45 protein-coding genes (1 of these 45 running past the window's edge) are annotated in these 57,671 nt (G+C 69.8%); 31 read left to right on the top strand and 14 right to left on the bottom strand.

The features are described from left to right. Positions 1-594, bottom strand: partial view of a tetratricopeptide repeat protein gene (locus tag QZ607_RS16430; protein WP_295884765.1) — the start only. 1,188 nt of this gene lie to the left of the window's left edge; 594 of the gene's 1,782 nt are visible here — the first part of the coding sequence; the start codon lies at positions 592-594; the stop codon falls past the left edge of the window. 395 nt (positions 595-989) lie between these two features. On the opposite strand from QZ607_RS16430, the gene hemA reads away from it, so the two are divergent. The 5 genes from hemA to QZ607_RS16405 all read left to right on the top strand — a co-directional run bounded on the left by hemA (position 990) and on the right by QZ607_RS16405 (position 5,578). Next, positions 990-2,264: a glutamyl-tRNA reductase gene (gene hemA / locus QZ607_RS16425; RefSeq protein ID WP_295884763.1), complete on the top strand. Its 1,275-nt coding sequence runs from the start codon at positions 990-992 to the stop codon at positions 2,262-2,264. 69 nt (positions 2,265-2,333) lie between these two features. Next, positions 2,334-3,413 carry a peptide chain release factor 1 gene (prfA, locus tag QZ607_RS16420; protein WP_295884760.1) on the top strand — a complete coding sequence of 360 codons (1,080 nt, stop codon included), beginning with the start codon at positions 2,334-2,336 and terminating at the stop codon, positions 3,411-3,413. A gap of 22 nt (positions 3,414-3,435) precedes the next feature. After that, positions 3,436-4,299 (top strand): peptide chain release factor N(5)-glutamine methyltransferase, encoded by an 864-nt coding sequence (gene prmC, locus QZ607_RS16415; RefSeq protein ID WP_295884755.1) that lies wholly within the window; start codon positions 3,436-3,438, stop codon positions 4,297-4,299. A gap of 68 nt (positions 4,300-4,367) precedes the next feature. Then, positions 4,368-4,775, top strand: coding sequence for a hypothetical protein (locus QZ607_RS16410; protein ID WP_295884753.1), 408 nt, complete (start codon positions 4,368-4,370; stop codon positions 4,773-4,775). A 56-nt stretch (positions 4,776-4,831) separates the two neighbouring features. Beyond that, complete coding sequence (locus QZ607_RS16405) at positions 4,832-5,578, top strand: molybdopterin-synthase adenylyltransferase MoeB (RefSeq protein WP_295884781.1); 747 nt, start codon at positions 4,832-4,834, stop codon at positions 5,576-5,578. 95 nt (positions 5,579-5,673) lie between these two features. Here the strand turns inward: QZ607_RS16405 and QZ607_RS16400 are convergent, their stop codons facing one another. After that, entirely contained in the window at positions 5,674-6,402 is a 729-nt protein-coding gene (locus QZ607_RS16400; protein WP_295884751.1) for a heme-binding protein, read from the bottom strand. 149 nt (positions 6,403-6,551) lie between these two features. On the opposite strand from QZ607_RS16400, the gene QZ607_RS16395 reads away from it, so the two are divergent. Both QZ607_RS16395 and QZ607_RS16390 read left to right on the top strand, forming a co-directional pair. Beyond that, positions 6,552-6,899 (top strand): helix-turn-helix transcriptional regulator, encoded by a 348-nt coding sequence (locus QZ607_RS16395; RefSeq protein ID WP_295884749.1) that lies wholly within the window; start codon positions 6,552-6,554, stop codon positions 6,897-6,899. Then, positions 6,889-8,148, top strand: coding sequence for a type II toxin-antitoxin system HipA family toxin (locus QZ607_RS16390; protein WP_295884748.1), 1,260 nt, complete (start codon positions 6,889-6,891; stop codon positions 8,146-8,148). The genes QZ607_RS16395 and QZ607_RS16390 overlap by 11 nt, the downstream gene beginning before the upstream one ends. 91 nt (positions 8,149-8,239) lie before the next feature. Here the strand turns inward: QZ607_RS16390 and QZ607_RS16385 are convergent, their stop codons facing one another. The 3 genes from QZ607_RS16385 to QZ607_RS16375 form a co-directional block, all read right to left on the bottom strand. Then, positions 8,240-8,788, bottom strand: a complete 549-nt coding sequence (locus QZ607_RS16385; protein WP_295884747.1) for a Uma2 family endonuclease — start codon at positions 8,786-8,788, stop codon at positions 8,240-8,242. A gap of 377 nt (positions 8,789-9,165) precedes the next feature. Continuing rightward, positions 9,166-11,913 carry an SUMF1/EgtB/PvdO family nonheme iron enzyme gene (locus QZ607_RS16380; RefSeq protein ID WP_295884746.1) on the bottom strand — a complete coding sequence of 916 codons (2,748 nt, stop codon included), beginning with the start codon at positions 11,911-11,913 and terminating at the stop codon, positions 9,166-9,168. Between the two features lie 308 nt (positions 11,914-12,221). After that, positions 12,222-12,635 (bottom strand): hypothetical protein, encoded by a 414-nt coding sequence (locus QZ607_RS16375; protein WP_295884745.1) that lies wholly within the window; start codon positions 12,633-12,635, stop codon positions 12,222-12,224. Positions 12,636-12,758: 123 nt separating this feature from the next. Here QZ607_RS16375 and QZ607_RS16370 point away from each other — a divergent pair, with 123 nt between their 5' ends. Continuing rightward, positions 12,759-12,926, top strand: coding sequence for a hypothetical protein (locus tag QZ607_RS16370; RefSeq protein ID WP_295884743.1), 168 nt, complete (start codon positions 12,759-12,761; stop codon positions 12,924-12,926). Positions 12,927-13,152: 226 nt separating this feature from the next. Here QZ607_RS16370 and QZ607_RS16365 read toward each other — a convergent pair whose 3' ends face one another. Beyond that, the gene (locus tag QZ607_RS16365; protein ID WP_295884741.1) at positions 13,153-16,296 is read right to left on the bottom strand and encodes a DEAD/DEAH box helicase; all 3,144 of its coding nucleotides are present in this window, start codon (positions 16,294-16,296) and stop codon (positions 13,153-13,155) included. A 334-nt stretch (positions 16,297-16,630) separates the two neighbouring features. On the opposite strand from QZ607_RS16365, the gene QZ607_RS16360 reads away from it, so the two are divergent. Next, entirely contained in the window at positions 16,631-17,128 is a 498-nt protein-coding gene (locus QZ607_RS16360) for an LEA type 2 family protein (protein WP_295884739.1), read from the top strand. A 185-nt stretch (positions 17,129-17,313) separates the two neighbouring features. Here the strand turns inward: QZ607_RS16360 and QZ607_RS16355 are convergent, their stop codons facing one another. From QZ607_RS16355 to QZ607_RS16345, 3 genes are all read right to left on the bottom strand, one after another. Next, positions 17,314-19,248: a cation:proton antiporter gene (locus QZ607_RS16355; protein ID WP_295884737.1), complete on the bottom strand. Its 1,935-nt coding sequence runs from the start codon at positions 19,246-19,248 to the stop codon at positions 17,314-17,316. Next, a complete protein-coding gene (locus tag QZ607_RS16350) occupies positions 19,245-19,928 on the bottom strand; it encodes an NAD(P)H-dependent oxidoreductase (protein ID WP_295884735.1) in 684 nt (227 codons plus the stop codon). Before QZ607_RS16350 ends, QZ607_RS16355 begins: the two co-directional genes overlap by 4 nt. 240 nt (positions 19,929-20,168) lie before the next feature. Beyond that, entirely contained in the window at positions 20,169-20,945 is a 777-nt protein-coding gene (locus tag QZ607_RS16345) for a molybdopterin-binding protein (RefSeq protein ID WP_295884733.1), read from the bottom strand. 525 nt (positions 20,946-21,470) lie between these two features. Between QZ607_RS16345 and QZ607_RS16340 the strand changes: the two genes are divergently transcribed. The 10 genes from QZ607_RS16340 to QZ607_RS16295 all read left to right on the top strand — a co-directional run bounded on the left by QZ607_RS16340 (position 21,471) and on the right by QZ607_RS16295 (position 32,532). Further along, positions 21,471-22,862 (top strand): aminotransferase class I/II-fold pyridoxal phosphate-dependent enzyme, encoded by a 1,392-nt coding sequence (locus tag QZ607_RS16340; RefSeq protein ID WP_295884732.1) that lies wholly within the window; start codon positions 21,471-21,473, stop codon positions 22,860-22,862. 369 nt (positions 22,863-23,231) lie between these two features. After that, complete coding sequence (locus QZ607_RS16335; protein ID WP_295884730.1) at positions 23,232-23,720, top strand: hypothetical protein; 489 nt, start codon at positions 23,232-23,234, stop codon at positions 23,718-23,720. 141 nt (positions 23,721-23,861) lie between these two features. Further along, positions 23,862-25,133, top strand: a complete 1,272-nt coding sequence (locus QZ607_RS16330; protein WP_295884728.1) for a PcfJ domain-containing protein — start codon at positions 23,862-23,864, stop codon at positions 25,131-25,133. Positions 25,134-25,456: 323 nt separating this feature from the next. Then, entirely contained in the window at positions 25,457-25,903 is a 447-nt protein-coding gene (locus QZ607_RS16325; protein ID WP_295884726.1) for a TusE/DsrC/DsvC family sulfur relay protein, read from the top strand. Positions 25,904-25,950: 47 nt separating this feature from the next. Continuing rightward, on the top strand, positions 25,951-26,196 hold the full coding sequence (locus tag QZ607_RS16320) for a hypothetical protein (protein ID WP_295884725.1): 246 nt from the start codon (positions 25,951-25,953) through the stop codon (positions 26,194-26,196). Positions 26,197-26,242: 46 nt separating this feature from the next. Continuing rightward, positions 26,243-26,368: a hypothetical protein gene (locus tag QZ607_RS16315; protein ID WP_295884723.1), complete on the top strand. Its 126-nt coding sequence runs from the start codon at positions 26,243-26,245 to the stop codon at positions 26,366-26,368. 191 nt (positions 26,369-26,559) lie between these two features. After that, entirely contained in the window at positions 26,560-28,566 is a 2,007-nt protein-coding gene (locus tag QZ607_RS16310; RefSeq protein ID WP_295884721.1) for a S9 family peptidase, read from the top strand. Positions 28,567-28,921: 355 nt separating this feature from the next. Beyond that, positions 28,922-30,769, top strand: a complete 1,848-nt coding sequence (locus QZ607_RS16305) for a 5'-nucleotidase C-terminal domain-containing protein (protein ID WP_295884718.1) — start codon at positions 28,922-28,924, stop codon at positions 30,767-30,769. A gap of 125 nt (positions 30,770-30,894) precedes the next feature. Further along, on the top strand, positions 30,895-31,488 hold the full coding sequence (locus QZ607_RS16300; RefSeq protein ID WP_295884716.1) for a peptidoglycan-binding domain-containing protein: 594 nt from the start codon (positions 30,895-30,897) through the stop codon (positions 31,486-31,488). 630 nt (positions 31,489-32,118) lie between these two features. Then, a complete protein-coding gene (locus tag QZ607_RS16295; protein WP_295884715.1) occupies positions 32,119-32,532 on the top strand; it encodes a globin domain-containing protein in 414 nt (137 codons plus the stop codon). Between the two features lie 43 nt (positions 32,533-32,575). On the opposite strand, the gene QZ607_RS16290 is transcribed toward QZ607_RS16295, so the two are convergent. The 3 genes from QZ607_RS16290 to QZ607_RS16280 form a co-directional block, all read right to left on the bottom strand. Continuing rightward, positions 32,576-33,751 (bottom strand): putative zinc-binding peptidase, encoded by a 1,176-nt coding sequence (locus tag QZ607_RS16290; protein ID WP_295884713.1) that lies wholly within the window; start codon positions 33,749-33,751, stop codon positions 32,576-32,578. A 103-nt stretch (positions 33,752-33,854) separates the two neighbouring features. Then, on the bottom strand, positions 33,855-34,511 hold the full coding sequence (locus QZ607_RS16285; RefSeq protein WP_295884711.1) for a PolC-type DNA polymerase III: 657 nt from the start codon (positions 34,509-34,511) through the stop codon (positions 33,855-33,857). Between the two features lie 111 nt (positions 34,512-34,622). Then, positions 34,623-36,551, bottom strand: coding sequence for a putative nucleotidyltransferase substrate binding domain-containing protein (locus tag QZ607_RS16280; protein ID WP_295884710.1), 1,929 nt, complete (start codon positions 36,549-36,551; stop codon positions 34,623-34,625). 264 nt (positions 36,552-36,815) lie between these two features. Between QZ607_RS16280 and QZ607_RS16275 the strand changes: the two genes are divergently transcribed. The 3 genes from QZ607_RS16275 (at position 36,816) to QZ607_RS16265 (ending at position 41,515) form a co-directional block, all read left to right on the top strand. Then, a complete protein-coding gene (locus QZ607_RS16275) occupies positions 36,816-38,255 on the top strand; it encodes an alpha-amylase family glycosyl hydrolase (protein WP_295884707.1) in 1,440 nt (479 codons plus the stop codon). A 468-nt stretch (positions 38,256-38,723) separates the two neighbouring features. Next, positions 38,724-39,383, top strand: coding sequence for a cohesin domain-containing protein (locus QZ607_RS16270; RefSeq protein WP_295884705.1), 660 nt, complete (start codon positions 38,724-38,726; stop codon positions 39,381-39,383). Further along, on the top strand, positions 39,380-41,515 hold the full coding sequence (locus tag QZ607_RS16265; RefSeq protein WP_295884703.1) for a dockerin type I domain-containing protein: 2,136 nt from the start codon (positions 39,380-39,382) through the stop codon (positions 41,513-41,515). The genes QZ607_RS16270 and QZ607_RS16265 overlap by 4 nt, the downstream gene beginning before the upstream one ends. 293 nt (positions 41,516-41,808) lie before the next feature. Here the strand turns inward: QZ607_RS16265 and narL are convergent, their stop codons facing one another. Continuing rightward, a complete protein-coding gene (narL, locus tag QZ607_RS16260; protein WP_295884701.1) occupies positions 41,809-42,474 on the bottom strand; it encodes a two-component system response regulator NarL in 666 nt (221 codons plus the stop codon). Continuing rightward, the gene (locus QZ607_RS16255) at positions 42,471-44,546 is read right to left on the bottom strand and encodes a type IV pili methyl-accepting chemotaxis transducer N-terminal domain-containing protein (protein WP_295884699.1); all 2,076 of its coding nucleotides are present in this window, start codon (positions 44,544-44,546) and stop codon (positions 42,471-42,473) included. The genes narL and QZ607_RS16255 overlap by 4 nt, the downstream gene beginning before the upstream one ends. A 700-nt stretch (positions 44,547-45,246) precedes the next feature. On the opposite strand from QZ607_RS16255, the gene QZ607_RS16250 reads away from it, so the two are divergent. The 9 genes from QZ607_RS16250 to QZ607_RS16210 all read left to right on the top strand — a co-directional run. After that, positions 45,247-46,002, top strand: coding sequence for a Crp/Fnr family transcriptional regulator (locus QZ607_RS16250; protein WP_295884697.1), 756 nt, complete (start codon positions 45,247-45,249; stop codon positions 46,000-46,002). Positions 46,003-46,168: 166 nt separating this feature from the next. Next, positions 46,169-46,420, top strand: a complete 252-nt coding sequence (locus QZ607_RS16245) for a chaperone NapD (RefSeq protein ID WP_295884695.1) — start codon at positions 46,169-46,171, stop codon at positions 46,418-46,420. A 66-nt stretch (positions 46,421-46,486) separates the two neighbouring features. Then, the gene (gene napA, locus QZ607_RS16240; protein WP_295884691.1) at positions 46,487-49,075 is read left to right on the top strand and encodes a nitrate reductase catalytic subunit NapA; all 2,589 of its coding nucleotides are present in this window, start codon (positions 46,487-46,489) and stop codon (positions 49,073-49,075) included. Positions 49,076-49,248: 173 nt separating this feature from the next. Continuing rightward, positions 49,249-50,091 carry a ferredoxin-type protein NapG gene (gene napG, locus QZ607_RS16235; RefSeq protein ID WP_295884690.1) on the top strand — a complete coding sequence of 281 codons (843 nt, stop codon included), beginning with the start codon at positions 49,249-49,251 and terminating at the stop codon, positions 50,089-50,091. A 240-nt stretch (positions 50,092-50,331) separates the two neighbouring features. Continuing rightward, positions 50,332-51,309, top strand: a complete 978-nt coding sequence (gene napH / locus QZ607_RS16230; RefSeq protein ID WP_295884688.1) for a quinol dehydrogenase ferredoxin subunit NapH — start codon at positions 50,332-50,334, stop codon at positions 51,307-51,309. A 260-nt stretch (positions 51,310-51,569) separates the two neighbouring features. Further along, positions 51,570-51,956 carry a nitrate reductase cytochrome c-type subunit gene (locus QZ607_RS16225; protein ID WP_295884684.1) on the top strand — a complete coding sequence of 129 codons (387 nt, stop codon included), beginning with the start codon at positions 51,570-51,572 and terminating at the stop codon, positions 51,954-51,956. Between the two features lie 112 nt (positions 51,957-52,068). After that, positions 52,069-52,713, top strand: coding sequence for a NapC/NirT family cytochrome c (locus QZ607_RS16220; protein ID WP_295884681.1), 645 nt, complete (start codon positions 52,069-52,071; stop codon positions 52,711-52,713). A 382-nt stretch (positions 52,714-53,095) separates the two neighbouring features. Next, positions 53,096-56,398: a peptidoglycan-binding protein gene (locus QZ607_RS16215; RefSeq protein WP_295884678.1), complete on the top strand. Its 3,303-nt coding sequence runs from the start codon at positions 53,096-53,098 to the stop codon at positions 56,396-56,398. Next, positions 56,395-57,671 (top strand): toll/interleukin-1 receptor domain-containing protein (locus QZ607_RS16210; protein WP_295884674.1); only part of this gene is annotated, 1,277 nt, incomplete at its 3' end. The genes QZ607_RS16215 and QZ607_RS16210, both read left to right, overlap by 4 nt.

The following is a 57,671-nucleotide window of genomic DNA, read 5'->3' as shown; positions in this document are numbered from 1 at the left end:
GTCGGCGATGAGCGCCTGCATCAAATCCAGCCGCTCCGCCGGGTCCTCGATGCGTGCGAGCAGCTGTGCCGCCTGCAGGTACGGCTGCCTGCCGGCGGGCGTCACCCGCACCAGCTCGCGCAGCGCCGCCAGGGTGGCGTCACGGTCGCCCGCCTCGATCTGGACGTAGGCCGCGATCTGGCGCGCCTTGACGGAGTCGGGGTCCAGCCCCTGCCAGAGGTCCACGGCGCGCTGGCCCGCCTGCGGGTCTCCGAGCGCCAGCGCCGCGCGGGCGGCCAGCGCCGCAAGCTCCGGGTCGCGGGCCAGCTGCGCTGCGTGCAGGTAATGCGTAAAGGCCATACGCTGGTCGGCGCGCTGCGCGGCGACCTCGCCCACCAGCACGGAGTAGATCAGATCGGCCGTCAGCTCCGACGGCGGTGCGCCGGCCTCGGCACCGGCTGCAGCGTTTGCGGTGGTGTCCTGCGTGTCTGCGGCGGGCTCGGGCAGGTCGTCGGCGACGGCGAGCGCAGGCAGCGTCAGGGCGAGCATCAGGCCCAGCATCAGGCCCGGCATCAGGGCCAGCCACAGGGCGGCGGAGTGGGCGTGTCGGGTCATGTGCGTGCGGCTTCCCCGGGGCTGTTGACCGCGATCAGCGGTGAATGCGTTTGATGGCAGTATACTAGGGCAGTTCCTGCGCCATGGTGCCGGTGTATCTGCTGCGGGCCGGCGCTCACACCGTCGGCGGGCGGTAAGCAGCCTGACAGCGTCGTCGCTCGTCCCTACGAGCGCCGCCGACGGCCCCGGACAGACCTGCGCCCGAACCAAACCCTGGCCCAAACCTTGGCCCAAACCTTGAGCCGGTCCTGGACCCAGACCTTTGGCAGGGACCGGCCCGGCGGCGTCGCCAAGCCATACACTGCCACATGGGGTCGCGCGAGGCTCCGTCCAGCCACCGCAGCGACGCCGCAGGCGAAGCAGACACCCAACACAGCAACGGCCAAACCGAAGCCATGACGATATTGACCCTCGGCTTGAACCACAAGACGGCGCCCGTCGATACCCGCGAGCGGCTGACGTTCGGGCCTGATGTGATCGTCGGTGCGCTGCGCAGCATCACCGAGCAGACCCCCGCCGACGAGGCCCTGATCCTCTCCACCTGCAACCGCATGGAGGTCTACTGCGCCGTGGACGGCAGCGGCGCCGAAGCGGCGGTGCGCAACTGGCTCGGCGAGTTCCACGGCCTGGAGCCGCAGCTGTTCGCTCAGCACCTGTATCACTATCAGGACCGCGATGCCGTGCGCCACCTGCTCAAGGTCGCGAGCGGCCTGGACTCCATGGTGCTCGGCGAGCCGCAGATCCTGGGCCAGGTGAAGCAGGCATTCCAGACGGCCAACGCTGCCGGCGGCACCGGGCGGATGCTCGGCAAGCTCTTCCAGCACACCTTCTCCGTGGCCAAGCAGGTGCGCACGGACACCGCCATCGGCTCCAGCCCGGTGTCGGTGGCTTTCGCCGCCGTCAGCCTGGCGCGGCAGATCTTCAGCGACCTGAGCCGGCAGACCGCGCTGCTCATCGGCGCCGGCGAAACCATCGAGCTCGCCGCCCGCCACCTGCACCAGCACGGCATCGGGCGCATCATCGTCGCCAACCGCACTGTGGAGCGTGCCCACGGCATCGCGCAGCAGTTCGACGGCTATGCCATCGCGCTGACGGAGCTCTCCAACCACCTGCCGGAGGCGGACATCGTCGTCTCCTCCACGGCGAGCCCCTTGCCGGTGCTCGGCAAGGGCACCGTGGAGCGCGCACTCAAGAAGCGTCGCCACCGCCCGGTGTTCATGGTGGATATCGCCGTGCCGCGGGACATCGAGCCCGAGGTGCGCGATCTGCGCGATGTGTATCTGTACACCGTGGACGACCTCCAGGGGGTGGTGGACCAGGGCATGCGCTCGCGCCAGCAGGCGGCGGAGCAGGCGCAGGAGATCATCGAGCTGCACACCGAAGAGTTCATGGGCTGGGTGCGGTCGCTGAACGCCGTCTCCCTGATCCAGGACTACCGCGCCCGCGCCGAGTGCACCCGCGACAGCCTGGTGGAGCGCGCCCAACGCCAGCTCGCCGCGGGCAAGCCGGCGGACGAGGTGGTGTGCCAGCTGGCACACCTGCTCACCAACAAGCTGCTGCACAGCCCGAGCGTACGCCTGCGCCGAGCCGGCCGCGAGGGCCGCAACGAGCTGCTGGAGGCCGCCAACGAGCTGTTCCAGCTCAAGGTGGAGAACGACTCCAACCGCTGAGGCCCAATCGCTCGGAGCCGGTCGCTGATCCCCAGCCACTGATCCCCAGCCTGTCAGTCCGTCGCGTCCATGAACCCATCCCTCCGGGGCAAGCTCGACCAGCTCGCCGAGCGCCATGCCGAGGTCACCGCCCTGCTCGCGGACCCGGACACCCAGACCGACCAAACGCGCTTTCGCGACCTGAGCCGCGAGTACGCCCAGCTGGAGCCGCTGGTGGCGCGTCTCGGCGAATACCGGGAGGCCGAGGCGGCCATCGACAGCGCCCGGGAGCTGCTGGCAGACCCGGAGATGAAAGGCCTCGCGGCCGATGAGATCGCCGCCGCCGAGGCCCGTCGCGACGAGCTGGAGCCGGTGCTCCTCGGGCTGCTGGTGCCGCCGGACCCGAACGACGCGCGCAACGTGTATCTGGAGATCCGCGCCGGCACCGGCGGTGCCGAGGCGGCCCTCTTCGCCGCGGATCTGCTGCGCATGTACCTGCGCTACGCAGAGCTGCGGGGCTGGCGCCACGAGATCATGAGCGCGAGCGAAGGCGAGCTCGGCGGCTACAAGGAAATCATCGTGCGCATCGCAGGGCCGGACGTCTATGCCCGGCTCAAGTTCGAGTCCGGCGCCCACCGCGTGCAGCGGGTGCCGGAGACCGAGTCCCAGGGCCGGGTGCACACCTCCGCCTGCACCGTCGCCATCCTGCCGGAGGCGGAGGCGGTGGACGACGTACAGATCGCAAGCGAGGATCTGCGTGTGGACACCTACCGCGCCTCCGGTGCCGGCGGCCAGCATGTGAACAAGACCGACTCCGCCGTGCGCATCACCCATCTGCCGAGCGGCATCGTCGTCGAATGCCAGGACGAGCGCTCTCAGCACAAGAACCGCGCCCGCGCCCTGGCGCTGCTGCAGGCCAGGCTGCTGTCGGATGCCGTCGCCTCCCAGGTGGCGGAGCGCAGCGAGTCCCGCCGGCTCCAGGTGGGCAGCGGCGACCGCTCCGAGCGCATCCGCACCTACAACTTCCCGCAGAACCGACTCACGGATCACCGCATCAACCTGACGCTCTACAAGCTGGACGAAGTCATGCTGGGCCAGCTGGACCAGGTCATTGAGCCGCTGCGCCAGGAGCACCAGGCGGACGAGCTCGCCGCCCTGATGAGCGCCTGAGCCCCTGTCCTGCCCAACGACCTTGCCGCAACCCCGTCAGACCAGCCTTGCGCAAGCGGTGCAGGAGGGCGCCGCGCGCCTCACGCGCGCCGCCCAGCCCGCTGCCCGGCTCGAGGCCGAGCTGCTGCTGTGCGCGGCCACGGGGCTGCCCCGCACGACTCTCTTTGCGTATCCCGAGCAGCCGGTACCGGCCGCGGCCGAGTCCGCGCTGGATGCCTTGCTGGCGCGCCGCCTCGCCGGTGAGCCCATGGCCTATATCCTCGGCCGCCGCGGGTTCTACGACCTTGAGCTCTACACCGCCCCAGGGGCGCTGATTCCACGGCCCGAGACCGAGCTGCTGGTGGACTGGGCGCTGGACCTGCTGCCCGCCGACAGCCCCTTGCGCTGTGCCGACCTCGGCACCGGCACCGGCGCCATCGCCCTGGCCCTGGCGCAGGCGAGGCCCAACTGGATGGTCTACGCGGTGGAGCGGGACGCCGCCGCACTCGCCGTGGCGGCAGAGAATCGCCGGCGGCACGCGGCGGCCGAGCTGTTGCTGCTGCGCGGCGACTGGCTCGACGGCTTTGCGGACCGGAGCCTGGACTTGGTGGTCGCCAACCCGCCCTATGTCCGGGCCGGCGACCCGCACCTGCTGCGCGGCGACCTGCGCTTCGAGCCGCCGCAGGCACTGGCAGCAGGCCCAGACGGGCTCGCGGCCATCCGCCGCATCCTCCTGCAGGCCGCCGCCGTGCTGCGTCCCGAGGGGCTCTTGTTGCTGGAGCACGGCTGGGACCAGGCCGCCGAGGTGCGCGCATTGCTGCACCTCGGCGGCTGGTGCGCTATCGTCACCCGCAGGGACGCAGCCGGCCTGGAGCGGGCCACCAGTGCCCGCCGCCCGGCTCAGTGAGCAATAGACGGGCTGACCAGCCAAGGGCCGATTGACACCGACCGCAACGCCATCAGCATACGACCGCCATGGATATCCCCGAGTCAGATCGCATCAAGCGCCGGCAGATCAACTTCCGCGATCTGCACCCGGAGCGTAACGACGCCCGCACCGCGGCGGACTTCCTGACCGCCGTGGAAGGCGTGCTCACCGCCGAGCCTCACGCGCCCATCGTGCTCAACGTCAGCTATGATCTGACCCGCACCTGCCTGCAGGAGCTGGAAGAGGCGCTGCACGAGCTGGGTCTGCACCTGGACAACGGGCTGCTGTTTCGCCTGCGCCGCGCCCTGTACTACTACACCGAAGACACCTTCCGTGAGAACGCCGGCTTCAAGCGCGACAGCAACTGCACGAAGCGCGTCTTCGCCAAGCGCTACGAGGCGCTGGAGCACGGCTGCCGCGACCCGCGCCCGGAGCATTGGCGACGCTACCTTTGAAGAAGGGCGGCGGGCGGCGGGCGGAGGCCCGAGGCGCGACTGACGCGCTGCACCCGCTGCGAGATGCGCAGCGGGCGCGGTATTCGCGGCATCTGCTGTTGCCGGGCTTCGCTGAGGCCGGTCAGCGGCGGCTGCTGGCCGCCCGGGTCCTGATCGTCGGCCTGGGTGGGCTCGGCTCGCCGGTGGCCATGTATCTGGCGGCGGCCGGGGTGGGCGAGCTGCTGCTCGCGGACTTCGATGCCGTGGACCTGTCCAACCTTCAGCGGCAGATCCTGCACACCACCGGGCGGGTGGGCGCGAGTAAGGTGGACTCGGCCGTGGCCGCGCTGGGGGCACTGAACCCCGAGGTCTCCCTGGTGCCGGTCAAAGGGGCGCTGGGTTCAGATCGGCTCGCGGAGCTGGCCGGCCAAGTGGACCTGGTTTGCGACTGCAGCGACAATTTCGGCACCCGCGACGCCGTCAACGCCGCCTGCGTTGCCGCCGGCACCCCGCTGGTGTCGGGGGCGGCCATCCGTACCGAGGGGCAGATCGCCTGCTTCTCCGGCCAGCCCGGCGCCCCCTGCTACCGCTGCCTCTACCCCAACCTCGGCGAGGCCGGCGAGACCTGCGCCCGCGAGGGCGTGCTCGCACCCCTGGTCGGCATCATCGGCAGCATGCAGGCCACCGAGGCCATCAAGATCCTCACGCGCCTGGGCGAGCCGCTGTTCGGCCGGCTGCTGCTGCTGGATGCGCTCAGTATGGAGTGGCGAAGCCTGCGGATACCGGCCGATCCGGAATGCGCGGTGTGCGGGGGATGCGCGTGACGCGGTCGGACGAGCCCGGCACAGGGTTACGCAACGGCGCAATGCCGCCACGGATGCAACGGGCGTGGGCTCCGCGGATGCCAACGGTCACGCCGTCAGTCGGAACGACGCACCTCCACCATGACCTCATTGCGGCGCATGAACCACAGCGAGAAGGGTGAGTTGTAGCGGGCGTACACCGGCGCCCCCACGGGCTCGAGGCCCTGCCGACGCACAGCCTCCAGCAGCCTGCGCTCTTCCTCGCGATAGTTCTGCTTGGTCCAGCGCCCGGAGTAGCGGCGCACGGCCATCAGCCGCTCCGGCTCCTGGCACAGCGTCACCCGCGGGTCGAGGGGCTCGGGCAGGGTCTCCAGCGTAAAGCGCTGGGGCATGACGAAGCTCACCACGTAGCGGTCGGCAGCTGTGGCTGTTCCGCTCGGGGCACCGTCAGCGGGCCGCTGGGTGACCGGTGCCGTCATCTCGATCTTCTGGCCCTGCGTCTGCGCACTGGACTCCCCGGCGCCCGCCGGCTGCTGCGTCACCGGCGCCGTCATCTCGATCTTGGTGTCGTCCCGATTCTTGCCGAAGATGTAGTCCGCCAGGATGCCGAAGGCGCGGTTGCCCGCCTTGTCGAACCCGGCATCCACGACCGTCTCCGCCACCAGATGCGGCGCATAGCGGCGCAGCTCGAAGTCCGGATAGGTCTCGACGATGCGGTGGCTGGGCTCTTCGATGGCCATGAGGGTGCTGGGGGCGGCAATGATGGACAGCAGGGACGCCAGTATGAGGAGCGTACGCGCGCGTCCACGCGGGTTCTGAACAGCAAGCGCAAGGGTGGTTCTCATGCGGTGGGAGTTCGGGTCGGCGGAGGCGAAGCCAAGTGCCGGAGATCGCGCACCGAAAGGCACCGGCAGTCCGAACAGACGCTTGGCCCCCGTTGACCGATGCTATTCTGTCGGTTAGTTTCCTGACTGATTGTTTTCCATTATCGACCTTGCCACAACACCCGCTCTCTCCCACCGCCACCGAAGCCCTGCGCCTGCTGGGCGGACTCATCGAGGAAGGCCGCGTCCGCAAAGGCTGGACGCGCGAGTCCCTTGCCGAGCGCCTCGGCGTGGGCGTGGTGACGCTGCGGCGCCTGGTCCGCGGCGAGCCGGGCGTGGCCGCCGGCACCTATTTCGAGGCCGCGGCGCTGCTCGACATCCCGCTGTTCGAGCCCGAGGCCCTCCAAGACCCGCGCGACCGTCTCGCACAGGGACTGCGCCGTCAGCGCGAGCGCCTGCGGCTTCTGCCATCGCGCGTGCGCCGCCGGGGCGACGATACCCTGCCCGATGACTTCTGACGCCAAGCGCCACCGCCGACAGACCTATGTCTGGGTCTGGCTGCCGGGTGCCGAAGATCCCGTCGTAGCGGGCCTATTGGCCGCCGATGGCGGCGGATACGCATTCACTTATGGCCGTTCTTACCTGGCCCGCGACTGCGCCGTCAGCCTGTTTCCCGACGAGCTGCCGCTGCGGGCAGGCACGCAGCGACAAGCCGCCGATGGGCTGCCTTCTTGCCTGCGGGACGCCGCGCCGGATGCTTGGGGACGCCGGGTCATCCTGCAGCGCCTGCTGGCGGATGGCACGCAGCCGGCGACCGATGCCCTGGACGAGATCGACTTCCTGCTGGCTTCCGGTTCGGATCGGATCGGCGCGTTGGACTTCCAGGCATCGGCAAGCCGATACGTGCCGCGCGAAGCGGGCGACGCGACACTCACGGAGCTGGCCGAGGCCGCGGATCGGCTCGACCGGGGGGAGACGCTGTCGCCGGCACTCGGGCTCGCACTGCAGCACGGCACCTCCGTCGGTGGCGCGCGACCGAAGGCCCTCCTGGCCGGTCCAGAGGCCAAGTACATTGCCAAGTTCTCCACCAGCACCGACACCCGCAATGTCGTTAAGTCGGAGTACGTCGCCATGCGCCTCGCCGCCCGGGTCGGCCTCGACGTCGCTCCGGTCACGCTGACCAGCGCCCTCGGCCGGGATGTCCTGCTGGTCCAGCGCTTCGACCGCGTGCGGACCGACGGCGGCTGGCGTCGGCGCGGGATGCTGTCCGCACTGACGCTCCTCGGCTTGCAGGAATGGGAGGCCCGCTGCGCCGGCTACATCGACCTGGCACACCGCATCCGCCGCGACTTTGCCGACCCCACCGCGACCTTGCGGGAGTTGTTCGGCCGCATGGTCTTCAACGTGCTGTGCGGCAACACGGACGACCATGCCCGCAACCACGCGGCCTTCTGGGACGGCCGCCAGTACCGGCTGACACCGGCCTACGACATCTGCCCGCAGGGCCGCATCGCCGAGGCGAGCCAGGCTATGCTGCTGACGGCGGAGCGCCGCGACAGCCGGCTCATCGCCTGCCTGGCCGCCGCGCCGGCGCTGGGCATCGCGCCAGGCGACGCCCGCGCGCTCATCGACCACCAGCTCGCGGTCATCAAGCGCGACTGGGAGCCGACCTGCGACCAGGCCGGCCTGTCCGAGACCGAGCGCAACGCACTTTGGCGGCGGGATGTTCTCAATCCCTACTGCCTGGAAGGCTATGACAGGAGCTGAGCGGGCGCGTCTCGCCGCCGTGGGAGCGGCGTCCCCGCCGCGACTGGGCCGCCATGACCATCGGCTGTGCACCCCAAAGCCGCGGCGATGTCTACTCGCCGCCCAGGATGTCGCCCAAATTCAGCGCCATCGCCTCGAACGGCGGCACCCGCCCACTCGCCGTGTCTTTGAGCGTCGCAATCACGCGCCACTCCTCACCCTCGAGCCGATGCGCAATGAGCACCCTGTCCTCCGGCCATATCAGCCAATAGAAAGGCACCCGATGGCGGCGCAGCAGCAACGGCAGCGTCAGCGTGTCCTTCTTCTCATGGCCCGGAGAGACGATCTCGCAGACCCAATCCGGGGGCAGATCGATGATCCCATCCGGCAGATGCGGCAGCCGCTCCCGGCGCCAGCCGGCGAGGTCGTGTCGCGGACATTCGTGGGGCTCGTACGCAACGCTGACCTCCGTCAGTATCCACCAGCCGCCGGGACCGGAGCCGTGAGTGAAGGCATGGAGCTCGCCGCGGGCGTTGCCCTGGACGGCCGCATGCGAGGCGCGCGTCATGGGCCGACGCACGATCTCCCCGCCGATCAGCTCCACGTCCTCCTCGGGCGCCAGCAGCAGATCCTCCAGGGTCTTGAGTTTGACTGCTTCCATTCGTCACCTCCGCAGTCGGGGTATGCAGCATATCTGCTGCCAAGATGGGATCGTAGCAGCTTCGCGCCGCGGTACCAGCGCCCGTGGGCGATCAGTCGCAAGGCCCGGCTCGCTGCCCCCGTCGCAGCGGCGCCGCCGCCGCGATGGCGCGGGTCAGGGCCGGTAAGCTCCGTCCGCCGGCTCCAGGCGCTGCTGGATCCGGTCCAGCCGGCGTTCGCACTGAACATCACCCGGCGGCGAGTTCGGCCGAATTCGCGATGCCGGGCAGGCCGACCCGAGCCGCGACCAGGAGACCGGGCGCTCGGTGGATGCGCCATCGGCTCATGGCATCGCTGTGCGCCGCGTTCAGAGAGCCGCAGATCCAGATTGCGCACACGTCACGGACATGAGGACCAGACCAGCCGAAAACCCACATCGACAAGGCGCAGTCGTATGGCGCAGCTGCGGGCAGCGGCGCGGCAGTTGCGGCCGGAGCTCAAGAAGGAGCCGCCGCGCAGCACCCGGAGCCGATCCCCCGATCCGGAACCCTCCCGCTCGGCCCGCTCGGGCCCAGATGGCGGATAGGGGTAGCCACCCGACCGGCTGCGGGTCCATTCCCAAACATTGCCGCTCAGGTCTTCGCAGCCGGTCGGGCTGACACCCCGGGGATAGCAGCCGACGACGCCGCTGTCTCCGATATCCCCGTGCATATTCGCACTCTCAAAGTCCGCCAATCCCGGCAACACTGCCCAGGGATAGGTCAGCTCGTCGGTGCCGCGCGCGGCGCGCTCCCATTCCGGCTCGGACGGCAGCGCTGCCCGCAGCCGGCCGTCGCGAAGCGCGCCGGCCAAGCGCGGCGCCGCGTCGGCCGGCAGCTCAAGCAGCCGCGCCTGCAGCCAGCGGCAGTACGCATCGGCCTCGTGCCAATCGATCCAGCGGACCGGCCGGCTGTCCGGATCGTGCAGCGCACGGCCGTCCCGCGGCGCCTGCCCGCTGTGCTCGACGAAGGCGCGGAACTGCCCCACGGTCACGGGCCAGCGGCCGATCCAGTAGGCCGACAGCGCCAGCTCGTGGACCGGTTGCTCGGCGAGATCTAGGTTCAGCGACGCATCGTCCTGCCCCATCCGAAAGCGCCCGGCGGGCACTTGCACGAAGCCGAGGTCGGGCTCCGCCGGCAGGAACCAGCACTCGGGGTCGAAGCGGATGTCTCCCAGTAGGGACAGGCAGTCGCCGGCCGCGCATCGCTCCTTGGCCAACAGTCGGGAACGGCGCATGACGGCGAGCTGGCCGTCGCGGACGCGCTCGCGAATCCGGCTGCGGCTGCGGTTGGCCTTGGCAGGCTCGGTGGCCTCCAGCAGGATCTGGCCGGCGAGCCGCGCACCCCAGGCGTCCGGGTCGGCGATGGGCTCGCCGTCGCCCTTCCAGTCGCCAGGCGGCAGCTCCGGCGCCAGCTCGTCGGCCACCGCCCAGGCGAAATGCTCGGTCTCCGCGGCGGCGAGCAGCACTGCTTCCCGCCAGCGGTCCGGCTCCAGGCGGCCGAGGGCGGCGATCAGCGTCTCGTTACTGTCCAGCGCGTCCTCGCCCAGGCAGGCGAGCGCCGGGTCGTCGAAGTCGAAGTCGGCGCTGCGCAGGTGGCACGCGGCAAGGTACTCCTGGAAGCTCCGATGCGGGAAGGTGTAGACGCCGGGGCCGCGCTGGGTCAGCACACCGCTGCGGTGCTCCAAGTAGTGCCTGAGCTTGCGATCGTTGACCGAGGTGCTGTCGGATTTGATGCGGGAGAGCGCGTACAGGAGGTCTTTCTCGGCGATGTCGGCGGTTCCGCCGTTATCCGCACCGCCCTTACCGCCCTGGTCGCGATGGGCCAGATAGGCGAGCCGCTCCAGCGCGCAGCGGACCTCGGCGGGGCCGACGGCCAGGTACTCGGTGAGCGCCGGCTGGTCCTCCCGCGGCGTGCCGTCGGCATCCACCTTGAAGCGCTTCGCGTCCCAGTTGCGCAGCAGCAGATCCAGGATCTGGGCGTAGAGCTCGTGGCGCTTGTCCGGCAGTGCGCGCTGCTTTTCGGCGTGCAGGTAGGCCATCAGGGTCAGCAGCAGCGGTCGGCGGGCGAGATCCGACAGACGCCCGCCCTCGCGCTCGAAGACGGCCCGCTCCAGCAGCCTGGCGCGACCGGCGTTGTCGGCAGCATCGTCGCTGCGGCGGGCGTACCAGCGGCGCACGAAGCGGCGGATCTGCCCGTCGGAGAAGTCGGCGAGCATGGCGCTGTCGAAGCCGGCGTCGTCCAGTCGCCACTCCGGGCGCTCGTAGGCGTAGGGCCGCGCCGTCACCAGGATACGCGCCCGGTCGTGGGCCACCGCGAAGGCGCGGATGGCGCCGAGCACCCGGTCGCGGCGGCCGTCGGCGTCGGCCACCTCGTCCAGGCCGTCCAGCAGCAACAGGGCCTCGCCATTGAGCATGCGCCGGCGCAGGTGTGGCAGGTAGTCCGCCTTATCGCAGCGTGCCAGATCGTCGCCGATGTGGCCCCAGAGGGCATCGGCGCCGGGCTCGTTGCCATCGCCCGGCAGGTGCGGGCCGGCGGCGAAGTCCCTCAGCACCACAGGCACGGGCAGCAGCGCGGCGTGGGACCAGGGTTGGGGCTCGTCCGCGTCCTCGCCGTCGTCCCTGGGCAGCGGTGCGGTGAGGCGCTTCAGGTTGGTGTCCGGATCGCCGAGGAGCTCGCCGGCCAGGCAGAGCGCGACGAAGTTGACGAAGGTGCTCTTGCCGCTGCCGGGCTTGCCGAGCAGGACGGCGCACGCGCGAGAATCCAACCAACCCACGGCTGAAAGCTGGACCTCAGAATACGTGTGCTCGCCATCAAACCTGAACCGGCCGTCGTACAGCATGCCGCTGATCAACAGCCCGGTGTAGACCTCCTCCAACCGCATCTTCGGCCCCTGCCGGTCTTCCGTGGCCGCATCCAGCGCGGACAGCGACACCGGTCGGCATTGGCTCATGACCCAGTTCAGCCAGCTTCGTTGCAGTGCGGCCTCGTCCGGCCCGACGTCCTGCGGCGCGACGTAGTTGTTGATGGTGACGTTGCCACGGATCTTCCGCGCCGCCACCGAGCCGGTCTCGGCGTGCTGGGAGGATGGCGGTTGGTGCTTGGTCATCGGCGGAATCCGTGATGAGTGCCGTGTACGGTCGCTCGGATGGCGGGTCCGTTTCGCTGCTGCACACTGCCGTCCCTGGCAAGCGATCCGATAACACCTGGAACAGGGCGGCAAGGGTGGATAAGCGCAGCGCATCCACCAGTGCACGGTCGGCGGATGCGCTTCGCTGATCCGCTGACTACGACAGCACGCGCGAGCAGGACCGGGCTCACGTTGGCCATGTCGCAAGATGTCCCGCAAGGCGGACCCTGCGCACCGCGTTGCGTCGTGGCGCCGTTGCGCGAGACCTCGAAATCGCGCCGGCGCGATCAGTCGCCGAAGCGATTGTTCAGCGTGATGTCGCCGTGCACATCGCCGGCGACATTGATGCCGCCGGCGCCGGTCACCTGGGTGGTGCCGCCGCTCTGGTTGGCGACCTGCGCGACCGGACGGAGCAGCGGCGCGAGGGCCGCAAGCTCTTGGCCGAGCTGCGGGTGGCGCTCCACGACCTCGCCGACCAGCGTCTCGAGCGCCAGGCGCTGATCCGGGTCCTCACCAGCACGGGCCAGCGCCTTCGCCCCAGGCGCCTCCTGAACCAACCGCTGCCAAAAGCCATGTACGCGGTCGATCACCTCGCCGGTGAGGTCCTTGCCGAGCTGTTTCAGGTGCTCGCGGGAGCCGCCGAGCAGGGCGTCCAGGTAGGGCAGGCTCGCGGCGACGATGGTGGTGACAGCGGGGTCCATGAGGTCTTCTCCGAAGCGCGCGTCAGGCTCAGAACTATACCGCAGCCGTCCCGCGCGGGCTCGACTTGCCTCCGCCTGCGGCCTGCGCATGCTCATCTCGGCGGTTACTTGCTCGACGGGGCGTTGCGCGCTCCCAAGTCGCTGACGCTCTACCAGTCCTCTGCGGATTCCGCGCTGAGTCCGTCCAAGCTGGTGTTCCGCCGGGAGCGCGCCGGCGAGTCGCTGATCGGCGAGGCGGAGCATCGGTTCGAATCCGACTACTTCACGCTGACCGGTGCCTGCAGTTTCTGAACCGCACGGCGGAGTCGGCAATCGGATGACTCGTGCAGAGCCGCTCGAGTCCGGCGATCGCTTGCAGTGGTGTTGACCAGTCCGGGGCCAGTATCGGAATCGCTGTCACGCTGACAAGATTGGGGCTCTCGATTCTGATACTGATGCCGATACGGATAACGATTCGGACGGCGACTACGACCCCGGGCAGGAGCTGTACCGGTCTCCTGATCTTCGCAGCATTGCGCTAGGATGCTGGGGTCTCGGGCGCGATGGAAGCGGCAATGAAGCGGCCGATCTCCTGCGTCAAGGTTGCGAGCAGTTGCAGAGGGATCTCGCCCTCGGTCTGCGCAAGGCCGTGGGCCTGCATGATCAGGCTCGCCTCCTGCGCTTGCAGCTGTCCGGTGGGCAGGACCTCTCCGTAGAGCCAGACGGCGGCGCGGCTCGCCTCGGGCGGGGCTGCCCGGCCGGTGCGCAGCGCCGCCGCGTTCAGAGCGGCGCCGAGCAGCATCTCGGCAGCCGGTGCTGAGCAGGCCTGTTGCAGCAGAACCTCGGCGGCCTCGAGCTGCTGCCTTGCGCGTTGCATGAGCTTGGGCTCCGCAGCGGTTGCCGGTTGCGGGTCTGTCGGTGCCTGGTAGAGGGCTTCGGCGCCGTAGGCGGGCGAGGCAGCGCCGAGGCGCTCCAGCCCGCGCAGGGTGCGGGCGTCGATGAGCGCGATGGGCACGCGCTCCGAGATGCCGGCGACGCGGCTGTCGTCGCCATCGTCCACCTGATCAAGCACGACGAGCAGGCCGCCGCGGGCGCCGAGGATGCGGGTGACTCGGCTGGCGAAGTCGCGTTGCAGGATCTCGATGCAGCGACGAACCTCATCGCCCGTTGCGGTGTCGGCGCCGGCGGTGTCGGCGGGTGCCGATGTCGGCGCTGCCGCGGCGGGGCCGGCGGCCGGGGTCTCCTCCTGCGCGGCGTCATCCGTCGGCCTGTCCCGTGGCACTTCGCCCAGCGCATCCTTGCCCGCCAGATCCTCGGCCAGCAACTCCGCGAGCTTCTTGGACGTGGCGACCACGTCGGTTTCGGCGTCGGCATCCACCACGTTGTCGAACAGGTCGCGCTTGCCCTGCACCAGCCCGAGCACCTGTGCCTCGTAGCCGTCCTCCGCCACCAAATGGACGACCTGCACCTTGCTGCGCTGGCCGAGCCGATGGATGCGGGCGACACGTTGATCCAGCACGGCCGGGTTCCACGGAATGTCCAGGTTCACCAGCAGGGAGGCGCACTGGAGGTTGAGCCCGGTGCCGCCGGCGTCGGTGGAGATGAAGACCTGGCAGGCGTCGTCGTTGTGGAACCGATCCAACAACTCGCCGCGCTTGGTGCTGGGGACGCCGCCGTGCAGGCGAACGCAGCCGAGGCCCATGTGCCGCACGCGCTCTTCCACCATCTCGCCCATCTGTGCCCATTGAGAGAACACCACCGCCTTTTGGCCCGCGAGCTGACAGCCCTCCTCCAGAATGCTCGCCAGCTCGTCGAGCTTCGGTGAGCCCCGGGTCTCCTTGTCCACGAGGCCCGCGGCATTGCAGGCCATGCGGGCCTTCTGCAGCGCCGCCATCATGCGATTCTGCTCGGATGGTGTCAGGGGACGGCGCTTGCTGATCTGCGCCAGCATCGCGGCGGCGTTGAGGGCGTCGTCGTGGATCTCCGCCTGCTTCGGCGACAGGGGCAGGTCGCGGCGCTGCTCGATGCGGTCCGGCAGCTGGTCACGCACCAGGGCGCGGTCGCGACGCAGCATCACCGGTGCCAGCCTGCGGCGCAGCTCCGAGAGGTTGCGATAGCCGAGCACCTTGCCGCGCTCGTCGGTGATATGGAAGTCCGCCATATAGCGCCAGAGCGGCCCCAGCACCCGCGAATCCACTACCTGCATCAAGCTGTAGAGATCCTCCAGCCGGTTCTCCAGCGGTGTACCGCTGAGCACGAATGCATAGCGCGACGGGATGCGTTTGATGGCGGTGGCGATCTTGGTGCGCCAATTCTTGATGCGCTGGGCCTCGTCCAGGATCAGCAGGTCCGGCGCCAGGGTCTCGTTGATGACGCTGAGATCCCGCAGCACCAGTTCGTAGTTGATGACGTAGAAGCCCCTGCCCTTGCGGTATTGCACGGCGCGCTCGTCGAGCCGGCCCTGCACCAGATGCGCGTCGGCGCCGGTGAAGCGCTCGATCTCCCGCACCCATTGGAGCTTGAGCGACGCCGGGCAGACGATCAGCACGCGCTCCACGTTGTCGTTGCGGTGCAGCCAGTAGGCGGCGGCGATGGCCTGCAGGGTCTTGCCCAGGCCCATGTCGTCCGCCAACAACGCTCGGCCGCGCCCGGCGAGGAAGGCGACGCCGTCCACCTGATAGGGGTAGAGCCGGGCGCGAATCTCCGGCAGCCGGCCGCCGCCGTCGCGGATGCGCTGGCCGATATCCCGTGCGCGCAGCTCGCAGGCGGCGTCATCGGCAAGGCGGCGGGCGAAGCCCAGCGCATCGTCGCCGATCAGGAGCTCGCCGCCGCCATGGCGCTCGGCGAAGGCAAGAAGCTCGTCCGGCAGCCGGCCGCGGAAGGCGCCGGCGGCATCGAACCACCGCTCCAGCTCCGGTGCGAGATCGGCCGGGATCTCTTTGCAGCGGTGGAGCCGGATGCGGGGGGCGTCGTCGCGCTGCCAGTCAAGGTACACATAGGGCCGGGGCGCCGGCTGGGCGCCGATCTGCTTGTAGTCCTTGCGCTTGCCGATGCGGTGCAGCACGGCCTCGATGTGCTTGCAGGTGCCGAGCTGGTTGGTGGCAAAGTCTGGGCAGGTGCAGTGGTTGGCCCGCTCGGTCAGCGAGCGGATCTGCACCTGCCAGCTGGACTGGAAGGGACCGGTGTCGTTGCCGATGGAGCGGGCACGCCAGGTACCGAACCACGGCGGCGCAGCGTCGTCGTCTGTCTCCCCGGCCAGCGGCTCGACCCTCACCTCTGTGCGACCGCGCTTGACCCGCTCGTCGATGGCGGCGGCGATGGCATCGCCCAACGAGGTTTCTTCCTGTTCCGCGGTGCCGAAGGCGAGCAGCGCGGCCAGCGAGTGGACACAGGGGCTGCCGTCCTGACCGTGAGCGTCCGGATACCGCTCGGGGTCCGACGCACAGTCGCAGGAATACCAGAGGTTGCCGTCGACGTCGTAACCCAGGCTCAGCGCCAGGTGCTCCTCCGTGTCCTCGTCCTCCACCTCTGCGTCCAGCTGGCCCGCAAGCAGCGCCACCCGTACCACCCGCTTGTCCTGCGCATGGCGCAGGGCGCGCCGCAGCAGCGCTTCCCCTGCCAACGCGTGCAGCTCATCGCTGTCGAACAGGAAATCGGCCTGGGTTGGGGTGGTCTGGGTCATCGTGGCTCCCGGCTCGGCTGCGGCACGGTGCGCACGCCGGTGCGCTGCTGTGGATGGCATATGGTTCACGCATCGGTGCTGTGACGCAATGCCCCGCCCGGCGCGCAGTCTGTGCGGACCAAAGCTGGTCTACGGCGGCCGCCCCGCACAGGCTCCATCGGCTGCCGTGCGCCGACGGCGCGCGCAGCCGAGCCCGCGGGCGCCCCCATTGCAGAGTTGCGCCGGTAAGGATGTCCCACATCGCCCCGCCACATCGCCCCGCCACATCGCCACGGCCGGCCTAGAATGCAGCGGCGCGCGCCCCTGCGCCGATATATACGGAGCCCGCCCCGCCATGGCCGCCATGAACCGCCTGACCCCGCCCGCCCTCGCCGCCGTCGTCGCCGCCCTGCTGCTGACCGCCTGCGCCAGCCTGACGCAGAGCTGGCAGGCGCCCGAGGTACAGCTCAGTTCCATCAAGCCGGAGCGTATCGGGCTGGAGCAGCAGACGCTGCGGGTCGGGCTGAACCTGAAGAACCCGAACGACCGCATGCTCCCCATCAAGGCCATGACCTACAAGCTGTCGCTGGAGGGCACGCAGATCGCCGAGGGCGGCGGTGCGCTGGACAAGCAGATCCCGGCCTTCGGCGAGGCGCCGGTGGAGGTGACCGTGGTCGCCGATGCCGCCAAGGCGCTTGGCCTGCTGCCGACGCTGGCGTTCCGGCGGGAGCCCATCGGCTATCGCATTGCCGGCACTGTCACCGTCGCCGGCGTGGTGCCGATTCCATATCGCTGGAGCGGCGAGATCGAGCCGGACGTGCTGCTGCGCTCCGCAACGCAGGGCATGCGCTGAGGCGATGGAGGTGCCGTGGGGTATGAAGCTGCGCACCAGGTGTCGCCTGCCGGCTGGACGACGCCTGGGCCCCACGGATGGGCGCGCATCCCCGTTCCATGCACCATAATGACCCTTTCGATAAGGATGCACACATCTCGTCCACAAGCAGAGAAGCATGTGCAGCCGAAAAGACACAGCCTCGCTCAGACATCGAGCTCCGTCGTATAGCCCTTCGGCGGCGGCGTCCAGCCGCGCTCGCTGCGGTCGTGCAGGCGGGTGCGGTCGGCGGCGGTGATCTCCAGCTCCGCGGCGGTGCGGGCGCGCACCCGCTCCAGCAGGGCGCGGTTTTTGGCGAAGTCCAGGTCACGGTCCCACAGCTCGTAGAGCTCTTCGAGCGTGTCCAGGTCGTGGCGGCGGAAGGCGCGCCTGATCTTTTCCACCTCGAAGGGATGCTGGCCCAGGGCACGCAGGGTGGCAGCGCCGGCCTCGAGTGAGGCGTCGAAGACCTCCCGGACGGCCATGTCGGCACCGGCGGTGCGCAGCAGGTACAGGTGGTCCACGTCGAAAGCACGGGCGATGACATGGAGCCCGGGGTGCTCGCGCTTGACGTACTCCACCAGCTGCACGGCACGGTCGCGGTCGTCGATGGCGACGACGAAGGCCGCCGCCTGCTCGATGCCGGCGGCGCGCAGCAGGTCCGGCCGGGAGGCATCGCCGAAGAAGCTGCGGATGCCGATGCGGCGCATGCGCTCCACCGTGGTCGCCTCGTGGTCCAGCACCACGGTGCGCACGCCGGCGGCCATGAGCAGCCGGTTCACCACCTGCCCAAAGCGCCCGACGCCGGCGATGATGACGGTGCCCTGCTCGTCGATGGTGTCCGGCGGCTGGTCCGGGGCGCTGCGCAGTCGCGGCAGCACCAGGCGGTCATAGCCGATGAAGAGCACCGGCGTCAGCAGCATCGACAACGCGATCACCAGCGACAGCAGCTTGCCGAGCTCCGGCGCGATCACGGCGTTCTGGGTGGAGAAGGCGAGCAGCACGAAGCCGAACTCCCCGGCCTGCGCCAACGACAGCGTGAACAGCCATTGGTCCGCCGCGCGCAGGCGGAAGAGCCGGCCGAGGCCGAACAGAATGCCGCCCTTGACGGCCATGACGCCCAGGGTGAGCGCCAGCACCGTGAAGAGCTGCCCGAACAGCACGCCGAAGTCGATGCCCGCGCCCACGGTGATGAAGAAGAGCCCCAGCAGAAGGCCCTTGAACGGCTCGATGTCGGATTCCAGCTCGTGCCGGAACTCGCTGTCCGCCAGCACCACGCCGGCCAGGAAGGTCCCGAGCGCGGGCGACAGGTCCACCAGCGTCATCAGCAGCGCGATGCCGACCACCAGCAGCAGCGCGGCGGCGGTGAAGGTCTCGCGCAGGTGCGAGCTGGCGATGAGCCGGAACAGCGGCCGGGTGAGAAAGTGCCCACCCAGCACCACCGCCGCCACGGCCCCCAGCACCACCCCCGCGTAGGACCAGCCGGAGAGGCCCGCCACCAGGCTCATGCCCTCGCCGTGGCCCGCCTGCGCAACAGGCTCAGCCGGCGCAGCGTGACCCGCCGCATGCTGCACCAGGTCTGCGATCTCCGGCACCGCCAGCACCGGGATCAGCGCCAGCATCGGGATCACGGCGATGTCCTGGAACAAGAGCACCGAGAAGCCGGCGCGACCGCCGTCGGTGGCCATCAGCCCCTTCTCAGAGAGCGTCTGCAGCACGATGGCCGTGGACGACAGGGCCAGCAGCAGCCCCGTCGCCACCGCCGACTGCCAGTGCGGCAACAGCACCCAGCCGAGCGCCGCGATGGCCGCCGCGGTGGCCAGCACCTGGAGCCCCCCCAGGCCCAGCAGCCGCGCGCGCATCTGCCACAGGAGCTGCGGCTTCAGCTCCAGGCCCACCAGGAACAGCATCAGCACCACGCCGAACTCCGCGAAGTGCTGGAGCTGCTCCGTCTCGGCACCGACGATGCCGAACACCGGGCCGATGGCAATGCCGGCGATGAGATAGCCGAGCACCGAGCCCAGGCCCAGGCGCTTGGCCACCGGCACCGCCACCACGGCGGCGCAGAGGTACACGAACACCTGATACAGCACCCCGCTCATGCGCCCGGCTCCCCCGTTGCCGGCGACGCGATGAGCCGGTCCAGATCCTGATTCAGCCGCGGCAGGTCGGCGGCGGCGGCGATGTCGAGCCGGCCGTCCCGCAGTGCCGTCAGCAGCCGTACCCAGTCCGCCACATGGGCATCGATGCGCCCCTCCTGCACCGCGGTGCGGGCACCGAAGAGCGCAAAGGGCGGCAGATAGCTCATGCCGCAGAGGTAAGCCGTCTGCTCCAGGGGCTGGAGCAGCTCGCGGATGCTGAAATGGTTGTAGCCCGCGGCGCAGTAAGCCGCCTCCGGTCCGCCGGCGGAGCAGGCGCAGAAGAAGAGCTTGCCCCTGAGCGCCGTGCCGCCGGCGCCGTAGGCGAAGCCGTGCTCCAGCACCAGGTCCTGCCACTCCTTCAGGATGGCGGGCGTCGAGTACCAGTACAGTGGATGCTGGAAGCAGACCACGTCGTGGGCCAGCAGGCGCGCCTGCTCGCGGTCGATGTCGATCTCGAAGGCGGGGTACTCAGCGTAAAGATCAACGCAGGTGACGCCGTCGAGCCCCCGCGCCGCGGCGAGCATGGGCGCGTTGGCCTCGGAGCGCGGGAGCGACGGATGGGCGAAGAGCACCAGGATGCGGCGCGCCGGGGCGGAGACCGCCTTCCGGGCCGCGACCGGGGTCGGTGGATGCTTGGACATGCTGATTCTCGGCGAGCGACGATGATCGGCATTCTAACCAGCAGGTCCCACAGGCCAGCGCGGTGCTCACCGAGCGACTGCCGGCGCGCAGCGCGAATGGACACCGGCGACGAGTCGATCCATGCATGCCTGCCGTCGCTTGCATCTCCGGGCAGGTCCAGACGTTGCGTCGTCGCGTCGTCGCGCGAGTCTCTTCCCGCCGGGGGCGCTGAGGTCATAGGCTCGCGCTCAGGTGGTGCATCAGTCCTCCGGGTGCCCAGGCGGCGGCCCGAACGCAAGTCCTTCAGCCTCCAGCGCCCGCCGCAGCGCCGCCATCGCCGCATCCAGGTCACCCTGGCCGCGAAACCCGAGCAGCACCCAGCGGTCCGCCGGGTCATCGCCCATGTGCGGCAGGCTGAAGAGCTTGAGGCCCTGATGCCGGCCCTCCAGGGCGCGCATCAGCGGCACCAGTCGGCTCTCGGGCGTGTTGCGCACCGCCACCGCGTCCTCGCGCGGGGGCGCTGCCGCCGGATAGTGTTGGTCCAGCACCCATTCCGCCATGGGCCAGGCCATGCGCGGGAAGCCCGGCAGGAACCAGTGCTCACCCACCGAGAACCCCGGGATGCGGCTCACGGGATTCGGGATGAGCCGCGCCCCCGCGGGCAGGTCCGCCATCAGCACCCGGTGCGGATAGGCCTCTGGCCCGAAGCGCGCCTCAATCAGCGCAAGCGCCTCGGGATGGCGCTCAAGGGCCACACCGGCGGCCACCGCCGCGCAGGCGCGGGTGTGGTCATCCGGCGTCGCACCGATGCCGCCGCAGCAGAATACGGGCAGGCGCTCGGCCATGGACGCCGCCAGCTGGCGGCTCAGCACCTGGGGGTCGTCGGGCAGTATCCAGCACCAGGCGAGGCCATGCCCGCGGGCGTGCAGCAGCTCACGGAACGCCGGCAGGTGCTTGTCGGTGCGGCTGCCGGTGAGGACCTCGTCAGCAACGACGATGAGCCCGAAGCGGCGGCCGGCGTCTTTGCCCGTACTCATGGGCGGTCGGTCTCCATGGCTGATTGTGGCCCAGGCGCCCATCGCAGCCGGCGGCGTGCGGGCGGCGCCTGAGCCTGTGTGTCTTAATCGGTGGTCTGCACCCGGGTCGCTTAAGCGCGCGTGTCGGCGCCTGCGGCATGCATGATGCCGCAGGCGTCGCGGCTCCACCCATGCCATGGCCATGCGCCGATCCGGCGCAGATTTCAAACCCGAATCGTCGCCGCGCACTGAGCCGGTGCAGCGCCGCTGCACCTTGTGTCGCACCGCAACGACGGATTGTCCACCCAGCACCGCGCGGATGCGCCTCAGGCCGCAGAATCAATGACTCCGGACAGGCTGATGGGTACCGTGCGGCATCTTCAAGGCATGATCTTTGCTTGGGTTTCTAGGGAAAACCCTAATCGGCCGGATCAGCCCTGACAGGTCAAGGCCGCCACCCGCCGTTCGAGCTTCAGCCCGCCAGTCGCCGGACCCAGCCAACCGCCGTCGCCCAGCAGCGCCATAAGACCACGAGGACACCCACAAATGAGCGCCGTCCCGCTCGAAGTCGTCGAAGACATCGCCAGTCGCCAAGCCGCCCTGCACCAACCCCCCCCAGCGCCCGCCCAGGAACCGGACCCGCAGGACCTCCCCGTCCGGCCCCATGTGCACATCAGCCTGAACGTCCGCGGTCTGTCCCAGTCCTCCACCCTCGCCATCAACGAGCGCAGCGCCCGCCTGGAGCGCCAGGGCCGCAAGGTGTTCCGCATGGGCCTCGGCCAATCGCCCTTTCCGGTGCCGCCCACGGTGGTGGAGGCCCTCAAGGCCAATGCGCAGCAAAAGGACTATCTGCCGGTGCGCGGGCTCGATGCGCTGCGGGAGGCCGTGGCGGCCTACCACCACCGCGCCCAGGGCATCGAGCGCAGCGCCGACGACGTGCTCATCGGCCCCGGCTCCAAGGAGCTCCTGTTCATCCTCCAGCTCTGCTTCTATGGCGACCTGCTGGTGCCTTCTCCCAGCTGGGTGTCCTACGCGCCGCAGGCAGCCATCGCCGGGCGCCAGCACCGCTGGATCGATACCCGCCGCGCCGACGGCTGGCGCCTGACGCCCGCGGCCCTGGACGCCGTCTGCCGTGAAGACCCGGACCGCCCGCGCATCCTGATTCTGAACTACCCCTCCAACCCGCTGGGCGTCACCTACAGCGCGGATCAGCTTCAGGCACTGGCCCGCGTCGCCCGCCGCTACGGCCTGGTGGTGCTCTCCGACGAGATCTACGGCGAAGTGCATCACCAGGGCCGGCATGCGTCCATCGCCCGCTGGTATCCGGAAGGGACCATCATCTCCGGGGGCTTGAGCAAATGGGCCGGCGCCGGCGGCTGGCGGCTCGGCACTTTCACCTTCCCGCCGCAGCTCCGCGGTGTGCTGGACGCCATGGCCGTGGTGGCGAGCGAGAGCTACACCAGCGTCAGCGCCCCCATCCAGCACGCGGCCATCACGGCCTTCAGCGGCGGGCCGGACATGGCGGACTACCTTGCCCGCTCGCGCCGGGTGCTGCGCCAGATCGGCCCCGCCATCGCCGCCCGGCTGCGCGCCGCCGGCTGCGACCTGGACGACCCCGAGGGCGGATTTTATTTGTTCCCGGACCTGAGCGCGTTCCGCGAGCGCCTCGCCGCCCGCGGCATCCACGACGCCCGGCTGCTGTGCGAGCGCCTGCTGGAGGACACCGGCGTCGCGCTGCTGCCGGGCAGCGACTTCGGCCGCGCGCCGTCTGAGCTCTCACTGCGCTTGGCCTATGTCAACTTCGACGGCGCCCGGGCGCTGGAAGGCGCCGCTGCGCTGGCCGACGACGCGGTGGCCGACCCCGGCTTCCTGGCCGAGCACTGCGCCGACAGCATGGCCGGCATCGAGCGCATGGCGCGCTGGCTCGAGACGCTTTAGCCTGGGGCCGCCGACTTCCAGTCGGCCGCATTCCGCGCGCGCCTGGGGCCGCCGACTTCCAGTCGGCCGCATTCGGCGCGGGCTCAATGCCCGCGCCGAATGCTCAGGGGCCGGCGATCGCTGCCACAGCCCCGCCCACAGCCCGCCACCGCCCGGCCCCTTCCCCCTGGCCCCCTCCCCAAAACGGACCTGACCAACCCGCCCCCAAGCTTCCTTCAGCGACGCGCTTTGCTCTAGGCTTCCGGCTTCACAAGCCCACACCCACGCCCAACCTTGCCGATACACTCACCGACACACCCGTTGCGGAAGGCAGCCAGCGCAACCGCAGCCCTGCCGCTCCTGACCGCACTCTGCCTGCCGCCCGCGGCCATGGCCAGCGAGCGCTTCGACATCGGCGCCTGGTCCGCCGCCATCCCCACCGACCCCACCGAGCCCTGCGAGCTCACCACCGGCGGCTACGACCACACCGCCGGCGCGCAGGACCCGCTGCTGCTGATCAACATCGCACGCGACGAGCCCACGGCGCGGCTGCGGGTCAACGTCATCGCCGTCACCGAGCTGACCCAACCGGAGCTGCTCGGGGCACGGGCGGCGCTGAGCGTGGACGGACCCGCCGCGCGCACCCTGGCCCTGATCCCCGCCGCCATCGTCGAAACCGAGGTCGAGCGCCGCGTCACCTTTCGGCCCCTGCCCACCGGCGCCGAGCAGGCGGGGCTGCGCGACCTGGTGGACGCCATGCGCCGTGCCGCGCAGGCCAAGGTGGACATCAACGGCCTGCCCCTGGAGCCGGCCTTCTCCATGCAGGGGCTGGAGGCGATCTGGCAGCGCGCGTCACCTGCCTGCGGCCTGCGACCCTGATGCTGGCCCAGGCCCTCGTGCGGCGTTGCAGAGACCGGGCAACAGGATCGACCTCCGCCCCGGCCGGTCTTCGCAGACTCGCCCCCTGAGCCCATTGCGGCCTATCCTGAGCAGCCGGCCCGCCACCGCCATTTTGCCGCCATGCCCGCCGACCGCCTGGACGCCCGCTTCAAGCAGGACACGCTGTACGTCTTCAAAGCCGAGGAGACGCAGCTCATCAAGGCCTGGCCGGACCTCACGGCCGTGCGCAAGCACGACCGCAACGCCCGCTGGCTGGACTTCGAGCCCGACTATCCGCTGATCCGCCCCTACCGGCCCAGGCGCAAGCCGAAGCCCAAGGCGCCGCCGGCAGGGGCGCCGCAGCAGCTGGCGCTGGATCTGGTGCTGCCACCGGATGCCCCGCCGCTGCCGCCCACCCGCCCGCGGCTCACCCCGGCGCAGCGGCGCAAGCGCGCCTTCGATGCCTTCCGCTTCAGCTGCCCAAAGCCCGTCGCCCGGCGCATCGAGCCCTTCCGCGGCGACCACCTGCCGCTGCTCCGGCTGCTGCGGGCACTGGGTGAGGAGCGCGCTGACCTGCTGGACACCAGCCCGGCGCTCGGCTACTGCCTGGCACTCGCCTTTCGCGAATCACTGGCCGCCCGCGCACCGGAGCGCCACCAGCGCCTGGACCAGCTCGTCGGCCGGAAGCAGGCGGAGATCATGGACCGGCTCGGCCTGCCGCAGAGCAAGCGCGCGGTCAGGGCCATGGCCAAGATCCGCCCCGGCGCCATGAGCCGGGAGCTGGTGGGCGGCCTCAAGCGCCTGCTCGCGGACGACGAGGCGCTGCAGGTGATGGGCCACCTGCCGGCGCTGAACCTGGGTGCGCTGACCCTGCTGCTGGACCCACAGCTGCGGGCGCTGGCGACGCCGGTGCTGTTCGAGGCCATCGTCGAAGAGCCTCAGGAGGGCCACTTTCCGTTCACCGCCCGGCGGCTCGCGGACATCCAACAGATGGCGGATGCCCTGGGGGTGGATATCTCCCGGCGACGCTTCCGCGAGCGTCGGCGCCTGGACGGGCTGTTCCAGGATCTGGCGCGGGACTACACCCGGCTGGAAGACGGCCGGCTCCAGTCGTGCCGCTTTCCGCCGCCGCCGCTGCCGGGCACCGACGCCATCGTGCCGCTGCGCGCCCCGCAGGCCCTGGTGGAGGAAGGACGCCGGCAGCACAACTGTGTCGCCGGCTATGCCGAGCGCGTCGCCGGCGGCGACACCTACATCTACCGGGTGCTGGCCCCGCAGCGGGCCACCCTGTCCCTGGTGCGCTGGCCCGGCGGGCGCTGGCAGATCGGTGAGCTGCTGCTGGCGGGCAATCATCCCGTGAGTGCGGCCACCAGGCGCACCGTGGAGGGCTGGCTGGACACACATCGGCTCTGAGCCAGGGCCATCGGTCACTGAGCAGAACGGGCACCGTCGGCTGGACAAACGACACGCATGCAACAGGCGGGGCAGCGGATGCGCGTCGCTTGCCCCCCCTTACAGGTGTATCCGTCGTTCCCGAGCCATCGCTAAGCCGGATCTCTGCGGAGTCGCTCAGGCAAGGCAGCCGGTCTATTGATCCAGGGCAATACCCGAGCTGTTCGCTCAGCTTTGCCGGGGTTACCCGATTGACCGGCGGCCCGGCATTGCTAACCTCAAAACAGCGCCACCGCTGATGTGGACATCAACAGAACTTATGGATTTACCGATGGAGGTCCGCCATGATCCAGCCCGCCAGCCAGCAGCACACCGGCCAGTACATCGACCGGCACACCGCCGGACCGGCCCACTTGGCAGCGCACACCGCCGGCACCGCCCAGATGTGCGAGAGCGCGCCCCAGGGGAGCCGCTTCCACTCCATCCATGAGCCCTTGCCCTTGGACGAGGACGGCTTCATCACCGACCCGCACCTGTGGTCGGAGACCTTCGCCTGCCTGGTGACAGCCCTGGACAGCCGCGGCACGCTCAGCGAGGAGCACATGGCCGTCATCTACTACCTGCGCGAGCACTTCCTGAGCTGCGGCGCCCTGCCGCCGGTGCAGCAGCTCTGCCATGCCCAGGGCATGCCCAAGACCCATGTCAAACAGCTCTTCGGCACCTGCCGCGCGGCCTGGCGCACCGCTGGGCTGCCCAACCCGGGGCCGGAGGCGCTGGCCTACATGAGCTGAGGTCACCGTTGCAGCGGTGGTGCCCTAACCGACCGCGGGGCGCTTCCATGCCCACACTCCAGATCCGTGATTTGCCGGAAGACGTCTATCAGGGGATCGCGGCCGCCGCCCGCGCAGAGCATCGCAGCCTGTCTCAGCAAGCCATCGTCGAGCTGCGTCGGGCGCTGGGTCTCACCGATGCAGCCCGGCGTCGGGAGCGGGTCGTTGCCGCGCTCGCGGCAAGCGGGCGTCGTCTGTCCGCGAGCGCGCCGACGCCCGAGGCATTGTTGCGCGAGGATCGAGAGCAGCGGTGACCGGCACGGTCGCGCTCGATGCCTCGCCGCCGATCTCGGCCACCCCGTGTACGATGCCATCTACGCCCTCACCGCCAAGCGCCAGGCGGCGGTGTTGTTGACCTTACACCGCCGTCTACACGACCTCTGCGAGCGAGGCGGCATCCACAGCGAGCTGTTTCCGTCGGAGTGAGCTGGGCGGCGCCCGGCCGGGTGTCCTTTGGGATGCTCCTCCTTGGGGATGCTCCGGGCACGGTTGCGGTGGAGCGGCCCCGGGTTACTATGCCGCCGCTCTCGCATGGAGAGTCGGCCGTGCGCGCGCCGCACACCCACTCTCCTGATGAGCATTGAGACTGAGCCGCCGCAGACCGCCGGACCGACCCCATGTCCATCCAATTCCTGACGCCTGCCCTGACCGCGATTGTCCTGATGAGCACCGCCAACGACACCCGCGCCACCGATACCGCTGCGGCACCGGCCGCCGAGCCCCCTGCGCTGATTCCGCTTGAGGTGCTGTTCGGCAACCCGACCCGCACCCAGGCCCGCATCGCCCCCACCGGCGACTACCTGAGCTGGCTGGCGCCGTCCGACAAGGGTGTGCTGAACGTCTGGGTGCAGCCGGCGGACGGCTCGGGCGAGCCCCGACAGATCACCGATGACGGCGTCCGCGGCATCCGCTTCCACGGCTGGTCCCAGGACGGCAAGCGGGTGTTCTATCTCCAGGACCAGGGCGGCGACGAGAACTGGCACCTGTACGCTGTGGACGCGGCCGGCGGCGAGACCCGGGATCTCACGCCCTTCGAAGGGGTCCGCGCCGAGAACCTGATCACCGACCCCGAGCACCCGGGCGAGGTGCTGGTGGGACTGAACAAGCGCGACCCGAGCGTCTTCGACATGTACCGCATCGATCTCGCGAGCGGCGAGGTCACGCTGGACACCGAGAACCCGGGCGATGTGCTCGGCTGGCTCACCGACGCCGACTTCCGCATCCGCGCCGCCGAGGCCAAGGACCCGCAGACCGGCGACGACATCATCCGGGTGCGCGACAGCGAGGACGCCCAGTGGCGGGAGCTGATCCGCTTCCCCTTCGGCGAGAACGGCGGTGCCTACGGATTCGATGCATCCGGCGACACGCTGTTCGTGTCCAGCTCCCTGGAGAGCGACACCACCAGGCTCATCGCGGTGGACGCCAGGACGGGCGAAGCGCAGCGGGAGCTCGCCAAAGACCCCAAGAGCGACCTGGCCGGCGTCATCGTCCACCCCACCGAGCACCGCATCCAGGCCGTGGAATTCGACTACCTGAAGCCGGAATGGACGCTGCTGGACGAGACGCTGAAGCCGGACTTCGCGTACCTGCGCAAGGTTGCCCGCGGCGAGCTGGTCATCGCCGACCGCACGCTGGCCGACGACCGCTGGATCGTCGCCTTTCAGCCCGACGACGGCCCCACCAGCTACTACCTCTACCGGCGCGCTGGCGATGACGGCAAAGAGCGCAGCGCGGAGCTGTTGTTCGTCACCCGCCCCGAGCTGAGCGAATACACCCTCACCAACATGCAGCCGGTGGAGATCACCGTCCGCGACGGGCTGACCCTGCCGAGCTACCTGACGCTGCCCGCCACCGTCGACGGCGGCAAGCCCGCCGCGCCCCTGCCCATGGTGCTCCTGGTGCACGGCGGCCCCTGGGCCCGGGACCACTGGGGCTATGACGCCCAGGCCCAGTGGCTCGCCAACCGCGGCTATGCGGTGCTGCAGGTGAACTTTCGCGGCTCCACCGGCTTCGGCAAGGCCTTCCTGAACGCCGGCAACAACGAGTGGGGCGTCGGTGCCATGCAGCACGACCTCACCGATGCGACCAAGTGGGCCATCGCGCAGGGCATCGCCGACCCCGAGCGCGTGTGCATCATGGGCGGCTCCTACGGCGGCTATGCGACCCTCGCCGGACTCACCTTCACGCCGGACCTCTACACCTGCGGCGTGGACATCGTGGGCCCGTCGCACATCAAGACCCTGTTCGAGTCCATTCCGCCCTATTGGGCGCCGGCCAAAAAGGAGCTGGTGCTGCGCGTAGGCGACGTGGAGAACGACGCGGAATTGAACAAGCGCATCTCACCGCTCTTCCATGTAGACAACATCAACGACCCGCTCATGGTGCTCCAGGGCGCCAACGACCCGCGGGTGAAGATCGCCGAGAGCGACCAGATCGTCGCGGCCATGCGCGCCAAGGACCTGCCCGTCACCTACATCGTCTTCCCGGACGAGGGCCACGGCTTCGCGCGGCCGGAGAATCGCCTGGACGCCTTCGCGCGCATCGAGCGCTTCCTGGGAGCCCAGCTGGGTGGCCGCGCGGAGCCGGAGCAGGCCATCGAGGGCAGCACAGCGGAGGTGCGCTGACCTGCGCGTCGCAGGCCGATGGAGGCTCAGGCAGCCGCTCAATGGGCAATGGGCAATGGGCGCTGAAAAAGTTTCACGCAACGGCGCAACGCCGCAACGGGTGTCACGGGCGTAACGGGAGAGCCGAGCGCGAGATCAACCCCGTGGAGCTGGCTGACGCTCATCCGTCACAAAACCTTCACTCCGGCGTCACCGGGCCGTTACGAGCCGCCGGTAGCCTTGCGGCGGCACTGACGCGGTGTCCGAACACGTCTGTCCGCGTCGCCGATACAAAGCGCATCGCGCTGCCGGCCGCCTCCGCGCACCGAAGCCTCGCACCCCTTCTGCCGATCCGAACTTTATCCGGGAGACACCCATGATGTCGCGGTTCCGTCGCTTCCGCCCCCACAGCTCCACAGCGGTCCTGCTCGGCCTCGCGGCGGGCCTCCAGCTCGGACTCGCCGCACCGCAGGCGTCCGCCGCGAGCCTGACCCTGTTCCACAACAACGACGGTGAATCCAAGCTGCTCGGCAGCAATGGCTTCGGCGGCTTCGATTACTTCCTGACCGAGCTGGAGACGGCCCGGAACGCCGCCATCGGCGCCGGGCGCGACGTGCTGACCCTGTCCTCCGGCGACAACTTCCTCGCCGGCATCGCCTTCGAGTCCAGCCAGCGCCGGCGTGATGCCGTCGGCGGCATCGGCTACGGCGCCGACAACATCGACAACAACTACTACGACGCGTTGGCGCTGGCCACCACGGGCTATGACGCCATCACCCTCGGCAACCACGACTTCGACTTCGGCCCGGATGTGCTGGCGGACTTCATCGGCGGCTACCAGGCCGCCGGCGGCACAGCCCCCTTCCTGAGCGCGAACCTCGACTTCTCCGGCGAGGCGAATCTTGCGAGCCTGGTGGGCAGCAGCGGCATCGCCAAGAGCACCATCGTCAGCCGCGGCAGCGAGCAGTACGGCATCATCGGTGCCACCACCGAGCGGCTCGATGTCATCTCCTCGCCCGGCAATGTCACCATCAACGACGTGGCCACGGCGGTACAGGCGGAGATCAACACCCTTGAGGGCGCCGGCGTCAACAAGATCATCCTCTCCAGCCATCTGCAGGCCATCGAGGAGGAGATCGCGCTGGCCGGTCAGCTCCGCGGTGTGGACGTCATTATCGCCGGCGGCGGCGACGAGCTGCTGGCGAACAGCCCCGACGCCCTGTCCAGCAACCCCTTCCAGCCGAATATCAGTGGCCCCTACCCCACCACGGCGACGGATGCCGACGGCAACGCGGTCCCCGTGGTCACCACCATCGGCGAGTACCGCTACGTCGGCGAGCTGGAGGTGGAGTTCAACGCCGCCGGCGAGGTGACCGCCTTCAACGGCGACCCGATCCTGGTGGACCCGGACACCGGCACCGCCGCCACCGGCACCCGCGGCAGCAGCCCCGCCATCGACATCCAGAACGACATCATGGTCCCGCTGCAGGCGGACTATGACGCCATCGCCGCAGAGCAGGTGGGCAGCACCGAGGTCTTCCTGGACGGCATCCGCGAGAACGTCCGCAGCGGCGAGACCAATCTCGGCAACCTCATCGCCGACGCCTTCGTCTTCTCCGCGCAACAGCTGGGCACCCTGGACGCGGATGCCATCGTCGGCATGACCAACGGCGGCGGCATCCGCGACTCCATCAACGCCGGTAATGTCACCAACGCCGACGTCATCTCGGTGCTGCCCTTCGCCAACTCGCTCGCGGTCATCGAGGACTTCACCGTCGAGGAGCTGCTGGAGACGCTGAACCATGCCGTCGCCGAGCTGCCCGATGACGACGGCCGCTTCCTGCAGGTGTCCGGGATCAAGTTCGAGTACCACAAGGACACCAACGAGGTGGTCAACATCTACCTGGCCGACGGCACGCACCTGTTCACCGCGTCCATGGGCGTGCTGGTGGGCGACGACTTCACCATCGACCTGGTGACCAACAGCTTCACCGCCGGCGGCGGCGATGGCTACGACGTGCTCTCCGACCGCAGCTTCGTGGACTTCGGCATCTCCTACGCCGAGGCGCTGCGGCGCTACATCCGCGACGGTCTCGGCGGCACCGTCACCGGCGCGCTCTACGGCAGCACCGAGGGCCGCATCGCGGCCACGCCGGTGCCGGCCACCCTGGGCATCCTGCTGCTGGGGCTGGGCGCGCTGCGCATCGTGCGCCGGCGCGGCTGAGTCCGGACCGGGTCCAAGCGCAGTCTGGCCCCGCCGGCTGCTTGGGCCGGCGGCGCGGCACACCGGGTGTTGCCGCGCCGCCGGCGTTGTCAATAGAGTCCTTCGTCAAGCCAAGCCTCACCGCCGTGTTTCGCTCCCTGCCACGCCGCCTGCTCGGCCCGCTCGTCGGGCTTCTCGCCGTCACCGCCACCCAGGCCGCCGACGACCAGGGCCGCTTCATGGTCAAGGGCGCCGGCGTCACCCGCTGCGCCGACTTCACCGCTGCCGTGGCCGAGCGCGGCCCCGAGCTGTATTCCTACGCCGGCTGGATCGAGGGCTATTTGAGCGGTATGAACCGGTATGAGGACGGCGTGTTCGATCACGTATCGTGGCACTCCACGGACATGCTGATGGCCGCCCTCGCGCGCACCTGCGAGCAGAGCCCGGAGGCGGGCTTTCACGCCATGGTCAACCAGCTGGCGCAGACGCTGCGCCGCACTGCCGTCACCGAGCGCAGCGAGCTGGTGCCGATCCGCAGCGACGACATCGGCCTGGTGCTCTATGCGGAGACCCTGCGCCGCCTCCAGGCCGCCCTGCGCCAGCGCGGTTTCGATGCGGTGGAGGTGACCGGCGCCTTCGACGCACCCACGCAGGCGGCCCTGCTCGACTTCCAGCGGCAGCGCGGCCTGAAACCCACCGGGGTGCCGGATCAGCCGACGCTGGCGACTCTGTTGCCTTGAGCGGCGACCAGGCCCGCTTGCACAACGGCGTAAGTCGCGAAGCCTACCCCAGGTACGCCGACTTCAGTCGGCACCCTGGGGCCGGCGGACTTCAGTCCGCCGCCGGCAGTCATCGCCCGGCCAAAGGTTCTCCGCAGCGCCGCGGCAGTCACCCTAGAAAGAGCAGTTGACCGCTTCAAAGCACATGCAAATGCCTGAGCCTCGCGGACTTCGGGAGTACTTCTCGCGCCACCATCCGGGTGAACGCCGCTACGGCCGCCATGGCACGCCCCGCGCGGCGCCTGGCTGCGTTACAACTCCTCGGAATAGAACAACTATTCCTCGTCGTTGTGCCTTGCCAGGCACCCCGCGGGACGCACCCTGACGACCGTCCAACCGCTCTTTCTAGGGTCACAGCTTGCGCAGCGCTCGCGCAGGTGCCTGGACCTCACGCACCGTCGGGCCAGCCTGCGCCGACACCACTTTGCCGCAGCTTTGCGGCAGATCAGGCAAGCGCGCATCCGGGGTGGTACATCCATGAATCGCGGCTAAACTCCCTGCTCGCATGCCGGCGCGCCGTTGCCGGCATGGGTTGTCGTCCCTTGCCATCCCTCTCGCGACACCGAGCGCACGCTGCCCGCGAGCACACCCATGACTCCGGAACAAATCGCTGTCGTCAAGGCCTCCTGGGAGCAGCTCCGCCCCGTCTCCGAGCAGACGGCCTTCCACTTCTACACGCACCTGTTCGAGCAGCACCCGGAGCTGCATGGCCTGTTCCGCACCGACACCCGCGAACAGGGGCACAAGCTCATGGCCATGCTCGACACCGCCGTGGCCGCGCTCGACGACTTTGCGGCACTGGAAGCCGACATCCGTGCGCTCGGTGCCCGCCACGTCGATTACGGCGTCACAGACACCCATTACGTCCTCTTTCAGGACGGCCTCCTGTGGGCGCTGAATCAGGGGCTCGGCGCTGCCTACACGCCGGATGTCGAGGCCGCCTGGCGCGCCCTGTTCGGGCGGATCAGCGCAGCCATGCGCAACGGCAGCGGCAACGCGCCCTAGGCCCGTCTGCCCGGCCGCTCCCCCGCGCACGGGGACGCCGCTGTCATCCGCGCACCCGGCTCTCCCGCACCACCTGGTGCACATAGCCGAGCTTGTCGATGACGGGCCCGGACAGCACGAAGGGGTACATGTCCGGCTGCCCCATGCTGCGGCTCAGACTGTTGAGCGCGAAGGTGAGCGGCAGCCAGTTGTCGATGATGGGCCGGAAGTCGTCGATGGTGTAGGGGTCGAAGTCCGGATCGGAGCGATGCACCGTGCCGTCCGCCAGCCGCTGCTCGATACGCACGCCGAAATGCTCGCTGGTCTCCAGCGTATCGACGATGTGCAGGTAGTGAGCGAAGGTCTCGGACCAGTCCTCCCAGGGGTGCGCCGCCGCATAGGCGCTGACGAAGCGGTCCTGCCAGTCCGCGGGCGGGCCGTTGGTGTAATGCGCGTCCAGCGCCTCGCCGTAGTCCAGCTGCTCGTCGCCGAACAGGGCGCGGAAGCCGTCCAGCCGACCGCCGTCGCGGATCAGCAGGTCCCAGTAGTAATGGCCGATCTCGTGGCGGAAGTGGCCGAGCAGGGTGCGGTACTTCTCGTCCATGTCCAGGCGCATGCGCTCGCGGGCGGCGGCGTCCGCCTCATCGATGTTGATGGTGATGAGGCCGTTGTCATGCCCGGTCAGCACGGGCTGGCCCGGGTCCGCATCCAGCGGCGACAGAAACGCAAAGCCGAGCCCGCCCGCCGGGTCCTCCGCCTTGGTGTGCACCGGCAGGCCGAGCCGCAGCAGGCTGTACCCCAGGCGGCGCTTGCTGCGCTCGATGCGCGCCCATTTCTCGAGGTTGCCGGGTCGGGCGAGGTTGGGGATGGTCTGGTTCGGCCGGCAGGCGGCGCAGAAGGCGTCCTCACTGTCCGCTGGGACCATCCAGTTGCAGACGTCGTACTGTGCGTAGTTGCCGCACTTGCGGTAGGCCCGCGGTGGCGGCGGCGTGCTCGCGGTGGCCGCTGCGGCGGGCGCGGGGCGGCGGCCGAGCCAGCGCGCGAACAGCAGCGGCGCCACGGAGCGCTCGGCGGCCGCCGGCTGCGGCGGCGGCACGCGCCAGAGGCCGTCGCTGCCCTCCTCCAGCGCCGACAGCCGCAGCCGGTCCGGCAGGAAGCCGAGGGTCGCGCCGCAGTGAGTGCACTGGATGTTCTCGAAGTAGACGGGCTGACCGCAGACCTGACAGGAGAAGGTGCGCATTTCTTGGAAAAGCTGAAGTTTGCAGTGGGGAGTCTGAAAGGCGGACTGTGGGCTGCGAGCATCGACAGTCACCACGTATGCGATGCCGGCGGCGCGCGCCGCATCACGCCTGGGGCGGCTTCTCCAGCAGCGACGCCAGCGTCTGCCGGCCATGCTTGGCCGCCAGCCGCAGCAGCCGCAGCAGGATCTGCGCCGTGAGAAAGGCATCGCCGGGGGCGGTGTGCCGATCGTAGGGCACGATGTCGAAATGCTTGCAGAGGCTGTCCAGCGAGAGGTCCTGAAGCGGCTGGTCCGCGAAGGCACCATCCGCTTCCAGCAGCAGCGCGAGCCGGCCGGTGTCAAGGCGCCGGTTCAGCAGACCGGGCGCCTGGTGGCGCTCAAGGGCGGCGTCGATCATGGCCAGGTCATGGCCGATGTGATGGCCGACGATGACCCCGTCGCGCAGGTACGCGAGCAGGCCCGCAAGCGCCTCCTCCTCGCCGATGCCCAGGCGCGTCTCGTCCCGGGTGATGCCGTGGATCAGGGTGGCGGCCGTGTTATGCAGCACCCGCAGCAGCGCCTCGAAGGTGTCGCCCAGGTCGATCTCACCGCCGGTGACACCGACGGCGCCAATGCTGACGATGCGATCCCGCCGCGGGTCGAGCCCGGTGGTCTCGCAGTCCAGCACCACGAAGCGCACGTCGGCAGGGGCCGCGGCATCCGGCCAGCTGCCGGTGAAGGCGGCGCGATAAGCGGACAGGGCCTGCGACAACGGGGACATTCCGTACTCCGTTCCAGCATCGATATCCGGGCGCGGCCGCGCGGCACCCGGTCGGACGGCAGCCGGTCGGACGGCACCCGGTCGGATGGCACCGGGGGCACGCGGCCGGCATCAGCGCCGCGGCATCAGCCCGTAGCGCCGGCCGGTGTATTCCATCAGCCGCAGCACCGTGCGGAAGCCGGACTTCAGCAGGTTCTGCTCCAGCCGCGTGAGCTTGGACGGGTCCACCCGGCTGCCGTCGCTGCCGGCGGTGTACCCCGTGCGGGCGCGATGATACAGCGCGTTGCGGAAGGCCGCTGCCGTTTCCTCGATCAGGAGAGCTGCTGCGTCGTCCTCGGGGCTCAGCACCTGCAGCCGCTCCAGCGTGGTCGGCGCCTGCCGGCCGCAGTCCAGCGCCAGCGCACGGGCGATGTCCACCACCGGCTGGAGGGTCGCCCGCTGCAGGTCCAGCACCTCGCGATAGCCGCCCTCGTCGTCCACCACCAGGCCGCGGAAGAAGGTGAGCGGCGGCAGGTTGGCCATGGAGTCCTCCAGCAGCAGGGGCACGAACTCCGGATGGCGGTCCTCTTCGCCCTGAATGTGGGACTCCAGGCGGTCCACCAGCCGGCAGTCGCCCTGCACCGGGCGCATGTCGAACAGTGAGGTGGCACGGTAGACGCAGCTCTCGATGGGCTGCGCGATCCAGTCGGTGAAGGCCCGCTCCCACTCGTGCACCGAGCGGCAGGCGGTGGCGTGTCCGGGGCTGATGGCCTTGGCGCTGACGTCGAAGCCGCAGGCCGAGAGTGCGGCCCCCACGCGGCGGCCCAGCTCCAGGTAGTAAGCGCGGGCGGTGCGGGCACGGTCAGGGTCCGGGTCATCGTAGATCAGGCCCACGTCGAGGTCGTGCCGGGTGAAGAGCTCGTTGCGCGCGGCGGCACCGAAGAAGACCCAGCAGTGGTCCAGGCCCGGGTGCTCCAGCCCCTGCTCCGCCAGCGCCCCCTCCACCAGCCCTACCACCCGGCGCAGTACCGCCGCGTTGAACGCGCCGGCCATGGGCGCGAGCCAGCGGGTGGCATCCGGGCCGGTGAGCCCGGCGGCGAGCACCGCCTCCGCCTGCCGGCGCAGCGCGGCGAGCTCCGAGATGCGCGGCGCCCGCGCCATGTCCTCGATAAGGGCGAGCGGTGCCGCCCCCTCCACACGGGTCAGGTCACGCCGCGTGAGCACCCCGGCGAAGGGGCCGTCGAGGCGGCCGTTGGCGGTCAGCACCAGGTGATCGGTCTGTTGATCCAGCATGCGCGCCAGGTAGTCGCCGGCCTCGAGCCCGGGAGCGGTCACCGCGCAGACCCGCCGCATCAGCACCTCGGCCGGTGTGTCCGGCGGCTCGCGCCCACTCGCCACCCGGTCGCTCAGCACCCGCGGCGTGATGATGCCGAGCGGCGCCCCCTGCGCATCCACCACCACGGCCGCCGCCGCATCCCGCTCGGCGAGCCGCCGCGCCACGTCCCGCGCAGCGGTGTCCCGCTGGCAGCTCAGCGTGCGCGCCGGCTGATCCACGGGCCTCGACAACCAGTCCACCGGCCGGCGGCCCAGGCGCAGCGCATCGCCGCGCTCCTCACCCACCTCCAGCACCGGCGGCAGGATGGCCACGGAGAAGTAGGTCGCCAGGAAGCGGCTCGCCCGCGGATGATGCTTGACGGTCTCCCAGAACGCCTCTGCGGGCAGGGCGTAGAGGATCACATCCGTTTCGGTGCGGGCGGTGTAGATATGCTCGCCGAAGCCCAGGTAGCGGCCGATGCCGAGCAGGTCACCCTCCCCGCGCACATCGCGCAGCTGCTCCGTGCCGTCGGCGCTCTGCTCGCACAGCTGCACCGCTCCCTGCTGCACGACGTAGACGTAAGGCTTGCGCGTGGCGCCCTGCATGAACACCAGCTCGTCGCGCTCATGGAAGACCACACGCCCGCCGGAGACGAGCGCGAACAGCTCGTCGTCGTCGAAATACTGAAACGGCGGCCACCGGCGCAGGAAATCCACGACCCGGTGGGCGATGCTGGCGGTTTTCAAAGCGGTGGCGTCGAGATGGCGGCAGGCGGCGCAGTCCGCGGATAGTAGCCGAAGCAGGCGCGGCGGTGGCGTGCAAAGTCAGCGGATTAGGACTTTGGGCGCCCGATACGGCGCGTCGCCTGACGCCGACAGCGGCACCGCGCCATGGCCACCCGCCGAAACGGCGCTTTCCGACGCCATCCGGTGAGCACATCCGACAGCCCGAAAACCCCGCCGCACCTAAACTCGAAGTCCCGCAACGGAACATCCGACGGAGCCTCCAACATGCGTCAAATGACCATATCCACGGACCTGCGGGCTGCAGTCGCCGCCGTGCTGCTCGCCACAACCCTGCCGGCCTCCGCCGTGCCCGGCGTCAGCGACGGCATCCCGGCGCCGGACGCGCGCAACGTCATCGTGCAATTGTTCAATTGGCGCTTCGCGGACATCGAGGCCGTGATTCCGACGCTGGCGGACCTCGGCTACAGCCACATCCACGTGTCTCCGCCGCAAAAGAGCAACGAGCACGTCTGGCAGTGGTGGGGGCGCTACCAGCCGGTGGACTTCAGCGTCATCGCAGGGCCGCTCGGCTCGGCGGCGGAGTTCCAGAGTATGAACGCCGCCGCCGATGCCAACGACATGGACATCCTGGTGGACACGGTGCTGAACCACACGGTGGACATCACCGAGCAGCCGGACCCGCCCTTCGTGGTCATGGCCGGTGACAGCGTGGCCTCCGAGACCTTTCCGCAATTCGAGCCGCAGCACTTTCACACCCGCTGCGGCGCCTTCTCCCCCAGCACGGAGCAGACCTGCTGGCTCTCCAACAACCTGCTGGACCTCAAGACCACGGACCCGCACGTGCGCCAGGTCGCCAAGGACTATCTGGCCAAGCTGGTGGGGCTCGGCGCGGACGGCTTCCGCTTCGACGCCGCCGTCCACATCGAGCCCGGCTTCTACACCGAAGTCCTGTCCGCGGCACCCGGCACCTATGCCTTCGGCGAGATCATCAAGCCGCACCCGAGCCATTTCCAGGACTGGATCGACATCCCGGAAGTGGACTTCTACGACTTTCCGCTCACCCGCACCATGCGCCAGGCCTTCGCCTTCGGCGGCGACCTGCGCACCCTGAAGAACCCGGCCGCCGCGGACGCCGCGCTGCCCGGACCGGAGGCCGTGACATTCGTCCGCAACCACGACGTGGACCGCGGCCAGGCCGACGACCGCGGGTTGGAAGGCGGCGGCCGCGACATCTACGGCGTCGGCTGGAACGAGGCCAGCGACCGCCTGAACCGCACCGACGTGCGCCTGGCCTATGCCTATCTGTTCGGGCGCGAGGACGGCTTGCCGTATGTGTTCGTGGACATGAATACCCTGCCGCCGGGTGAGCAGGACGACCGCTTCGACGACCCGATGCTCGTCGCCGGCATCCGCTTCCACAACCTGAGCTTAGGCGGCCAGGGCGGCGTCGCCCGGCGCCCCGAGGTCTGGCGCATCGAAACACCCAACACCATCGGCTGGCAGCGCGGCAATGATCGCTTCATCGTCATCAACAAGGCCGCCGAGCACTACGACATCGTCGAGCTGCCCACCAGCCTACAGCCCGGCACCTACCAGGAGATCCGCACCGGCTGGCCCCTGCACGTGCAGCCGGACGGGCGCATCCTGCACTGGCGGGTGCCGGGGCGCAGCGCCATGTTCTTCGTGCGGGTCGGGGCGCTGTAGGCCGCCGTCCCTTGCCGCCTGCCGAGCGGCACTCGGCGTTTCAGTCCTTCACGCGGGCACGCCCGGGGCCGGGTCCAGTCCGCTCAGCCCGGGCTGCTTTCGGCGCAGAGGTCCGCAACCGGAATGCCGATGCGAGCGGGCACCGCCCCTGCAGGCCACCCCGCCGTCGCGATACGCGCAGCCCTGGGCGGCGTTGCGGTTCAGCGCGAAACAGTCCTGCAGACTGCCGAAGCTGTGCTTGCGGCTCGGTGTCATGACGGACGCGGATAGGGCGCCCCCCGCGACAGGATTTTCCGGCGGTTCAAAGGACTCGCCCCCTATGTGATCCAGTTCTCACAACAAGCTTGAGTGGTTTGATCAAGTACTGGGTGGTTGCGCGCCCTGTCCTGGCCGTGTCATCGCGCAGCTTGCGCCACGCCCGTCGCCCGGATGTGGAGCCTATCCTCAAGCTTCGTACAGGAGCCCGCCGTGAGAAAACTGATCACTCGCAATCCTGTTGTCCAATACGCGGTCTCCGGCCCAGGGGGCCAGCCGCAGGCCGACCCCGCCGGCAACCGCCGGCCACGGGGTGTCCCCAGCGCGCTCGCCGTCGGCCTGACGTTTGTCTTTGCCCTACTCGGTCCAGTGCCGGTGCAGGCCGGCAGTGTGCTCTTCCAGCCGACCCCGGCGTCGGTGCAGGCCGGCGACCTGTTCAGTCTGGATCTCGTCGGGCAGGGGTTCTCGGAGATCGTCGACGGCGGTGGCCTGAGCTTCAGCTTCGATGCCGCCCTGCTCCAGGTCACCGGCGTCACGGTGGATACCACCACCTGGGATTTCCTCGCCGATAACGGCACCATCGACAACGCCACCGGACTGGTCTCGGAAATCCAGTTCAACGCCTTTCTGACGACCGTCACCAACGACTTTCCCATTGCCACGGTCGATTTCGAGGCACTCGCCCCCGGCGTAACCACCCTCGGGCTCTCGGCGTCCACCCTGAATCCCTTCGCAGGCAACGGCGAGGCCATCACCGTCTCCCTGGTGGACGGCTCGGTGGACATCGCCGCGACGCCCGCACCGGCCGTGCCGCTGCTGCTGTTGACCGGCCTCGCCAGCGCCGCCCATCTGCGCAGGAGGACCGCCGCATGAGCCGCATCATCCGCGACCTCTGCACCGGGCTTGTGGCGGGCGCCCTGGTCATCCCGCCGGCCCTCGCCGTCGATGCCGACACCGACGGCGTGGACGACGCCATCGACAACTGCACCGCCGTCAGCAACCCGGCCCAGCGCGACACCGACGGCGACGGCATCGGCAACCGCTGCGATCAGGACCTGAACGACGACGGTCTGGTGAACTCCCTGGATCTCGGACTCTTCAAGCGGGCTTTCTTCGGCGATCATGATCCGGCAGCGGATTTCAACAGCGACGGCGTGCTGGATATGGCAGACGTCGCCATCCTGCGCAGCGGCTTCCTGCGCGAGCCCGGCCCCACGGCCGTGGCGCTGGACCCGGCCCTGGCGGCGGACCCGCCTGAGGTGCAAGCCATGGACGTGGCCGTGCTCGACACCCTGGCGCCCGGAGGCGAAAACGGTGCGCTCTTCGCCCGCTTCTCTGGCGACGCCGTCGGCGACCGCGAGATCATCACCCTGATCCAGAATGACAGGGTGGTGGCTCTGAATGACCTCGGCATCGCGCCAGACCAGCAGGCGGGCGACGGTATCCACTCGGGGCTGGTGAGCCTGGACCTGGATGCCCTGAGCGCGGCCGAGGCCGATCTCTCCAACCGCCTCCAGGGAACCGACGCACAGGTGCTCCAATTCTCCAACCGGCATATCGTCAGCGAGCTTCCGTTCCAGCCCGGCAGACGGCCGTCGGTGTTCGAGCCGGGGCAGGAGCCGCCGGACGGCATGAGCCTGATCCAACTGCCCTTCCTCACGAGCTCACACCTGCCCGTGACCTTCGACAAGTCCAAAACACTAATGATCACGCACGCGGACGTGGTGGCGGACCCCGACCTGACCTACGACCCCTGCAACACCAACAGCACGGGGAACACCACGGACCCTGACGCGCCCTGGTCCTTCAAGACCCTGATGGCCAACATGTCGCCCAATCCGTCCGACCCCGCCGTAGTCCAGGACTTCATCCACAACTGGCTCGCGAACTGGCTGACGACGCAGACGGTGAATGGCTTCCCGGTGCCGGACCGCCCGACCATTTTGGGCTTCTTCCCGGGCTGGGACGGCGTCGACCCCACCACCCTGGATGTGGACAACCTGCCGTTCCGGCTCATCGCCATCGTCAACCGCATGGACCTCGGCAAGTCGAGCCCCTATGGAGCGAGCACCGCGGGCGAGACCCGGTTCGTCTTCGGTCTGCTCAACGCGTGCTCGCCTTCACCCATGACCGTCATTTTCGAGTACGGCGACGTGGACGCCAGCTGCGCCGGCCAGAAGGCGAGGGCTGATGACTGGATCGCGCTGGACGCGGAAGCCCTCGGCAGCCCGGCCTATCTCAGTGCCCTGAAGGCGCTCACGGATACGGTGACGCTGCCCAATGCCGCCCCGGGCAAGGTCAACGGCAGCGCGCTGAACCAGCTGCGCACCAATGAGGTCGCGCTGACGGGCACAGGCTGGGATATGCGCGAATTCGTGCTCGATGGCGGGACCCAGCAGCTGCAGTACGCCACCGTCAAACAGACCCCGGACGCCAACCTAAACGGCACCGCGGTGACCGACGACTTCATGGAGTCCCACGCCAACGCTATCCTGTGCGAGAAGCACACGGTGCCGCTGTCTTATCTGTCAGCGGCCTACCTTGGCGGCAGCATTGAGTACGGCATCTCGTCAATCTGGGATTGGGCCCTACCGTCCGGGAGTCTGCCGGGCTCCCTCCCGAGCTGCCATCAGGGCAATGCGAGCTTCTCAGGCTCCCCACCGACGCCGGCGGAGATGCAGAGCGAGGTCCGCCACAAGTTCTCGCTCAACACCTGCGATGCCTGCCACGCAGCCGAGACCGCCACCGGCTTCACGCACGTGGACCCGACGACGCCGACGGCGCCGGCCAATCTGTCGGGCTTCCTGGTGGGCTCGCCGCCGGGGCCGATACCCAACACCACGCCGTTTTCGGTAAATGACCCGGCGGGCTCGGGGCTGACGCGTGAGTTCAACGATCTGGAGCGGCGCGGGTCCATCCTCGCCTCCATCGCGAGCCAGAGCTGCCTGGTGGTCGGCGTCGGCAGCTTCGCCACCGCGCAGTCCGCCCTGACCATCGTGCATTGACGCGGGGGGAAGCGCTGGCGATCCGTCAGCGCCGCCCCTGCCCACCATCCTGGCACCCAGAGCCGGGACGGCCCAAGGGCGCCGCTTGCGCTTGCTCGCAACGGCGCGCCCGCCCGCCCCGTTCCCCCCCTGCGCACTCACGCCGGCGCACTCACGCCGGCGCACTCACGCCGGCGCACAGCGCTGCGGCTGCTGAAGCGGCGCGTCGGCTCAGCAGGAGCCGTCCCCATACGCAGTGGCGCGCGACCGCGGACGTCACATCGCTGCGCGCGCAGTCTTTACTCTCCCTGGGCTCACTGGTCCCCCTCGCCCGCATTGACGGCCCACACCGCCGCCTCCACCCGCGTCCGGAGCCCGAGCTTCTTGAGCAGGTGCTTCACATGCACCTTGACGGTGCCGACGGCGACGTCGAGCTCCCTGGCGATGAGCTTGTTGCTGCAGCCGCGGGCGATGAGGCGCAGGATCTCGCGCTCCCGCGGCGTGAGCCCCGCCTGGTCCGGGTGCCGCGGCTGCTCCGCCGGTGAGTCGCGCAGGGCGCGGGCGATGAGCTCCGTCAGCTGGGGGCTGATGACCAGGCGCCCGTGCATGGCGTCCTGGAGCAGCACCAGCATGTCCTCGGGCTCGGTGTCCTTGAGCAGATAGCCGTCGGCACCGGTGCGCAGGGCCGCCACCACGTCGGCCTCGGTGTCCGACACCGTGAGCATGACGATGCGGGCGTCCAGGCCGTCGTCGGCGCGCAGCCGGCGCAGGGTCTCGATGCCGTCCAGGCCCTTCATGTTCAGGTCCAGCAGGATCAGGTCCGGCGCCAGCTCCCGGGCGAGCCGCACGCCGGTGGCGCCGTCCGCCGCCTCGCCCACCAGTGTGAGCGCCGGCTCCATGTCCAGCAGGTCGGCGACGCCCTTGCGGAACAGCGGATGATCGTCGATCACCAGCACACGGGTTTCCAGGGCATCGGTCATGCGGGCTCTCCGGTGTGAATGGCCGTTTCAGGGCCAGTTGATCCCGTCGCCGGCTCGGGCACCGGGCTGCTGGAGGACGCAGGCCCCGAGCCGTCCCTGCCATGCAGCGCCCGCGGCGGAAAGCAGAGCACCACGCGGGTGCCGCCGCCGGCGCGGGGCTGGATGCCGAGCCTGCCGCCCAGGCTCAGCGCACGCTCGCGCATGATGGTGGTGCCGTGGTGCAGCGCCGCCGTCGGCGTGCTGCCGGGCGGGGGTGCGTCCCGTGCCGGACAGCCCACACCGTCGTCACCGACGACGACACGGACGCTGCCGCGGGCCTGGCCGATGGTCACCCAGGCGCGGCCGGCGCGGGCATGGCGCAGGACGTTGGACAGGGCCTCGCGCACGATCTGCAGCACGTGCACCTCCTCATTGGCACTGAGCAGCCCCGGGGGCAGGCGGTCCCGCAGCCGGATGCGCAGGGCGCCGCGCTGCCCCAGCTCCCTCACCGTGTCGGCGAGCGCGCTGCCGAGCCCGGCGCCGTCCATGCGCAGCCGGAAGGTCGTCAGCAGCTCGCGCAGCTGGCGATAGGCACTGGCGATGCCGGTGCGCATCTCCGCCAGGATCTCCGCCGGCGTGGCCGTGGCGCGGCGCTCGGCGGGTGCGGTGGCGCGCTCCTGCGATGCCGTCGCCATGGCCGCCGCCGGCGCCGCCGAGCGCAGCGCGACGTCCAACCGCGCCGCCTGGATCTTCAGATAAGACAACGACTGGGCCAGGGAGTCGTGCAGCTCCCGGGCGAGGATGCTGCGCTCCTCATGCAGCACCAGCCGGCGGCTCTCGCGCATGCGCGCGCGCAGCGCCAGCGCCGTTGCCAGATGCGCGGCGAGGGACTCCAGCAGCGGGCGCTGCCAGGACTCGAGCCGCGCCCCCGGCGCCGGCAGCACCCGCAGCAGGCCGAAGCGCTGCTCAGCGTCGCCCACCGGCAGCTCCAGCGGCCGGGGCTCATGGGGACGCTGCGCTGACGGCAGCGCCTGTCGCGCCCCATCCGTCTCCGCGCCGGCGCAGAGGCGGCAGTTCGCGGGGCCCAGGCGTGCGCGCCCGGGCGTCCCGTCGCCGAGCGTGCCGGTGCCGATGCAGCTGCAGTCCACGCCCTCCGCTGCATGGCGCAGGCAGAGCACCACCTCCGCGAGCCCGAGCTGTGCGCGCACATCCAGCAGGACCCGCCGCAGCAGGTCCTCGGAAATGGGCGCCTCGTCCAGGGTGCGGCTGGTGCGGTAGAGCAGCTCCAGGGAGTGGTTGGTGCGCGCGAGATCCCGGGTCTTGGCGGCGACGCGCTCCTCCAGCTCCTCGTAGATGTGCGAGAGGCCGTCGGTCATCAGGTTCATGGCCGCCCCGAGCCGACCCAGCTCGTCGCCGCCGGTGACACCGGCCTGTGCCGAAAAATCGCCCCGGCGCACCCGGTCCGCACAGCGCAGCAGCTCACCGAGCGGGCTCACGACCCGGCGCTGAACGATGATCAGGGTCACCAGCACGGCGATGACCGTGAGCACCAGGGCGACGCCCTGCATCCAGCGCAGCAGCTCGATGCGTCGCTCCGCGCGCTCCTCCAGCACCCGCACCAGGCCGTGGATGTCGGCGACGAAGTCGTCCACCTGGGTCAGGTAAACCGCCCGGGCCGTTGCCGCGCCTGCCGCGCCGTCGGCCGCGGCAAATTCGGCCACCGCCCGGCGCATGTCGTGCACCCAGCGCCAGCGCACACGCTCGTAGGCGAGGCGCACGGGGTCATTGGCCGCACCCGGCAGGGCGTCCGTGAGCCGGGTGCTGGTGATGCGCTGCTCGTACTCGTCGGCCAGGGCCGCCGCGCGCGTCTGCCGCTCGGCGAGCGGCAGGCTGGTGTCGGTGAGCGCCGTGGCGATGCGGTAGGACTGCATGCGCAGGGTGCCGGACTGGTTCACCGCCGCCGCCATGCCGCGGTTGATCTGGGCGATGACCATGGACCCCACCATGCTCGCCACGCCGAGCCCCACCACCGCGGCCATCAGCAGGCCGACGACGACGACGATGGAGCGGTGGCGGTTGGGGTTGGTCGGCATGGCCATGGGCGGCGGACAGGAGGACAGATAAGGTAGTGAGCGGCTTCGCGAAGGCCCCCCCCCTGGACCGCGCGGCGCCACTGCACGTCTGGATTATTCCAGACCGCGGGCTGCCTGCGCTGTCCGCAATCCCGGCCACGGGCGCGGAACGCCCAGGAGAAACGGGGAGAAATCGGGACGGTAACCATAACTAGAAACGGGGACGTAGAAACGGGGACGGTAACCGTAATTCACCATCCGAAACGGGACGGTCACTGCAATTCACCATCCTGCCCGCGGATGGGAGACAGTCACGTGGATGCGTGGCGTCCTGAAGCACCCAAGGAAGGGCCTACGGACGACGCGAGGATAGATAAGGTTACCGTCCCCATAATTGGTCACCAGAATTGTCAGATCGGTTTACCGTCCCCGCATTGTATCCCCGCATTGTGGGGTCACCACCACTCTGGGCGCGGCAACCAGGGACTACCCCCAAATGGGCGGGGCCCCGCCCAACCCCTCGCCCTGACCGGCTCCGTTTGCGGGAAGCGCTTCGGCATCAACGCCTTGGCGCCCCGACCCGCCTACCACCTCGGTGGTATTCCACCCGCGTCCGCTTGGACTTGCAGCCACTTGCAGCGCGCTGGCGAACGCCTAGGCTTGCGCAATATCAAGCAATCACCCGTCTCTCCTGGGGGATTGCGCAGCGCCGAGCCAGCCGATGAACAGCGAAGATCGCGAAAAGACTTGTGTGGACCTGCTGGCCAATGCGCCCGGGTTTCCCACCCTGCCGCGCGAGGCGACGCGCTTCATCGCCGGTGGCTGCCACCAGCGCACGGCGGCGCGGGATCAGCTGCTGTACGAGAAGGGCGAGACCCTGTCCGGCTTCTTCGTGCTGCTGGACGGGCGGGTGAAGCTCGCGGTGCTGTCCGCGGACGGCAGCGAGCGGGTGCTGGACATCGTGCTGCCGGGGCGGACCTTTGCGGAGTCCGCGGCGCTGCTTGGCCGGCCCTGCCCGCTCTACGCCCAGGCGCTTACCCATTGCCGGCTTCTCTTCGTGGAGATGGCGCGGGTGCATGCGGCCATCCAGCGCTGGCCCGCGGTGGCCCTGGCGATGCTCGCGCTGGTGGCCGAGCGCAACCAGCGCCTGACGCTCGACCTGGAGGCCTGCTGCCTGCACTCGGCGACCCAGCGCCTGGCGGGCTATCTGCTGCGGGAGGCGGCGAGCGACCCCGAGCAGCCGGACCTGGGCACCCTGACCCTGCCGGCGGCGAAGACCGTGGTCGCCTCCAGCCTGAACCTGTCCGCCGAGACCTTCTCCCGGGAGCTGCACGGTCTCGCGCACCACGGACTGGTGAGCGTTGCGCGCCGGGAAATCCGCATCCCGTCGCTGACGCGGCTGCGGGCACTCTCCGGCGAGAGATCCGGGGCCGACGCGGCGACGCCGGACCGGCTCATCAGCCACGGCCCGGGCTGAGACAGGCGGCGCGAACGCATGGCCAAAAATACCCATTGACATTGGTCAAGCAAGCGGCAGTCCACCGCGCAATCTTGAGACGGCTCAAGAACCAGCCGGCGCCTATGCGCGTAGCTTACGCAGTCTGATAACGCCGACAACAAGCCCTTCAGGCAGAGGCCGACCCATGAACATCTGCGGCTGCGTGGTCCACACCCATCCCGGCGCGGGCGCCGATGTGGCCCCGCGGCTGGCGGCGCTGCCGGGCGTGGAGGTGCATGCGGGCACCGAGGCGGACAAGCTCGTGATCACCGTCGAGGACACGGGCGAGAGCCTGGCGGCAGACACCCTGGGCTCGCTCTCGCGGGTGCCGGGCGTCATCAATGCGGTGCTGGTGTACCACTACGGCGGCGACGAGGCGGCCATCCCCGTCGCCTGACCGGCACGCCGCACAGACAACGACAACATCCCCCAGAAACGCCTGATCTGAGCTGAGGAGACCGCCGTGACCGATACCCGGCCCATGTCCCGCCGCGACTTCATCAAGTCCCAGGCCGCCGTCGCCGCCGCGTCCGTCGCCGGTGTCACGCTGCCGGCGAGCCTGCTCGCTAAGGCCCAGGACCAGGCCGCCGACCCCGACATCCGCTGGGACAAGGCGCCCTGCCGCTTCTGCGGCACCGGCTGCTCGGTGCTGGTGGGCAGCAAGGACGGCCGGGTCATCGCAAGCCAGGGCGACCCGGATGCACCGGTGAACCGCGGGCTCAACTGCATCAAGGGCTACTTCCTGCCGAAGATCCTCTACGGGCAGGACCGCCTCACGCAGCCGCTGCTGCGCAAGTGGAACGGCAAGTACGACAAGGACGGCGATTTCGAGGCCGTGTCCTGGGACGAGGCCTTCGACGTCATGGCCGAGCACTGGAAACGCGCCCTGAAGCGCAGCATGGAAGAGAACAAAGGCAAGTCCGTGGACGAGATGACCTCCCGCGTCGGCATGTTCGGCTCGGGCCAGTGGACCGTCTGGGAGGGCTACGCGGCGAGCAAGCTGCTCAAGGCCGGCATGCGCTCCAACAACCTGGACCCGAACGCCCGGCACTGCATGGCGAGCGCCGTCGGCGCCTTCATCCGCGCCTTCGGCATCGATGAGCCCATGGGCTGCTATGACGACCTGGAGCATGCCGATGTGTTCGTGCTCTGGGGTGCGAACATGGCGGAGATGCACCCGATCCTGTGGTCCCGGCTCACCGACACGCGCCTGAGCAAGCCGGGCTGCGAGGTGCACGTGCTCTCCACCTTCGAGCACCGCTGCTACGAGCTGGCCGACAACCCGATCATCTTCGCGCCACAGACGGACCTGGCCATCCTCAACTACATCGCCAACCACATCATCCAGACCGAGGCCTACGACAAGGACTTCATCGACAAGCATGTCCAGTTCGAGACCGCCACCACGGACATCGGCTACGGCCTGCGCCCGGATCACCCGCTGGAGCAGCAGGCGGCCAACCCCGGCGTCGGCGCCAAGCATCCGTCGAGCTTCGAGGCGTTCGCCAGGCAGGTGGAGCCCTATACGCTCGAATACGTATCGGAGCTCTCCGGCGTGCCGAAAGAGAACCTGCTGCGCCTCGCCAGGGCCTACGCGGACCCGAAGAAGAAGGTCTCAAGCTACTGGACCATGGGCTTCAACCAGCACACCCGCGGCGTCTGGGTGAACGGCAACCTCTACAACGTGCACCTGCTGATGGGGAAGATCAGCGAGCCCGGCAACAGCCCCTTCTCGCTCACCGGCCAGCCGTCCGCCTGCGGCACCGCCCGGGAAGTCGGCACCTTCGCGCACCGGCTGCCGGCGGACCTGGTGGTGAAAAAGCCCGAGCACCGCGCCTTCTCGGAGCAGGTCTGGAAGCTGCCCGAGGGCACGCTGAACGGCAAGGTCGGCTATCACGCGGTGCTGATGCACCGGATGATGAAAGACGGCCTGATGAACTGCTATTGGCAGCTGTGCAACAACAACATGCAGGCCGCCCCCAACCTGAACGAAGAGTCTTACCCGGGCTGGCGCAATCCGGATGTGTTCGTGACCGTCTCCGACCCCTATCCGACGGTCTCCGCCCAGGCCGCCGACCTGGTGCTGCCGACGTCCATGTGGGTGGAGAAGGAAGGCGCCTACGGCAACGCCGAGCGGCGCACCCAATTCTGGCGGGAGCAGACGGACGCCCCCGGGGAGTCCAAGTCCGATCTCTGGCAGATCATGGAATTCTCCAAGCGCTTCACGGTGGAGGACGTCTGGCCGCCTGCGCTGATCGAAACGGCGCCGGAGTATGCCGGCAAGACCCTGTACGAGATCCTCTTCGCCAACGGCGAGGTGGACAGGTTCCCCTACGAGGGCAAGGTCATGGACGCCCGCGGCAACGCTTACCGCAACCACGAGAGCGAGCACTTCGGCTATTACGTGCAGAAGGGCCTGTTCGAGGAGTACCGCAAGTTCAACTCGGGGCCGGACATCATCAAGAAGGGCCACGAGATGGCACCCTTTCAGGCCTATCACGAGTCCCGCGGGCTGCGCTGGCCGGTCATCGACGGCAAGGAGACGCTCTGGCGCTTCCGGGAAGGCTACGACCCGCACGTGGCCGCCTTCAATCCGGAGGTCGAGAAGGGCGATGTCTACTTCTACGGCAACGCCAACGGCCGCGCCAACATCATCTTCGCGCCCTACGAGCCCGCTGCCGAGAGCCCGGACGCCGAATACGACCTCTGGCTCTGCACCGGCCGCGTGCTGGAGCACTGGCACTCGGGCTCCATGACCCGCCGCGTACCGGAGCTCTACCGCGCCGTGCCGGACGCCGTGATCTACATGAGCAAGGACGATGCCAAGGCCCGACGCCTGCGCGACGGCCAGATGGCGCTCATCAAGACCCGCCGCGGCCAAATCAAGGCCCGTGTCGAGACCCGCGGGCGCAACCGCCCACCGAATGGCCTCGTCTTCGTGCCCTGGTTCGACGCCAACCGGCTGGTGAACAAGCTCACGCTGGACGCCACCGATCCGCTCTCGAAAGAGACGGATTACAAGAAGTGTGCCTGTCGGGTGGAGCGGGTTTGAGAGGACGGCCAATTAAGGCGCCCTGGAGTGCACGAATGACCTCCGTGCACAGAGTGCAGAAGTGCAGAAGTGCAGAAGTGCACGGCCTTCCAGTGCACTCTTGCACTCTTGCACTCTTGCACTTCCTCCCACAACCGCTTGACGCATAGAAGCGACAACTGATGGCAATCGACATGCAATCGAAGCGCAATGGCGTGGGCCGCCGCGACTTCCTCACCGGCCTTGCCCGCACCGCCGCCGGCGTGGGGCTCATCGGCTTGGGGCTGGGGCTCTACAGCCGGCGCGCGGCGAGCCTGCCGGCCTGGGCGCTGCGCCCGCCGGGCGCGCTGCCGGAAGACGACTTCGACGGCGCCTGCATCCGCTGCGGGCTCTGCGTGCGGGATTGTCCTTTCGACATGCTGCACCTCGCCCGGCTCGGGCAGGACATCCCCACGGGCACGCCCTACTTCATCGCCCGCGAGGCCGGCTGCGAGATGTGCGAGGACATCCCCTGTGTGAAGGCCTGCCCCACCCAGGCACTGGACCACGGCCTCACGGACATCAACGACGCCGACATGGGCCTGGCCATCGTCAGCGACCAGGACGCCTGCATCGCCTTCCAGGGTCTGCGCTGCGAGGTCTGCTTCAACATCTGCCCCATTCGCGGTGAGGCCATCTCGCTCGACTACCAGCGCAACCAGCGCTCCGGCAAGCACGCGTTGTTCATCCCGGTGGTCCACGCCGACCACTGCACCGGCTGCGGCAAGTGCGAGGAGGCCTGCATCCTGGAGGAGGCGGCCATCAAGGTGCTGCCGCGGCACCTGATCCAGGGCAAGCTCGGCGAGCACTACCGGCTCGGTTGGGAGCAGCGGCAGCGCGCCGGCGGCGCCCTGGTCACCCCCGACGCCGAGCACCGCTACAACCTGCCGGAGGGGATGCGCTACGACCATGGCGGCGAGGGGTTGATCGAGGCGCCGGGGGACGCGCCGTTTCCGTCGGACCCGCTCGATACCCTGAACCGCGGAGGCTCGCTGTGACAGGTGGCATCGTAGGGGGCATCGTAGGGCGGATCAGCGAAGGGCATCCGCCAGCCCGCGCGCCGGTGGATGCGCTGCGCCTATCCACCTTACGGCCTTAACGGCGGAGCGGCTCTGTGAAGACGTGCCCAATGCAACATATGCAGTGCGGAGCTGCCGGCTCAGGCCGCACCGCACGCCGCGCAGTTCGCACTCGCCCAGACCGCACCACGCACCGCGCGCCAATGCCCTGAGCCAGGAATGATCCAGCCCAGCTCCCCATCCACAGCACCTGCCCGCCCCTGGCTCCAACGCCACCGCTGGCTGCTGCTGCGGCGCTTCAACCAGCTCGGCATCCTTGCCATGTTCATCCTGCCGCCGCTGTTCGGCGGCATGTTCGCGGCGGGCAATCTCTCCTCCAGCATGACGCTGGACATCCTGCCGCTGACGGACCCGTTGCTGCTCGCGCAATCCATGCTCACCGGCAGCTGGCCGGCACTGACGGGCTTCATCGGCGCCGGGCTGGTGGTGGTGTTCTACGCGCTGCTCGGCGGGCGGGTGTTCTGCTCCTGGGTGTGCCCGGTGAACCTGGTGACGGACTTCGCCGCCTGGCTGCGGCGCCGGCTCGGCATCCGCGCCGGCGGGCGCATCTCCCGGAGCCTGCGCTGGTGGATGCTCGGGCTGGTGCTGCTGCTGCCGCTGGTCACCGGCGCCATGGTCTGGGAGTACGTCAACCCGGTGTCCATGCTGCACCGGGGCCTGATCTTCGGGTTCGGCTGGGCCTGGCTCATCCTCGCCGCGGTGTTTCTCTACGACCTGCTTGTCGTCCCCCGCGGCTGGTGCGGGCACCTGTGCCCGGTGGGCGCCTGCTATGCCCTGATCGGCACCAGAGCGCCCGTGCACATCGCCGCCCCGCGCCGGGAGCGCTGCGACGACTGCATGGACTGCTTCACCGTCTGCCCGGAGCCGCAGGTCATCAAGCCGGCACTCAAGGCCGCAGGCGGGCACGGCCCCGTCATCGACAGCATCGACTGCACCAAGTGCGGGCGCTGCATCGAGGTCTGCGACCGGGAAGTGTTCGGGCTCGCGCTCGGATGGGTCGGCAAGCAGGGCTTTCTCAATCGCGACCGCGATGCCCACGCCCCGGCCGAGCGGCGCAAGAACGCGTTGCAGCTGCGTGAGACGCGAGCGGCCTCGCTGCGACGAGAAGCGCAGGACAACAACGTATCGATCCCGTGATGCCGCTGCCCGGTGTCACGCATCCGGCGGCGCTCCGCGCCGCATGCCGCAGGACAAGACAAACCGAGGGTGGAGCCATGAACCGACCAATCACCAATCGCCTGCCCGGCCTGCTGCCCAAACTTCTGCCCAGACTTCTGCCCAAACTTCTGCCCAGAGCTCTGCCCGGACTTCTGCCCAGAGCTCTGCCCAGAGCTCTGCCCAGAGTTCTGCCCAGACTTCTGCCCAGAGCTCTGCCCAGACTTCTGCTCGGCACCGCCGTGCTGCTCGTGATGGGCACCGCCGGCGCAGAAGAGCTGTCCTCGCTGCGCGGCCATGCCGTCACCGACGAGTCTGATGCGGTCCTGAACAAACAGACCCTGGCGGTGCCCGGCGGTTTCGAGGTCGCCTGGGAGGAGCAGCCGCCGATGATCCCGCACCCCATCGAGCACTACAGCATCGATCTGCGCCAGAACGGCTGCCTCAAGTGCCACAGCCCGGCCACCTTCGAGGCCAACAACGCCCCGGTGGTGGCCGACAGCCACTTCTACGACCGCGACGGCAACCGCACCGAGAAGGTCGCCCCCAGGCGCTACTTCTGCACCCAGTGCCACGCGCCCCAGGCTGGAGCGATACCGCTGGTGGAGAACATCTTCCAGAACCGCTGACGGAACGCCGTCCATCAGGCCAAGGCGCCGCGTCGGGCCTGCTGGCGTCGGCCCGACCTACGCGAGGCATCCGCGCTCTGCCGCTGCGACACAATCACAAAAGGGGCACGCCATGTCCGACACCACCAAAGCCAAATCCTCCCGCGCCCGCAAGGCCACCCTCTGGGTCCTGCTCGTCGGCGTCGCCATCGGCATCGTCTTCTGGGGCGGCTTCAACACCGCCATGGAGGCCACCAACACCGAGCAGTTCTGCATCTCCTGCCACGAGATGGAGGTGAACGTCTACGAGGAGTACACGGACACCATCCACTACACCAACCGCACCGGCGTGCGCGCCACCTGCCCGGACTGCCACGTGCCCAAGGACTGGGTGCACAAGGTCGTGCGCAAGGTGCAGGCCACCAGAGAGCTCTACCACCACGTGAAGGGCGACATTGACACGCCCGCGAAGTTCGAGGCCGAGCGCTTCCGCCTCGCCCAGAACGTCTGGAGCCAGATGAAGAAGACGGACTCCCGCGAGTGCCGCAACTGCCACGAGTTCGACGCCATGGACTACACCAAGCAGGAGAACCGCTCCAGCCAGGGCCACCAGGACGCCGAGGACGCCGGCCTCACCTGCATCGACTGCCACAAGGGCATCGCCCACAAGCTGCCCATGCAGTACGACCCGGAGCAGGACGCGCCCGGCGAGAGTGTCTTCTACACCCGCCTGGACGCGCCGCACGCGGACACCGAGACGCCCGGCGCACAGGAGTAGACGCCGGCGCTGCCGGAGGCAGCGACCGCCTCGGGCAGAGCGGCGGCGGTCCGAGTCCGGCGAGCGCCACCGGCCCTCTCGCCTCGTGCGCAACGTCGCGAAAGCTGTGTCAGCCGCGCGCGTCGCCGCAGAGCCTCTGAGAAGGAGCTGCGAAACACGCAAAAGGCGTGAAAACGCCAGAGCAGGTCGCAGGACCGCCCTTTTTCGCGTCTTTCGTGTCTTTCGTAGTTTCAACTGCCTCTCGTGACACCGCTCCCGAGGCTGGGCAAGGCGTCCGCAACGGCGCGCCAGTTCAGTATACCGTCACCGTTTTTGGGGCGTGCCCTCTCCGGCCGCCTCGGGCTAAGATGACGGCCGGAAAGGGATTCTGCAGGCCAGCCCCATGACCCCGCACCGCCAGCTCCGCCCGCTGCCGCCTGTGCTCCAGGCGGCCTCCCAATCGCCTCTCCAGCCGGCGCCGCGCCCGGCCCGGTGTTCGACCCGGTCGCCGCTGCGGCCCGCCGTGCTCGCCGGACGGCTGCTGCCCGCCGTGCTGGCCATGCTGCTGCTGGCCACCGCCTGGCAGCACGCGGTCGCGGCCGAGCCGCCGACCCGGCCCTTCCCGCGCATCGAGGCGGGGCAGCACACCGCGCCCATCCGGCGCATCGGCGTCGACGCCGCCGGCCGCTGGCTGGTCACCGCGTCCGACGACAAGACCGCCCGCGTCTGGGAGCTGGCAACGGGCCGGCTGGTGCGGGTGCTGCGGCCGCCCATCGGTGAGAACCATGAAGGCAAGCTGTTCGCCGCCGCGCTGTCGCCGGACGGGCGAACCGTGGCCGTGGGCGGCTGGACCGGCTATGGGTGGGAGCGCCGTCACTCGATTTACCTCTTCGACCGCGACACCGGCACCCTCGCGCACCGCATCGGCGGCCTGCCGAACGTGATCAATCACCTGGCGTTCTCGCCGGACGGCCGACGGCTGGCGGCGGCCCTCGGCGCCGGCGGCATCCGCGTCTTCGACACCGACGGCTGGGCCGAGGTCGAGCGGGACGCCGACTACGGCGCGCGCAGCTACTGGGTCTCTTTCGACGCCGCCGGGCGGCTGGCCAGCACCTGCGACGACGGCCAGGTGCGGCTCTACGACCCGGACCTTGGGCTCATCGCGAAGGCCAAGGCGCCGGGCGGCGAGCGCCCCTTCGCTCTCGCCTTCTCGCCGGACGGGGCGCGCATTGCCGTCGGCTTCGACGACAGCACCGCGGTGAACGTCCTCTCCGCCGAGGACCTGTCGCTGCTCCATGCCCCGGACACCTCGGGCGTCGACAACGGCGACCTGTCCAAGGTCGCCTGGTCCCGCGACGGCCGGACCCTGTTCGCCGGCGGACGCTACAACATGCAGGGCGACGAGAACGGCTTGGTGAGCTGGCCCGACGCCGGCCGCGGCCCGCCGCGCGAGCGGCCCGTCGCCAAGAGCACGATCATGGACCTGGCCCCCCTCGCCGACGGCCGGCTGGCCTTCGGTGCCGCGGACCCCGCCTGGGGCCTGCTGGACGCCGGCGGCGAGCTGATCCGCGGGCGCGGGCCGGCCATTGCGGACTTCCGCCGCCGCAGCCATCAGCTGCGCCTGTCCGCCGACGGGATGACGGCGGAGCTCGACCTGAAGGTCCTGGCCCCGGACCACCGCTGGCGCGAGCACGTGCTCCGCCTCGACCTCACCGAGCGCCGGCTGACCCTGGACCCGGGCGACGAGACCGAGACGCTCCAGCGCCGGCTGCGAGCCCGGGGCCACGACCCCGGCCCCATCGACGGCGCCCTCGGCCGGCGCACCCGCGCGGCGCTGGAGGCCTTCCAGCGCGACCGCGAGCTCGCCGCCACCGGCCGCCTGGACGACCCGACGCGCGCGGCCCTGGGCCTGCCCCGGCTCGCCGGCCCGCGCACCGAGGGGCTGGCCATCACCGACTGGCTCAGCGAGTACGATCCCAGACTCGACGGCGAGCTCCTGGATCTGGAGCGGTTCGAGATGAGCCGCAGGCTCGACATCGCCGACGACGACCGCCGCTTCCTGCTCGGCACCGCCTGGTACCTGCGCCTCTACGACCGCGACGGCGACCTGCTGTGGAAGACCCCGGCGCCGGCGACGACCTGGATGGTCAACCTCAGCGCCGACGGCCGCTGGGCGGTGGCGGCCTTCGGCGACGGCAGTGTGCGCTGGCTCGATGCGGACAGCGGCGAGGAGCGGCTGGCGCTGTTCGTGGACGGGGCGGCGGTTGCGGCGCTGGATGGGAATAAGTCGGATCGCGGCGATCGCGGCGGGGACGCCGCTTCCACGGGGGAGGCGCCGGCGGGGGCGGTGCCCTGGGTGCTGTGGACGCCGGAGGGCTTCTTCGACAGCGCCGGCGGCGGCGACCGGCTCATGGGCTGGCACCTGAACCGGGGCGCGGACCGGGCCGGGGAGCTCGTGGACGCGGAGCAGATCGGCGAGGTCTTCCGCCGCCCGGACCTGATCGCCAAGGCCCTGACGCCGGAGTACCCGGCGCTGGCGCGCACGGCGCTCGCCGACATCGGCGACCTGGACACCCTGCTCGCCGCGAAGCCGCCGCTGCTGGCGCCGCTGGGTCCGGTGCAGGTGCGCCAGTCCGGCCGGGACTTCGAGGCCCGCTTCCGGGTGCAGGACCGCGGCAGCGGCGTCGGGCGCATCGAGTACCGGGTCAACGGCGTGCTCATCGGCCAGGGGGACCTGCGCGGGCGCTTCGGGCTCGGCCTGCCGAATCAGCGCGAGGAGAGCCGGCCCTTCACGCTGGACGCGGGTACCCACCGCGTCGAGGCCCGCGTCTTCGACGGCCGGGACCGGGTCGCGTCCAACTGGGCGGCCTGGGACGTGGAGGTCACCGGCCGCGACCGCCGCCGGCCCGCGCTCTACGGCCTCGCGGTGGGCATCGGCCCGTACAAGAACCCCACCTGGTCGCTGGAGTACGGCGACGACGACGCCGAGGCCTTCGCGTCCGCCGTCAACGCCGCCGCGCGCGGGCTGTTCCGGGCGGTGGAGATCGAGACCGTGGTCAACGACGAGGCGACGCTGGACGGCATCACGCACGCCTTCGAGGCCATGGCCGCCAAGGCGGGGCCGGACGACGTCTTCGTGCTGTTCCTCGCCGGCCACGGGCTGGCCCAGGAGGGCCGCTACCACTTCATCCCCTGGGACTTCAGCTACACCAGCAGCACCTCCCTGGCCGACGGCAGCCTGCACGAGGACCGGCTCCAGGGCCTGCTGGCCCAGGTGCAGGCCCGCAAGAGCCTGGTGGTGCTGGACTCCTGCTACGCCGGGGCCGTGGCCGACACGGACGAGATCCGCCTCGCCGGCCTGGCCCGCAGCAACGCAGACCTGGAAACCCGCGCCGCCATCGACCGGCTGATGGCCAAGACCGGCCGGGCCATCCTCGCCGGCACCTCCGACAAGGCCTATGCGCTGGAGGGCCTGGAGGGGCACGGCCTCTTTACCTACGTGCTGCTGGAGGGCCTCGCCGGCCGCGCCGACCTGTTCGGCGACCGCGACGGCACCATCGAGACCGGTGAGCTGGCGGAGTACCTGGCGGACGAGGTGCCGCGCATGAGCCGGCGCGTCTGGCAGTACGCCATGGAGCCCTGGAACGACCTGCGCGGGCAGTCCTTCCCCATCGGCCTGCGCGGCCGGCCCGAGCCGGCGCGGTGAGCGGTGGGCGCCGGCCAGAGGGCACGGCAGACACGGCGGCGGACGCCGTGCGCATCTTCTGCTCCTACTCCCACAAGGACGAAGACGCGCTCGACGCCCTCAAAGACCACCTCGCCGGTCTGCGCAGGCGCCGCGTCATCGCCGACTGGCACGACCGCGAGATCCGCCCCGGCGCGGACTGGTCGGCGGCCATCGACACGGCCCTGAACACGGCAGACATCGTGCTGCTGCTGGTGTCCTCGGACTTTCTGGCATCGGACTACTGCAACGGCATCGAGCTGACCCGCGCGCTGGAGCGGGCGGCGGCGGGCGAGGCCCGGATCATTCCGGTCTACGTGCGCCCGGCCTACACCCAGGGCGAGCCCTTCGAGCGCTTCCAGGGCACCCCTGAGGACCAGAAGCCGGTCTACAGCTGGAGCGACGCGGACGCGGCCTGGGTGCAGGTGGTGAAGTTCATTGTCGCGGCGGTAGACGACGTGCTCGCCGCGCGGACGCTGTCCCGACAGTCGATCCCCGTGCAGACGGACGCCGAGGGGACAGCGAATCGCGCCGGGGACGGCGCTCCCACGGCGCCGACGCGGGATCGCGGCGGGGACGCCGCTCCCACGGGGCCGCCGGCGACTCACGCCGGAGAGGGTGCGTCCGCAGCGCATGCTGGCGCCGTGTCGGCGCCGGCCAGGCTGTGGATTGGCGGCGGTGTCATCGCTGCCGTCGTGCTGGCGGCCGTCGCGGGCTGGTACCTGTTGCAGCCGGACCCGGACGTGACCCGCCGCCTCGCCGACGCCGACGCGCTGCTGGACACGGGCCGCTATGACCAGGCGCTGGCGGCCTATGAGACCGTGTTGGACATAGATGCCGGCAATCGCAGGGCCGCCTACGGCCGGGACAAGGCGGCGGTGCTCGCGGACATGGGGCCGGACTTCGATGTGGAGGCTGCCAACCGGCGCCTGCGGACCCTGGAGGACGGGCACCCGAAGGATGCGCACATCCAGCTCATGCTCGGCCGGCTCGCCGGCGCCGGGCAGGACTGGGAAGAGGCCCGGCGCCGCCTGGAGCGCGCCCTGGAGCTGGACCCGGACCTGCCCGAGGCCCGGTTCGGCCTGGGCGTGCTGGCGCACCGCGACGGCCGGCTGGAGGCGGCGCGACAGCACTACGAGCAGGCGCTGGACGGGGCACCGGGCAATCGCCGGTATCTGACCAACCTTGCAGGCGTGCTGCTGGACCTGGGCGAGCACCAGGCGGCGCTGGCGGCCTACGAGCGGCTGCTGGCCAC

It is taken from the genome of uncultured Thiohalocapsa sp. (genome assembly GCF_913063425.1).
Classification (GTDB): domain Bacteria; phylum Pseudomonadota; class Gammaproteobacteria; order Chromatiales; family Chromatiaceae; genus Thiohalocapsa.
Note: the sequence above shows the minus strand (reverse complement) of the source record. Positions and strands in the feature narration are given on the sequence as shown.

Bases quoted from the DNA above. Each gene is read 5' to 3' on its own strand.
- napG (WP_295884690.1), top strand. From the start codon at position 49,249: ATGCAATCGAAGCGCAATGGCGTGGGCCGCCGCGACTTCCTCACCGGC.
- QZ607_RS16360 (WP_295884739.1), top strand. From the start codon at position 16,631: ATGGCCGCCATGAACCGCCTGACCCCGCCCGCCCTCGCCGCCGTCGTC.
- QZ607_RS16345 (WP_295884733.1), bottom strand. From the start codon at position 20,945: ATGAGTACGGGCAAAGACGCCGGCCGCCGCTTCGGGCTCATCGTCGTT.
- napH (WP_295884688.1), top strand. From the start codon at position 50,332: ATGATCCAGCCCAGCTCCCCATCCACAGCACCTGCCCGCCCCTGGCTC.
- QZ607_RS16410 (WP_295884753.1), top strand. From the start codon at position 4,368: ATGGATATCCCCGAGTCAGATCGCATCAAGCGCCGGCAGATCAACTTC.
- QZ607_RS16320 (WP_295884725.1), top strand. From the start codon at position 25,951: ATGCCCACACTCCAGATCCGTGATTTGCCGGAAGACGTCTATCAGGGG.
- QZ607_RS16380 (WP_295884746.1), bottom strand. From the start codon at position 11,913: ATGACCAAGCACCAACCGCCATCCTCCCAGCACGCCGAGACCGGCTCG.
- QZ607_RS16245 (WP_295884695.1), top strand. From the start codon at position 46,169: ATGAACATCTGCGGCTGCGTGGTCCACACCCATCCCGGCGCGGGCGCC.
- QZ607_RS16275 (WP_295884707.1), top strand. From the start codon at position 36,816: ATGCGTCAAATGACCATATCCACGGACCTGCGGGCTGCAGTCGCCGCC.
- QZ607_RS16285 (WP_295884711.1), bottom strand. From the start codon at position 34,511: ATGTCCCCGTTGTCGCAGGCCCTGTCCGCTTATCGCGCCGCCTTCACC.
- QZ607_RS16340 (WP_295884732.1), top strand. From the start codon at position 21,471: ATGAGCGCCGTCCCGCTCGAAGTCGTCGAAGACATCGCCAGTCGCCAA.
- QZ607_RS16220 (WP_295884681.1), top strand. From the start codon at position 52,069: ATGTCCGACACCACCAAAGCCAAATCCTCCCGCGCCCGCAAGGCCACC.
- QZ607_RS16335 (WP_295884730.1), top strand. From the start codon at position 23,232: ATGGCCAGCGAGCGCTTCGACATCGGCGCCTGGTCCGCCGCCATCCCC.
- QZ607_RS16390 (WP_295884748.1), top strand. From the start codon at position 6,889: ATGACTTCTGACGCCAAGCGCCACCGCCGACAGACCTATGTCTGGGTC.
- QZ607_RS16365 (WP_295884741.1), bottom strand. From the start codon at position 16,296: ATGACCCAGACCACCCCAACCCAGGCCGATTTCCTGTTCGACAGCGAT.
- QZ607_RS16250 (WP_295884697.1), top strand. From the start codon at position 45,247: ATGAACAGCGAAGATCGCGAAAAGACTTGTGTGGACCTGCTGGCCAAT.
- prfA (WP_295884760.1), top strand. From the start codon at position 2,334: ATGAACCCATCCCTCCGGGGCAAGCTCGACCAGCTCGCCGAGCGCCAT.
- QZ607_RS16265 (WP_295884703.1), top strand. From the start codon at position 39,380: ATGAGCCGCATCATCCGCGACCTCTGCACCGGGCTTGTGGCGGGCGCC.
- QZ607_RS16290 (WP_295884713.1), bottom strand. From the start codon at position 33,751: ATGCGCACCTTCTCCTGTCAGGTCTGCGGTCAGCCCGTCTACTTCGAG.
- QZ607_RS16295 (WP_295884715.1), top strand. From the start codon at position 32,119: ATGACTCCGGAACAAATCGCTGTCGTCAAGGCCTCCTGGGAGCAGCTC.
- QZ607_RS16400 (WP_295884751.1), bottom strand. From the start codon at position 6,402: ATGAGAACCACCCTTGCGCTTGCTGTTCAGAACCCGCGTGGACGCGCG.
- QZ607_RS16350 (WP_295884735.1), bottom strand. From the start codon at position 19,928: ATGTCCAAGCATCCACCGACCCCGGTCGCGGCCCGGAAGGCGGTCTCC.
- QZ607_RS16305 (WP_295884718.1), top strand. From the start codon at position 28,922: ATGATGTCGCGGTTCCGTCGCTTCCGCCCCCACAGCTCCACAGCGGTC.
- QZ607_RS16330 (WP_295884728.1), top strand. From the start codon at position 23,862: ATGCCCGCCGACCGCCTGGACGCCCGCTTCAAGCAGGACACGCTGTAC.
- hemA (WP_295884763.1), top strand. From the start codon at position 990: ATGACGATATTGACCCTCGGCTTGAACCACAAGACGGCGCCCGTCGAT.
- QZ607_RS16355 (WP_295884737.1), bottom strand. From the start codon at position 19,248: ATGAGCGGGGTGCTGTATCAGGTGTTCGTGTACCTCTGCGCCGCCGTG.
- QZ607_RS16325 (WP_295884726.1), top strand. From the start codon at position 25,457: ATGATCCAGCCCGCCAGCCAGCAGCACACCGGCCAGTACATCGACCGG.
- QZ607_RS16255 (WP_295884699.1), bottom strand. From the start codon at position 44,546: ATGCCGACCAACCCCAACCGCCACCGCTCCATCGTCGTCGTCGTCGGC.
- QZ607_RS16385 (WP_295884747.1), bottom strand. From the start codon at position 8,788: ATGGAAGCAGTCAAACTCAAGACCCTGGAGGATCTGCTGCTGGCGCCC.
- QZ607_RS16215 (WP_295884678.1), top strand. From the start codon at position 53,096: ATGACCCCGCACCGCCAGCTCCGCCCGCTGCCGCCTGTGCTCCAGGCG.
- QZ607_RS16310 (WP_295884721.1), top strand. From the start codon at position 26,560: ATGTCCATCCAATTCCTGACGCCTGCCCTGACCGCGATTGTCCTGATG.
- narL (WP_295884701.1), bottom strand. From the start codon at position 42,474: ATGACCGATGCCCTGGAAACCCGTGTGCTGGTGATCGACGATCATCCG.
- QZ607_RS16375 (WP_295884745.1), bottom strand. From the start codon at position 12,635: ATGGACCCCGCTGTCACCACCATCGTCGCCGCGAGCCTGCCCTACCTG.